The sequence below is a fragment of the Streptomyces sp. NPDC050704 genome (assembly GCF_040654355.1).
Taxonomy (GTDB): Bacteria; Actinomycetota; Actinomycetes; order Streptomycetales; family Streptomycetaceae; genus Streptomyces.
Window position 1 is genome coordinate 1 of record NZ_JBFAHW010000088.1, and the last position, 44,309, is coordinate 44,309.

29 protein-coding genes, 2 pseudogenes and 1 riboswitch are annotated in these 44,309 nt (G+C 71.3%); of the genes and pseudogenes, 5 read left to right on the top strand and 26 right to left on the bottom strand.

The genetic code is table 11. From position 1 onward, the window contains the following. Window positions 1–48: 48 nt before the first annotated feature. The 5 genes from AB0I18_RS37050 to AB0I18_RS37070 all read right to left on the bottom strand — a co-directional run bounded on the left by AB0I18_RS37050 (window position 49) and on the right by AB0I18_RS37070 (window position 17,539). On the bottom strand, window positions 49–783 hold the full coding sequence (locus AB0I18_RS37050; RefSeq protein ID WP_363110093.1) for a TetR family transcriptional regulator: 735 nt from the start codon (window positions 781–783) through the stop codon (window positions 49–51). A 158-nt stretch (window positions 784–941) separates the two neighbouring features. Continuing rightward, entirely contained in the window at window positions 942–2,603 is a 1,662-nt protein-coding gene (locus AB0I18_RS37055) for a hypothetical protein (RefSeq protein WP_363110094.1), read from the bottom strand. A 10-nt stretch (window positions 2,604–2,613) separates the two neighbouring features. Beyond that, a complete protein-coding gene (locus tag AB0I18_RS37060) occupies window positions 2,614–4,374 on the bottom strand; it encodes an NAD(P)/FAD-dependent oxidoreductase (protein WP_363110095.1) in 1,761 nt (586 codons plus the stop codon). 38 nt (window positions 4,375–4,412) lie between these two features. Further along, window positions 4,413–11,090: a thioester reductase domain-containing protein gene (locus AB0I18_RS37065; protein ID WP_363110096.1), complete on the bottom strand. Its 6,678-nt coding sequence runs from the start codon at window positions 11,088–11,090 to the stop codon at window positions 4,413–4,415. After that, window positions 11,087–17,539 (bottom strand): beta-ketoacyl synthase N-terminal-like domain-containing protein, encoded by a 6,453-nt coding sequence (locus tag AB0I18_RS37070; RefSeq protein ID WP_363110097.1) that lies wholly within the window; start codon window positions 17,537–17,539, stop codon window positions 11,087–11,089. Before AB0I18_RS37070 ends, AB0I18_RS37065 begins: the two co-directional genes overlap by 4 nt. A gap of 96 nt (window positions 17,540–17,635) precedes the next feature. Between AB0I18_RS37070 and AB0I18_RS37075 the strand changes: the two genes are divergently transcribed. The 3 genes from AB0I18_RS37075 to AB0I18_RS37085 all read left to right on the top strand — a co-directional run bounded on the left by AB0I18_RS37075 (window position 17,636) and on the right by AB0I18_RS37085 (window position 20,118). After that, complete coding sequence (locus AB0I18_RS37075) at window positions 17,636–18,355, top strand: alpha/beta fold hydrolase (protein WP_363110098.1); 720 nt, start codon at window positions 17,636–17,638, stop codon at window positions 18,353–18,355. Between the two features lie 85 nt (window positions 18,356–18,440). After that, window positions 18,441–18,707, top strand: a complete 267-nt coding sequence (locus AB0I18_RS37080) for a phosphopantetheine-binding protein (RefSeq protein ID WP_363110099.1) — start codon at window positions 18,441–18,443, stop codon at window positions 18,705–18,707. 64 nt (window positions 18,708–18,771) lie between these two features. Then, window positions 18,772–20,118, top strand: a complete 1,347-nt coding sequence (locus tag AB0I18_RS37085; protein WP_363110100.1) for an NAD(P)/FAD-dependent oxidoreductase — start codon at window positions 18,772–18,774, stop codon at window positions 20,116–20,118. Window positions 20,119–20,156: 38 nt separating this feature from the next. On the opposite strand, the gene AB0I18_RS37090 is transcribed toward AB0I18_RS37085, so the two are convergent. From AB0I18_RS37090 to AB0I18_RS37120, 7 genes and pseudogenes are all read right to left on the bottom strand, one after another. After that, the gene (locus AB0I18_RS37090) at window positions 20,157–21,722 is read right to left on the bottom strand and encodes an acyl-CoA carboxylase subunit beta (RefSeq protein ID WP_363110101.1); all 1,566 of its coding nucleotides are present in this window, start codon (window positions 21,720–21,722) and stop codon (window positions 20,157–20,159) included. 79 nt (window positions 21,723–21,801) lie between these two features. Then, window positions 21,802–22,407, bottom strand: coding sequence for a response regulator transcription factor (locus tag AB0I18_RS37095; protein WP_363110102.1), 606 nt, complete (start codon window positions 22,405–22,407; stop codon window positions 21,802–21,804). Window positions 22,408–22,682: 275 nt separating this feature from the next. Beyond that, window positions 22,683–23,220 (bottom strand): annotated as a pseudogene (locus AB0I18_RS37100) (ISAzo13 family transposase); the annotation flags it as partial. Between the two features lie 21 nt (window positions 23,221–23,241). Beyond that, a pseudogene (locus tag AB0I18_RS37105) lies at window positions 23,242–23,420 on the bottom strand (ISKra4 family transposase); the annotation flags it as partial. Between the two features lie 409 nt (window positions 23,421–23,829). Continuing rightward, window positions 23,830–24,759: an ABC transporter ATP-binding protein gene (locus AB0I18_RS37110; RefSeq protein ID WP_363110103.1), complete on the bottom strand. Its 930-nt coding sequence runs from the start codon at window positions 24,757–24,759 to the stop codon at window positions 23,830–23,832. Further along, window positions 24,756–25,616 carry an ABC transporter ATP-binding protein gene (locus tag AB0I18_RS37115; protein ID WP_363110104.1) on the bottom strand — a complete coding sequence of 287 codons (861 nt, stop codon included), beginning with the start codon at window positions 25,614–25,616 and terminating at the stop codon, window positions 24,756–24,758. The genes AB0I18_RS37110 and AB0I18_RS37115 overlap by 4 nt, the downstream gene beginning before the upstream one ends. After that, entirely contained in the window at window positions 25,613–26,656 is a 1,044-nt protein-coding gene (locus tag AB0I18_RS37120; protein WP_363110105.1) for an ABC transporter permease, read from the bottom strand. The genes AB0I18_RS37115 and AB0I18_RS37120 overlap by 4 nt, the downstream gene beginning before the upstream one ends. A 159-nt stretch (window positions 26,657–26,815) precedes the next feature. Here AB0I18_RS37120 and AB0I18_RS37125 point away from each other — a divergent pair, with 159 nt between their 5' ends. After that, the gene (locus AB0I18_RS37125; protein WP_363110106.1) at window positions 26,816–27,622 is read left to right on the top strand and encodes a TetR family transcriptional regulator; all 807 of its coding nucleotides are present in this window, start codon (window positions 26,816–26,818) and stop codon (window positions 27,620–27,622) included. A gap of 243 nt (window positions 27,623–27,865) precedes the next feature. Here the strand turns inward: AB0I18_RS37125 and AB0I18_RS37130 are convergent, their stop codons facing one another. The 4 genes from AB0I18_RS37130 to gcvP form a co-directional block, all read right to left on the bottom strand. Continuing rightward, window positions 27,866–28,123, bottom strand: a complete 258-nt coding sequence (locus AB0I18_RS37130) for a DUF6059 family protein (protein WP_363110107.1) — start codon at window positions 28,121–28,123, stop codon at window positions 27,866–27,868. Between the two features lie 220 nt (window positions 28,124–28,343). Beyond that, window positions 28,344–29,183 carry an AfsR/SARP family transcriptional regulator gene (locus AB0I18_RS37135; RefSeq protein ID WP_363110108.1) on the bottom strand — a complete coding sequence of 280 codons (840 nt, stop codon included), beginning with the start codon at window positions 29,181–29,183 and terminating at the stop codon, window positions 28,344–28,346. Window positions 29,184–29,192: 9 nt separating this feature from the next. Then, entirely contained in the window at window positions 29,193–30,014 is an 822-nt protein-coding gene (locus AB0I18_RS37140; RefSeq protein WP_363110109.1) for an AfsR/SARP family transcriptional regulator, read from the bottom strand. Between the two features lie 344 nt (window positions 30,015–30,358). After that, window positions 30,359–33,244, bottom strand: a complete 2,886-nt coding sequence (gcvP, locus tag AB0I18_RS37145; protein ID WP_363110110.1) for an aminomethyl-transferring glycine dehydrogenase — start codon at window positions 33,242–33,244, stop codon at window positions 30,359–30,361. A 186-nt stretch (window positions 33,245–33,430) separates the two neighbouring features. Further along, window positions 33,431–33,527, bottom strand: a riboswitch (glycine riboswitch). A gap of 104 nt (window positions 33,528–33,631) precedes the next feature. Here gcvP and AB0I18_RS37150 point away from each other — a divergent pair. Further along, window positions 33,632–34,003 (top strand): PRC-barrel domain-containing protein, encoded by a 372-nt coding sequence (locus AB0I18_RS37150; protein WP_363110111.1) that lies wholly within the window; start codon window positions 33,632–33,634, stop codon window positions 34,001–34,003. 42 nt (window positions 34,004–34,045) lie between these two features. On the opposite strand, the gene AB0I18_RS37155 is transcribed toward AB0I18_RS37150, so the two are convergent. From AB0I18_RS37155 to AB0I18_RS37200, 10 genes are all read right to left on the bottom strand, one after another. Continuing rightward, window positions 34,046–35,389, bottom strand: a complete 1,344-nt coding sequence (locus tag AB0I18_RS37155) for a DNA polymerase IV (protein WP_363110112.1) — start codon at window positions 35,387–35,389, stop codon at window positions 34,046–34,048. A 128-nt stretch (window positions 35,390–35,517) separates the two neighbouring features. Next, entirely contained in the window at window positions 35,518–36,150 is a 633-nt protein-coding gene (locus AB0I18_RS37160; RefSeq protein ID WP_363110113.1) for a MerR family transcriptional regulator, read from the bottom strand. 191 nt (window positions 36,151–36,341) lie between these two features. Then, complete coding sequence (locus tag AB0I18_RS37165; RefSeq protein ID WP_006123076.1) at window positions 36,342–36,815, bottom strand: bifunctional nuclease family protein; 474 nt, start codon at window positions 36,813–36,815, stop codon at window positions 36,342–36,344. A gap of 86 nt (window positions 36,816–36,901) precedes the next feature. Then, the gene (locus tag AB0I18_RS37170) at window positions 36,902–37,636 is read right to left on the bottom strand and encodes a MerR family transcriptional regulator (protein WP_363110114.1); all 735 of its coding nucleotides are present in this window, start codon (window positions 37,634–37,636) and stop codon (window positions 36,902–36,904) included. A gap of 42 nt (window positions 37,637–37,678) precedes the next feature. Next, entirely contained in the window at window positions 37,679–38,650 is a 972-nt protein-coding gene (locus AB0I18_RS37175) for an FHA domain-containing protein (protein ID WP_363110115.1), read from the bottom strand. 61 nt (window positions 38,651–38,711) lie between these two features. Then, window positions 38,712–39,548, bottom strand: a complete 837-nt coding sequence (locus AB0I18_RS37180) for a DUF881 domain-containing protein (protein ID WP_363110116.1) — start codon at window positions 39,546–39,548, stop codon at window positions 38,712–38,714. Between the two features lie 5 nt (window positions 39,549–39,553). Further along, on the bottom strand, window positions 39,554–39,886 hold the full coding sequence (locus AB0I18_RS37185; RefSeq protein ID WP_003988855.1) for a small basic family protein: 333 nt from the start codon (window positions 39,884–39,886) through the stop codon (window positions 39,554–39,556). Further along, window positions 39,883–40,785 carry a DUF881 domain-containing protein gene (locus tag AB0I18_RS37190; protein ID WP_363110117.1) on the bottom strand — a complete coding sequence of 301 codons (903 nt, stop codon included), beginning with the start codon at window positions 40,783–40,785 and terminating at the stop codon, window positions 39,883–39,885. Before AB0I18_RS37190 ends, AB0I18_RS37185 begins: the two co-directional genes overlap by 4 nt. A gap of 92 nt (window positions 40,786–40,877) precedes the next feature. Continuing rightward, window positions 40,878–43,373, bottom strand: coding sequence for a mannose-1-phosphate guanyltransferase (locus AB0I18_RS37195; protein ID WP_363110118.1), 2,496 nt, complete (start codon window positions 43,371–43,373; stop codon window positions 40,878–40,880). A 116-nt stretch (window positions 43,374–43,489) separates the two neighbouring features. Further along, complete coding sequence (locus AB0I18_RS37200; protein WP_363110119.1) at window positions 43,490–44,098, bottom strand: CDP-alcohol phosphatidyltransferase family protein; 609 nt, start codon at window positions 44,096–44,098, stop codon at window positions 43,490–43,492. Between the last annotated feature and the right edge of the window lie 211 nt (window positions 44,099–44,309).

The following is a 44,309-nucleotide window of genomic DNA, read 5'->3' on the forward strand; positions in this document are numbered from 1 at the left end:
CTTCCCCTCTGGGGTGTACCCCTTACCGCTCCACGGCGCGCTTTTTCGTTATTGGGGCTCCTGGAAGAGCGTCTGCGGAGCGGCCGGCCAGACGCTCCGCAGACGGCCGACGGGCTCGCCGCCCAGCTCTGCCGGGGAGTCGAGACTCCCGGTGAGGCACCGCTGGATCAAGGGGGCACAGATCCGGATCAGCGTCTCCTCGTCCAGCGACGCCAACGGCTCGACCTTGAGCAGATACCGTGCCACGGCCAGCCCGACGAGCTGCGTGCCCACCAGCGTGGCCCGCAGCTCCGGCTCGGTGGTGTCCAGCTCCCGCACCACCGGCCTGACCACGTTGTCGGCGATGAAGCCGGCCATGATGCCGGCGGCCTCGTCGTTCGTGATCGCCGAGCGGATGACCGCGAGCATCGGGTCCCTGGTGTCCGGGTTGTTCCACAGCGCCAGATAGCCGCGTATGAACCGGGCGCCCAGGTCGTCGAGGGGCCCCGGCAGCACGGTCCGCTGGATGACCTCCGCCGCGGGGTAACCGTCCTGGATCGCGGTGGCGAACAGACCGCTCTTCGTGGCGAAGTAGTGGTGGATCAGCGCGGTGTCGACCCCGGCCTCGCGGGCGATGGCCCGCATCGTCGCCGCGCCGTAGCCGTGCTGCGCGAAGACCTTGCGGGCCGCCTGGAGGATCATCTGCCGACTGCCGCTGTCCCCCGGCCGGCGCCCGGTGCGCCGCCGGGTGGCCTCGGAGCGGGAGGTGCCGATGGAGCCTTCCGCCTCGGGTGACGTTGCCATTGCATGCTCCCTGGATCGCAGTCCGACGCGTGCCGCAGGCCTGACTCGGCGCCTGGCAGGTCATGAACTGACGCTCTGCAGCATGCGGGTGCCACCCATTATTTACCGCATGATGACTTCCTGGAAGCACGAAGTGGGAGAGTCCACTCCGCGACGCGCTACTCGACCGCGGGCGGGGCCGCGGAAATGTTCTCCTTCGTCAGCATGTGGCGGAACTCCGGGGGTGCGGTGGTCTTGGTCCACAGCAGGGTGCGCAGCCTGCGCGGCAGCGTGAAGTAGTAGTAGCGGGCGCGCGGACTGGCGAAGCGGTACAGCGGCGGCACCAGGGGCGCGGCGCGCAGCCGGCCGAAAATCCGGTCGGCCGCCTCGTCGGGGTCCATCCGCCCGTCGCGTACGCGGACGCAGTCCTCGAAGGAGTCGGCCATGAGGGCCTCCAGCCCCTTGGGCGCGGGGAACCACAGCCCGCCGTCGGCGTAGTGCTCGACCTCGGTCCACGCCCCGCCCGCGCCGCCGGCCAGACAGGCGTTACGCGCCTGCTTGAGGGAGAGCGCGGCCAGGATCTGCCAGAGGAGCCACACCCGGGAGAAGGCGTTCCACAGCGGGAAGCTCGCACACGCCCCGCGGGCCGCCGCCAGGATGGTGTCGTTGAACAGCGTCAGCCGCTCCTGGAAGGCCGCGGCCTCTTTGAGCTCGACGCTGTCCCAGTCCTTCTCGCGCGCGGCCCGGATGAGCGCCGCGGCGAGGCAGTGCACCGTCTCGGCGCCGGTGGTGATGTCCCGGGAGAGGAACATGTCGTTGCGTGCCGCGGTGCGCTCGAACAGGAAGTAGCGCCGGCCCGCCGCCGGCCCCACCAGCCGCTGCCGGCGCGGCGCGTCCGACCACGGCCGGACGGCCTCGGCGCCCTCGAACTGGCGTGCCACGGAAGGGAATCGGCCGATCATCCGCTGGAACACCTCCGCGGCCGGCAGGTCCCGCGGGAAAGCGTCGGGCTCCACACTCATGGTGACACTGCAGAGCGGGTTGACGCTGTCGGGATGGTTGTCGAACGGGACGACCTGGAGCCAGCCGTCGCGGCAGATGTGGTGCAGCGTCCCGTGCGAGAAGGCCGAGGCCTTCGGATAGGCGGCCTTCGGTACGGTCTCCTCGTACGGCCTGACCCCCCGCATGTGCGTGCTGATCTCCCGTGAGCGGTGCCGCAGCTCCTGGTCGCCGGAGAGTGCGGGGCGCAGCCGGGCCAGCAGTGGTGACCCCGGACCGCTGCCGTCCACGACGTACTCCGCCCGGTAGGTCTGCCCCGCCGCGTCGATCTCCACTCCGTCGTCCGCCACCCGCACGTCGACGGGCAGGCCGCGGACCGGCACGGCGGCGGCGCCATGGCGCAGGGCGATCGACCGGGCGTGCAGGTCCGCGCTGGGGCGGTAGACGTGCCACTCCGTGTGTTCGCCGGGCACGTTGAACTGGACCGTCTCCTCCGGTCGCTGCGCCACGTCCGGGTGATGGTAGAGAAAGCCGAGACTGCGCTTGACGCCGCTGGTGCGGCGCACTTCGGCCGGCAGCCCCGAGGTGAGCCCGAAGGCCGCGATCTCCGGCACGTCGTAGCGGCGGGCGAGCAGCGTGAAGACCTCCGCCGTGTACGGCACCGTCGTCTCGCCCGCCGCCTCCTCGCCGGGCTCCCCCGAGCCCGCCAGCAGGACGGACAGGCCCTGGCGGGCGAGCACGGCGGCGAGCAGACCGCAGGACAGGTGGTCGCCGAGCACCGCGACGTCGTAGCGGTGGCCCGGGTCGGCGGCGTTTCGCGCCGCAGGTGTCGGCTCTCCCATGACGGCCTCCTCAGTACTTCTTGGTCCGCAGTTTGGCGCCGACCACCGGCCAGGACGCCACGGCGTTCTTCAGCTCCTCGGTGAACGCGAACTCGTCCCGCGAGAACCGCTTCTTCATGAACAGGCCCCAGCCCTCCAGCACCAGGTCGCCGATCTCCCGCGACGGTGCGTTGCGCGCCCAGAGCAGCGCCTGCACCGCCTTGACGTTGGTCGCGTGGAACCACCGGTTGTCCGGGTCGGAGAGGCCGAACATGGGCGGTACGTAGTCCGCCGCGGCCAGCAGCCGCATGATGCCCGCCGCCGCCTCCTTGGGGTCGCTCCGGCCGACCTGCACCGCCTGGGTCAGCTCGCTCACCTCCTTCAGCAGCCTGCGCAGCGGCGGGTAGTCCGGGATGGACCCGGACGGCGCGAGGCCCGCGAGGCGCGTCAGGTCGGCGTTGTCACGGCTGTCCAGGTAGCGCGCGTAGGTCCGGTTGATCTCCATGGTGGCCATGACCTGGCCCAGCGACCAGACCCGGAACCAGGCGTCCCAGAGGTCGAAGTCCCGGAACGAGGTGTACGAGTTGGCCACCAGGTCGTCGTTGAAGTCCAGCAGGCCCTGCTCCAGTTCCTGCACGTAGCGGAACCGCTCGACGTCGAAGTCGTCGTCGCGGATCGCGTCGAGCAGCCGCCAGGCCAGCGCGTTGACGATCTCCATCGTGTTGGACAGCCCTCGGGAGAAGAGGGCGTCGATGAAGCCCGCCGCGTGCGAGGTCAGGCACCAGCGGTAGCCGACGGTCTGCTTCGACGAGTACTGCAGACGTCCCGTGCGCACCCACTCGCGTACCGGGCGGGCGTTCTTGAACTGCCGCGCGGCGTCCGGGTAGCTCTTCAGCCAGCGGTCGAACTCCTCGGCCGGCGAGCAGTCGGGCTCGGGGTGCATGCGCGGGTCCAGGCTGAGGCCGACGCTGCACAGCGGGTTGATGGCCCGCGAGTGGTTGTCGAAGGGGATCACCCAGGTCCAGCCGCCGTCGAAGAGGTGGTGCAGCGTGCCCTGGCTCCACCGGCTGGGGTTGCCGTGGATGCCCTTGGGGACGGTGTTCTCGTACGGCTCGACGCCGACCATGTGCGTGAACAGCGACCGCGAGTGGTGCCGCAGCCGGGTCGGTTCCTCGCGCAGGTCGAACCGGCGCGCGAGCGGCGAGCGGAATCCGCTGGCGTCCACCACGAACTTCGCCCGCACCGGATCCCCGCGCTCGACGAGCACCGTGACGCCGTCGTCGTCGATCTTCACGTCGTCGACGGCGGTCTTCTGCCGTACGTCGACGCCGTAGTCCACCGCGACCGCCAGCATCCAGGCATCGATGTCCTGGCGGAAGAAGTGGTTCTCGGTGTGAGTGATCTTCGGGATCGGGAACTGGTGCGCCTCCACCGGGTTCTGCCGCTGGCCCTCCCGATGGTAAAGAAAGCCGAAGTTCCGCTTGATTCCGCAGTTCGGCGTGATCTTCGACTGCACCGACTCGAAGGTCGTCAGCCACTTGATCTCGGGCACCCCGTACCGCTCGCTGACCAGCCGCAGCAGCATCGACGTGTACGGGATCGTCGACTCGCCGACCGCGAACCGCGGATGGCTCCCCGCGTCGACGATCAGCACGTTCGCGCCGCCCTTGGCCAGGCATGCCGCCAGCGTGGTGCCGGCGAGCCCGGAGCCCAGGATGACGATGTCGTACTCGGGGTTCGGGACCTCGCTCTTCCGCGGGGTCCTGGCGCTCTTGCTCGTGGCCGGGGACATCCGGCCTCCCTTCATCGGTGTCGGTCGCCCCGCCGCCGTCACCCGGGCGGTTCGGGCAGGTATCCGGTGCGCACCAGCCAGTCGAAGTACGTGCCGAGCAGCCGCCGGTCCAGCGGCGGGCAGGAGCCGCCGCCTTCGAGGGCGCGCTCGACGTGGGCGGCGTCGTAGTCGACGGCCTCCTCGCCGCCCACGACGAACTCCTCCACCACGTCCATGACCGGGTGCAGTTCGTTGTCCCGCTCGGCGAAGCCGTCCCGCAGGGCCGACCACCACGCCTCCACGGGCACGGACTTCAGCTCCCAGCCGCGGTCGGCCATGGCGGCCACCAGTTCACGGAAGGTCGTCCGGCGCCGGTTGACGAGGTGGTACGTCTCCCCGAAGGCGTGCTCGCGCAGCGAGATCGCCACCAGTGACCGGGTGACGAAGTCCACCGGTGTCATCTCGATCTCCAGGTCCAGCTCCGGCGCCAGGCCGAGCTGGATACAGCCCTTGATCACCCTGATGGTGAAGTGCGTGGTCAGGCAGGCGCCGGTCCGGGAGTCGCCGAGCACCCGGCCGGGGCGGTGGACATCCACCGGGATCCCCCGCTCGCGCGCCAGCTCCATCAGCCGCTCGGCCGCCCACTTGGTCTGCACGTAGCCGGTGACAAGACGCCCCGCCTCGGCGATGTCGTCGTCCTCGCGGACGACCGTCCTGCCGTCCCTCGGCACGCCCCAGATGCCGTACGTGGAGACGTGGCTCACCGGTGTGAGCGGGCCGCGGCAGGCCAGCCGCAGGATCTCCTCGCTCCCGGTCAGGTTCGCCGCCCGGCACTGCTCGTAGGTGTACGAGAAGTTGACCAGCGCGCCGTTGTGGTAGATCGCGTCCACGCGGCCCGCCAGGTCGTCGAACTCCGGCTCGGACAGGCCGAGCAGCGGCTTCGCCAGATCGCCGGGAAGTACCCGGACGCGGTGTTCGGCGTCCGCGCGCCACGGCAGATAGCGCTCGGCGTTGGCCCGGACGCGGGCCAGCCCTTCCGCGGGGTCGGAGCAGCGCACCAGGCACCACACGCTTGCCTCCGTGCCGGCCAGCAACTCGTCGAGCAGGTAGGCCCCGAGGAAGCCGGTGGCGCCGGTGAGCAGCACCTCCCGTGGGTCGGTGTGCCGGCCGGTGGGCGGGGCACCGGGGCGAATGTCCGGGTCGAGCGCGACGTCCGCGGCGATGGCCGCCGGCTCCGTCATCGCCGGACGGCCGGTCCCGGCACTCTCCGCCGTGGGCTCCGCGGCCCCGGCCGTGCCGCCGAGCTCGGTCACGAAGACGTGTACCCAGTCGTCGAGTGCGGTGCGTTCGAACAGCCGGTTCGGCCGGACGGAGACCCGCAGGTCCTGCTTGGCGCGCCGGATGACGTCCATCGCCATCAGCGAGTCGAGCCCGTACGCCATCACGTCCGCCTCGGGCGCGATGGCGGCCTCTCCGACGCCCAGCACGTCGCCCAGCACGCGGCGCAGATAGCGGGCGACGGCCTCGCGGCGCTCCTCGGGACCGGCGGCGTCCTCCAGTTCCTTCAGCACGGGGCTCGGCCCGTCGTCCGGCAGCTCCTCGGCCACCTCCACGGTGCGCAGCAGCGGCCGGTCCCCGCGCACCTCCATGACCGGCTTGAAAACCCCCCAGTCCGCGGCACACACCACGGCGTTCGGGTACGTCCCGTCCGCCAGCAGCCGGCCCAGCAGCCGCAGGCACTGCGGGGCCGCGAGGACGCGCAGGCCGGCGGAGGTCAGGAAGCTCAGGACCTCGTCGTCGAACAGGCCGGACGGCAGGTCCCACGGTCCCCAGCTGACCGTGAGCGCCGCCCGGCCGAGGCCGTGCCGGTGCTCGGCGAGGCCGTCGAGGAAGGCGTTGGCGGCGGCGTAGCCGGCCAGGTGCTGCGAGCCCCAGGTGGCGGCGATGGACGAGAAGCCCAGGAAGAAGTCCAGGTCCATGCCGTCGGTCAGGCGGTGCAGCAGCCAGCCGCCGAGCACCTTGGGCCGCCAGACGGCGCGGTAGTCACGCGCGTCGCCGACCGGGATGTCGCGGAGGAACTGCGGCGCCGACACGCCCGCCGCGTGCACCACGCCGCGCAGCGGGTACGCGTCGTCGTCCGCGGCCTCCACGGCCGCGGACAGCCGTTCGGCGTCGCACACGTCGGCGCTCACCACCTCGACCAGCGCACCCGACGCCTCCAGGTCCCGCACCAGCGCGATCCGTTCGCGGACCGCCGGGTCCTGGCCGGGCAGGTCCCACTGCTCGCGTACCGGCAGGGGGGTGCGGCCGAGCAGGACGAGACGGCCCGCCCCGCGGGTGGCGAGCCAGCGGCAGAGCAGCTGTCCGATGCCGCCGAAGGCGCCCGTGACGAGGTACGTCCCGGCCCGGTGGACGTCGGGGGCGCCGTCCTGGGCGGTCTCAGGCCGGTGCGGCACCAGCCGGGCGACGTACCGGTCCCGGCCGCGCAGCGCCTGCTGGTCCTCGGCCCCCGCGTCGTACAGGGCGTCCAGCAGCGTGGCGGCCTGCGCCGGGTCCGGCCCCGCGGGGTCGAGGTCCACGGCGCAGCCCCAGTGCTCGGGGTGCTCCAGCGCCACGACCCGGCCGAGTCCCCAGAGGGTGGCACCGAACGGGTTCACCTCCGCCGGGCCGGGCCCGGCCGCCACGGTGCCCCGGGTGAGCAGGCAGAGGGTGGTCCGCGCGCAGTCGGTCCTGGCGGCCAGCGCCTGGACGACGGCGATGGCCGCGAGCTCGGTCCGGTCGCGGAACTCCTCCAGCTCCTGCGCACCGGCGGTCCGGGGGTCGGGGGCGTCGAGGCCGGTCGCCACGATCACCCGGCCCGCCGCGTCCGCGCAGCCGGCCTGTTCGGCCTCCGCCCGCCAGCGGGCGACCAGGTCACCCGCTCCGGAACCGGCGTCGCCGTCCGCCGCGACCATGCAGTGCGCACCGCGCCGCCGCAGCTCCGTGGCGAGCCGCTCGGACACGCAGCCCCGCTCCGGAAGCAGCAGGAAACTCTCGCCCGCCAGCCGCTCGGGCGCCGCGGCCGGCGGTGCCGGCTGCCACTCGACGCGCTGCAGCAGCTCCTCCGGGCGCCGCCACGGCGTGCTCTCCCCCGGCATCGCCTCCGGCGGTACGAGCCGCAGCGCGCGCACGCCGCCGATCCGCTCGCCGTCCTCGGCGTAGAACTCCACCTCACCGGCGATCCGGCCGTCCGCCCGCCCGGCGGCCGTGGCGTGCACGTACCGCACCCGCGCCGGGTCCTCGCAGACGGCCTCGGTGAGCACGTCGGCGACGCCCGCGGAGTCCTGCTCGGCGGCCCAGGACAGCGCGGCCACGGCGGCGTCCAGCGGCTCGGCCCAGCCGGTTCCGCGCCGGCCTGCACCCGGGGCGAGCGCCACCAGCACGCCGGCACCGCCGTGCTGCGCGCCGGTCAGGGCGTCGGTCAGCGCGGAGGACAGGGACGCGGTGTCGTAGGGCACCGTGTCCTCGTACGCCGAATGTTTGAGTCCCGGCTCGTCGCCGGGGTGGTGTGCGCGGCCCGGGCCCCGGCGGCGCAGCACGCCGCGCGCGTGTCGCAGCCAGGGCGCGCCGAACGCCTCCTGGTCGGGGCACTGGCTGTGCACGGTGAACGCGGCCCGCCCGTCGGCGTCCTGGGTGACGGTGATCTGCAGTACCCGGTCGTCGTCGTCCATGGGTACCCGCTGCGCCACCGCCAGCTCCTCCAGGCAGGGCCGGCTCCCGCCGAACGCGTCCGCCGCCGCGGTCACCGCCGCGTCGACGACGGCACCGGCCGACAGGAAGCGCTGCCCATCGGCGCCGGTCCTGGCATACGACTGCCAGACGGAGTCCGCGAGGCTCACCTCGTAGGTCGGAACGGGGCCGCGCAGCCGCCGCCCGAGGCCGGGCACCGGCGTGCCGGGCAGGCCTGCCTCGGGCGCGCGCCGCTCCTCGAACCAGTACGACTCCCCCCGCCACACGGTGGTCGGCAGCGGCACCCGGCGGTGCGGATGCCCGCCGTGGACGGCCGCCCAGTCCACCGACCCGCCGCGCAGGTGCAGCACGCCCAGCGCCTGCCGGACGGCGGAGCGGTCGTCGAGCACCGGCGTGTCGCGGCGGGCCGGCCCCGCGGCAGGCGAGCGGCGCAGCGACGGGATCCAGGCACACTCCGGCCCGTCGAAGGTCCGTCGGCCGAGACCCAGCAGCACCGGGGCGGGTCCGACCTCCAGGAAGGTGCGCACGCCGTCCGCGTGGAGCCGGCTCAGCCCGTCGTGGAAGCGGACGGTGCCGGCGGCATGGCGCACCCAGTAGTCGGGGCCGATGTCCTCGGGCCGCAGCGGCTCCCCGGTGACGTTGGAGATCAGCGGGACGGCCGGGGCGCCGTACGTGAGTTTCTCGCAGGCCGCCCGGAAGTCGGCGAGCATCGGCCGCAGCAGCGGCGAGTGGAAGGCGTGCGAGACTCCGAGCCGCCGGGCGGCCGCGCCCTGCTCGCCCAGGCCCGCCAGGACGGCGTCGACGGCCGCGGCGGCGCCGGAGATCACCACGCTCCGCGGGCCGTTGACGGCGGCGACCGACACCGTCTCCGCGAACGGCGCGACCGCCGCCGCGGCCGTCTCCTCGTCGCACTCGACCGCGGCCATCACCCCGCCGGCGGGCAGCCGGGCCATCAGCTCCGCTCGGGCGGCGACCAGTCCCACCGCGTCGTCCAGGCCGAAGACACCGGCGAAGCAGGCCGCGGCGATCTCCCCGATGCTGTGGCCGAGCAGCGCGGTCGGGCGCAGCCCCCAGGACTGCCACATCCGCGCCAGCGCGTACTCCACCGCGAACAGGGCGGGTTGGGTGTAGCGGGTGTCGTCGATCGGGGTGGGCTCGCCCTCCCGCGGCCAGATCACGGACCGCAGCGGCCGGTCGAGCACCGCGTCGAAGCGGACCGCGCACTCCTCGAACGCCTCCCGGAAGGCCGGCTCGGCCGTCAGCCCGCGCGCCATGCCCGCGTACTGGGCGCCCTGGCCGGTGAACAGCCACGCGGTCTTGCGGTGCTTGTGCACCGGCAGCGTCACCGCGGCCGCCCGGAGGTCCGGCTCCCCGTGCAGGTGGGCGTCCAGGGCGTCGGCGAGGCCGTCGAGGGAGTCGGCGCTGACGGCGAGGCCGTGCGTCTGCCTGGCCCGGCCGGTCTGGGTCGTGCCGCAGACGTCGCGCAGGGTCAGGTCCGGGCCGGAGCGCAGCCGCCGCCGGTAGGCCCCGGCGAGTTCGGTCAGCGCCTCCCGGGTGCGGGCGGACATCACCAGCACGTCAGGACCGCCCTCGGGCGTCGCGCCGCCGGTCTCCTGCGGCCCGTCCGCGGGAGGCGAGGCGACGACGGCGTGCGCGTTGGTGCCGCTGGCGCCGAAGCTGCTCACCGCGCCAACACGGCGGCCGCCGCCCGCCGGCCAGGGACGGTGCCCGGTGGCGACCTCGATGTGCAGCCGGTCCCAGTCGACGTTCGGGTTGGGCTCGTTGAAGTGCAGGTGCGGCGGGATCTCGCCGTGCTGGAGCGCCAGAACGAGCTTGAGGAACCCGGCGATGCCCGCGGCGGACTCCAGGTGGCCGACGTTGGTCTTGATCGAACCGACCAGGAGTGGGCCGCGCTCCGCGCGGTGGCGGCCGATGACCGCCTCCAGCGCCCGCAGCTCGATCGGGTCGCCGAGCGAGGTGCCGGTGCCGTGCGCCTCCACGTAGTCCACTTCACCGGGGTCGGTTCCGGCCTGCGCGAGGGCGGCCCTGACGACCCGCTGCTGTGCGGCCGGGTTGGGCACGGTGAGACCGCTGCTGCGGCCGTCGTGGTTGACCGCGGAGCCGAGGACGGTCGCGAGCACGCGGTCGCCGTCGCGCAGCGCGTCGGAGTGCCGCTTCAGCACCACCACGCCAGCCCCCTCGCCGCGGGCGTAGCCGTCGGCGCTCGCGTCGAAGGTCTTGCAGCGGCCCTCGGGCGACAACGCGCGGAACTTGCTCATCAGTACGAAGCCGTAGGGCGTCAGTATCAGGTTCACACCGCCTGCCAGCGCCATGTCGCACTCACCCAGCCGCAGTGCCTGGCATGCCTCGTGCAGGGCGACGAGCGAGGACGAGCACGTGGTGTCGATGACCTTGCTCGGCCCCTGGAGGCCGAGCGTGTACGACACCCGGCCGGCGATGAAGCTCGGCTCGCCCACCAGCTGGTACGCGTCCACGTCGCGGATGTCGCCCCGGCTCTGCCGCAGCCGCACGTAGTCGGTGGTGCTCACGCCCAGGTAGACGCCGGTGGCGGTGTCGGTCAGGCCGTCGGGTGCGTATCCGGCCCGCTCCAGCGCCTCCCAGACGACCTCCAGGACCAGCCGTTGCTGGGGGTCCATGCCCAGCGCCTCGCGCGGCGATATCCCGAACACCGCGGGCTCGAACTGGTCGACCCGGCCGAGGAAGCCGCCGCGCAGCGTGTACGCCTTGCCCGCGGCGTCCGGGTCGGGGTCCGCGAACTCCGCGATGTCCGCCCGCTCGGCCGGGAACTCCGACGAGGCGTCCACGCCGTCGCGGAGCAGTCGCCACAGCGACTCCGGCCCGTCCGCCCCGCCCGGCAGCCGGCAGCCGAGACCCACGACGGCGATCGGCTCGTCGAGCCGGCCGCCGCGCTCGTTCCTCACCCGCTCCTGCAGGCGCTCGATGGTGCGCACGGCCTCCACGAGCCGGGCCCGGTAGTCCTGCGTCATGACCGGTCTCCCTCGGCGAGCATCGATTCCGAGTCGGCCACGGCGGACAGCAGCCGTCCGACCAACTCGTCGTCCGTGAGCGTGTTCAGGCCGTCGGCGCCCGCGCCGTCGGTGTTGTCGGTGACATCGGCGTTGTCCGCACCGTCCACGTACGGAGCGCCCGCGGGCGCCGGCACCGGCACCGGCGCGAGCACGTCGTCGAGGATGAAGCGGGCGAACGACCGGACGTTGGGGCACTCGAACATCACGGTGTCGGGCAGCTCCACGCTCAGCGCCCGCTCCGTGCGGACCTTGAACTGCGCGGACAGCACGGAGTCCATGCCGAGTTCGAAGAATCCCTGATCGGGCGTCAGGTCGTCGACGCCGCCCAGCACGTCGGAGGCGAGGTCGAGCAGCGCGTCGATGAGCAGGTCCGTACGCGCCTGCGGACCTGCGGCCGCGAGACGGGCCACAAGTCCGTCGCCCGCCGGGGTGCCTTTGGCCTGGGCACCGTTGGCCGGGGTGGCGGCCGCAGCGCCGTTGGCCTGGGCTGTGGCCGAAGCACCGTTGGCCGAGGCAGAGTTGGCCGGAGCGCCGTTGGACGCGGTGGCGGCCGCAGTGCCGTTGGACGCGGTGGCGGCCGCAGTGCCGTTGGCCTGGGCAGCGGCCGAAGCGCCCTTGGCCTGGGCAGCGGCCGAAGCACCATTGGACGGAGCAGCGTTGGCCGCAGCACCATTGGACGGAGCGCTGTTGGCCGCGGCAGCGTTGGCCGCAGCAGCGTCAACCGCAGCGCCATTGCCCGCAGCGCCGTTGGACGCAGTGGCGGCCGCAGTGCCGTTGGCCGGTGCCGCGGAGAGCCCGGGGGCGGGAGCCACGCCGGCCACGACGGGCTCCGGCGCGATCCAGTGGCGCCGCCGTTGCCACGGGTACGCGGGCAGCGTGGTCACCCGGTGGTCGCCGGGCACGAGCTGGTCCCAGTCGACCCGGCATCCGTGCACGTGCAGGGCGGCCGCCGCTTCTGCCAGGTCCCGTGCGCCGGCCGGCGCCGGCACGTACTCGTACTGCTTCCCGGTGTCGTGCGGCGCCCCGAAGCCGAAGTCGAGGACCACCTCGGCGCCGTCCGGCATGGACCGCTCGTGCCGCCCGCTCGCCCCTTCGGCGAGCAGTCGCACGGCGGCCGTCAAGTCCAGTTCGCCCGCCGAGTATCCGGCGGCCGGACCGCCCGCGCCGTGTCCCGCCGTCACGTCCGGGGTGACGCCGTACGCCGCGAGCAGCGCGGTTCGTACGACATGGCCGGCGAAGGCGAGGGCGACGGACTCGGTGCCGTCCGAGCCCTCGCGCCATACCTGGACCGGGGAGAAGCCGAACGCGTCCCGCACCGCCCCGTCGAGCTCGTCGACCACCGCGCGCACGGCCGGGTCGCCCTCGACGAGCACCGCGAACTCCGCCCAGGGCAGGGCCGGCAAAGCGTGACCGTACGCGAAGGCCAGCCCGCGCCGCTCCCCCGGACGCGCCGTGCCGACGTACACGCCGCGCGCCCCGGCGGCCCGTACCGACCCCGTCGGCTCCTCCCTCGCGGCGGCGAGCCCGGCGGCCAGCTCGCGGCGGTCGGCACCGACCACGGCGAGCCGGTGCTCGTGGTGGGTGCGCCGGGCGCCGGACGTCCAGCACAGGTCGGCGAGTGCGGCGTCGGGCACGGACTCCAGCCGGCGGTGGAGCCGAGCCGCGGCCTCGCGCAGCGCGGCCGGCGTCGCCGCGGACGCGGCGAGTACGAGCGGGCGTCCGGCCCGTGGCCGCGCCGCGGGGCGGGGCGGTTCCGGGGCTTCCTCGACCACGACATGGGCGTTGGTGCCGGTGAACCCGAAAGCGCTGACCCCGGCCAGCCGCGGCCGGCCGTTCCGGCGCCACGGGACGCTCTCGGCGGCGACCCGCAGCGGCAGCCGGTCCCAGTCCAGCTGCCGGGTCGGCCGGGAGTAGTGGAGGTGCGGCGGGATGCTCCGGTGGCCCAGCGCCAGCACGGTCTTGATGAGCCCGGTGATCCCGGCGGCGGCCTCCAGATGGCCCACGTTGGTCTTGACCGAGCCGACCACCAGAGGCGGCTCCCCACCCGCTTCCCCACCCGTTCCCGGCGACCGGCCCTCACCCAGCGCCGCGGCCAAGGCGCGCAGCTCGATGGCGTCGCCGAGCCGGGTGCCCGTGCCGTGCGCCTCGACGTACGACACGTCCCGGGAGGCGGCACCCGCCTGCGCGAGGGCCGCTCGGACCACGTCCTCCTGGGCCTGGCCGCTGGGCACGGTGAGCCCGCCGCTGGCGCCGTCCTGGTTGACGGCGCTGCCGCGAATCACCGCGTACACCCGGTCGCCGTCGCGCAGCGCGGCGGAGAGCGTCTTGAGCACCACGGCGCCGGCCCCCTCGCCACGCCCGTAGCCGTCGGCGCTGTCGTCGAACGTCTTGCACCGGCCGTCGGGTGCCAGGGCGCCGGCGGCCGACATGGCGAGGAAGACGGTGGGCGTCGACATGACATTGACCCCGCCCGCGACGGCCGTCTCGCTCTCGCCGCTGCGCAGGCTCTGGCAGGCCAGGTGCACGGCGGTCAGCGAGGAGGAGCACGCGGTGTCGACGGCCATGCTGGGGCCGCGGGCGCCCAGGAAGTACGAGAGCCGGCCGGCGGTGCCGCTGAAGGAGTTGCCCGTGCCGTAGTACAGGTCGACGTCTTGCTGACGGGACGTCACCAACTGCTGGTAGTCGGTGGTGTTGAGCCCGACGAAGACCCCGGTGCTGCTGTCGCGCAGCCGGTCGGCGGTCAGCCCCGCGTCGTCCAGCGCCTCCCAGGCCACCTCCAGGAACAGCCGCTGCTGCGGGTCCATGCTGCGTGCCTCGCGCGGGGATACGCGGAAGAAGCCGTGGTCGAAGCCGTCCACCCGGTCCAGGAACGCCCCGCGGGTCGTCACGGTGGTGCCCGGCCGCTGCTCGCCGCCCGCGGCGGCCAGGGCGACGGCGTCCCAGCGCTGCGGCGGCACCTCGCCGGTGGCGTCCCCGCGCTCGGACAACAGCCGCCAGAACTCCTCGGGGCCGTCAGCACCCGGCAGCCGGCAGCCGAGCCCGACGATCGCGACCGGCTCGGGACCTGCGGCAGGCGGCGGCCCGGCCGTGCTGGCGGTGAGATGCGCGGCGGCGGGGGCCACGGCGGAGAAGAGGGCGTTCGACGCGGGGACGGGCACCGGCGGGCGGCTCGGAAGCCTGGGGAGTACGTGGTCGGTGAGCGCGTCGACGGTGGCGTAGGCGAGGACGTCGGCGGCGTCCACTTCGCAGCCGAGCGCCGCCCTCACCTGAGAGGCCAGCTCGACCGCGGACAACGAGTCGACGCCCAGCTCCTGGAACCCGCGGGTGCGCGGCAGCCGCTTGTCCGCGGCATGCCCCAGCACGACGGCCAGCCGCTCCTGCACCGTCGCGGCAACGCGTTCCCGGTCCGGAGCGTCCGCGGCGGCGGCGGGGGAGCCGCCCGCCGCCGCGGACTCCGCCGCCGGGAGCTCCCGCCCGTGCAGCTCGGTCCCGGGCTGCTCCGTCGTCCCCCGGGCCGTCGGAGTGGACACCGGTTCCCGGCCGGGCACCGGCGGCGTCGTCACGGCCTCCCCGACCAGCCGTCCTCGCGCGTCGAACAGCCGCACCTCCGCGCGCACCGCCCCTTGCCCGTCGACGGGGCGGACCGCTCCCGACTGGCTGCCCCGCACCACCCCGGGCAGCCAGTACCGCTCGTCGGCCCAGCGGGGCGGCGGCAGGGACACGGGGCTGACCGGACCGCCGTACACCGCGGACCAGTCGACCCGCACGCCGGCGACGTGCAGCTGTGCGCGGTGGCGGGCCAGCGCGGTCCGCTCCCGCGTCCCGCGGATCAGCGACCCCACGACGACGCCGGTGCGGCCGCGGCGCGTCAGCGCCTCGCGCAGCGGGTGGCCCAGCACCGGGTGGGCGCCGATCTCGACGAAGGCGACTCCCTCCTCGTCTCCCCGCTCGTCCCGCCCCGCCAGCAGCGCGTCCACGGCAGGCCAGAACAGCACGGGCTCGCGCACGTTACGGCCCCAGTACGCCGCGTCCAGGGGCGGCGGCTCGGCGCCGGCGACCGCGGTGGACAGGAAGCGGACCGCATGGTCGCCGGGCCGCAGGCCGGCGACGGCGGCCTCCAGCTCCTCGGCGTACGGCCGCATCAGCGGGGTGTGGAAGGCGTAGTCCACCGGCAGGGGGACGGGGTCGACGCCCTGCGCGCGCAGGGCATCGGCCGCGGTCGCGAGGGCCGGCGCGGGCCCGGCCAGTACCACGGACCGCGGGCCGTTCACCGTGGCCAGCGACACCTCGGGGTGGCCGTCGAGGAACGCGTCGGCCTCCTCCGCCGCCATGCCGACGGCGAGCATTCCTCCGGAGCCGGTGGCCCGCTGCATCAGCAGGCCGCGGTGGACGATGAGCGGTACGGCGTCGTGCAGCGTGAGGGCGCCCGAGCAGCAGGCCGCGGCGACCTCGCCCATGCTGTGCCCCACGACGGCGTCGGGCCCGACGCCCCACGACCGCCACAGCCGGGCGAGCGCGGTCTGCAGGGCGAACACCGCGGGCTGGGCGAAGCGGGTGGCGCGCAGCCGGGCCGGGTCGTCGTCGCGCAGGACGTCAAGGAGCGACCAGCCGGCATGTTCGCGGATCAGCGCGTCGCACTCGTCGAGGGTCTCGCGAACCACCGGCTCGGAGCCGTACAGCCGCACCCCCATGCCCGGCCACTGCGAGCCCTGGCCGGAGAAGACGTACACCACCCGGGGACGCTGTTCCGCCGCGCGGCCGGTGGCGTGTGCCTGGTCGGGCACCTCGGCGTGGAAGGCGCGCAGTGCGGCGGCCAGTTCGGCCGGCTCCTCGCCGACGACGGCCAGCCGGTGGCGGGCGTGGGTGCGCCGCACCGCCGCCGCGGCCGCCAGCCGCGCCGGGTCGGGTCGCTCCCGGCCCTCCGTCGTGCCCGGGGCATCGTCCAGGAGCCGCGCGTAGTCCCCGGCCAGGGCTCGTAGGCCCTCGCCTGTGGTGGCGGACAGCAGCAGCGTGTGCGGACGGGGCGCGCCGGGCTCTGATGCACCGTCGCCGGAGTCCTGGGGGGCGGCGGCGGGCGGGCCGGAGAGCAGGACGTGGGCGTTGGTGCCGGACAGGCCGAACGCGCTGACGCCGGCGAAGAGACTCCCGTCCGACATGTGCGCCCGGCCGAGCGGCACGGCGGTGGTCGGTACCGCGATGCCCTGCTCGGCGCCCTCGTCCAGGGCGGGGGCCGAAGTGAAGTGGATCTGCGGCGGGACCGTGCGGCGCTGGAGCACCAGCAGGGTCTTCAGCAGCCCGGCGATCCCGGCCGCCGAGTCCATGTGACCGAAGTTGGCCTTGTGCGAGCCGACCAGCAGCGCACGCTCCCCCTCGCGTCCCCTGCCGTACACGGCGGCCAGCGAGGAGAGCTCCAGCGGGTCGCCCAGCGGGGTGCCGGTGCCGTGCGCCTCCACGTAGGCGGGCTGGCCGGCGGACAGACCCGCGCGCTCCAGGGCCTCGGTCAGCAGGGCCTGCTGGGCGCGGGCGTTGGGCACGGTGAGGCCGGCGCTGTGGCCGTCCTGGTTGACCGCGCTGCCGCGGATGACGCCGAGGATCCGGTCGTGGTCGCGCACCGCGTCGGCGAGGCGTTTGAGCACCACCACACCGCAGCCCTCGCCGCGTACGACGCCGTCGGCCTTCGCGTCGAACGGCCGGCACCTGCCGGTCGGCGAGAGCGCCTGCACCTTGCTCATGAACACGGTCAGCTCGGGTGTGACGATCACGTTGACGCCGCCGGCCAGCGCGGTGTCCGACTCGCCGGAGCGCAGGCTCTGGCAGGCGAGGTGGACGGCGACCAGCGAGGACGAGCAGGCGGTGTTCACCGCCATGGCCGGCCCCTGGAGACCGAACGTGTACGAGATCCGGCCCACGCCGAAGCTGAACTCCTTGCCGGTGGCGTAGTAGGGGTCGATGGCCCTGGTGCCCGCCGCCTTGGTGTGCAGCGTCAGGTAGTCGGAGCCGAGGACGCCCATGAACACGCTGGTGCGGCTGCCGTACCAGCTCTCCCTGGGCCGGCCCGCGTCCTCCATGGCCTCGTGGGAGACCTCCAGCAGCAGACGCTGCTGCGGGTCCATCTCGCGAGCCTCGCGGGGGGAGATCTCGAAGAACTCCGCGTCGAACCGGTCGATGTCCTCCAGGAAGCCGCCGGCGCGGGAGTACGCGGCACCGGGGGTGCGCGGGTCCGGGTCGTGGAAGTCGCCGTTCCAACGGTCCGGCGGGACCTCGGTGACGACGTCCGTCCCGTCGAGGAGAACCCGCCAGAGCGCTTCGAGACTGCGTACCCCGCCGGGGAACCTGCACCCCGCTCCGACGACGGCGATATCGTCGGCACCGGGATCCGCGTGCCGGGGGGCAGACGGTTCGGGCATCGGGGTTACCTCCGCGGTCGCCTTGCTGTCCATCAGTGCGGGAAGTCGGTCCCGATGTTCTTGCACCGCGCTCATGACTGACTCAAGGGAGACGCCTTGACCTCACTCACGCTGTACTGCCTGCCCCACGCCGGCGGCAGCCCCGTTCCCTTCGTCCGCCGGCTGGCGGGCGTGCTCACCGCCGTGCGGTTGGTGCCGCTCGACCTCCCGGGCCACGGCGGCCGGATGCGCGAGCCGCTCGCCACGGAGCTGGAGCCCCTCGTGGCGGACCTGGTACGCACGATCGACGCCGACGGCGAGGGCCCGTACGCCCTCTTCGGCCACAGCCTCGGCGCCCTGCTCGCGTACGAACTCGCCCACCGCCTGCGGCGCCCGCCGGCCGCGCTGCTGGTCGCCGGGCGCAACGGCCCCGGTGAGCCGCTGGCCCACCGGCCCATCCACCACCTGCCCGACGACGCCTTCATCGCAGGCCTGCGCCGCTTCGGCGGCGTCCCCGACGAGCTGCTGAACGAGCCGGACCTGCTGCAGTTGTTCATGCCCGCGCTCCGCGCCGACCTGCGCATCGCGGAGACCTACGAGCGTCCCGCGTATCCCCGGCTCGATGTGCCGGTGGCCGCTTTCGCCGGGCGCAGGGACCCGCTGACCGACCCGGCGGGCATGCTCGCCTGGGAGCGGGAGAGCTCGGCTCTCTTCGAGCTCGCGCTGGTGCCGGGCGGCCACTTCTTCCTCGACCGTGACGACTTCCAGGGCGCCCTCGCCGCCCGGCTGACCGGGCCGTCCGCCCTCGGCCGGGCGGCGGCACTGACCCGATCTTGAGTCGGACTTCAGCGCCTCCTCCCACCATGGCGACTGTGCGCGGCCCGGTGCCGCATGCCGCACAGACCGATCGGGGAGGATGCCCATGCCCAACCGCGACGACGTCAGCCGGCTGATCGGCGCGTACATCAGCGAGCAGTTTCTCGACGGGGACGAGGACTCGGGACTCAAGCCCGACAGCCCGCTGCTGGAGTGGGGGGTGCTCAACTCCATGAACACCTCGCTGCTGCTCGCCTATATCAGGAACGAGCTGGGGGTGACGGTCCCTTCCACCTCCATCACCGGACGACACTTCCGGGATCTGAACTCCATCACAGACATGGTCTACGGACTGTCCCGGGAACGTGCATGAGCCCGTCCGGCCGGTAAGCGCCGGGCGGGCCACGGAATCGAAGCGACCAGTAGTGGAGTGTGCCGTGGAGGCAGAATTCGACATCGGAATCATCGGGGGCGGACCGGCCGGCTCGACGGCTGCCTCCTATCTGGCCAAATCCGGCCTTTCTGTGGCCGTCTTCGAAGCGCAGACGTTCCCCCGCGAGCATGTGGGGGAATCACTGGTACCGGCCACCACCCCGGTACTCCTGGAAATCGGGGCGATGCAGAAGATCGAGGCGGCGGACTTCCCGAAGAAATTCGGAGCGGCCTGGACCTCGGCGGAGAACCGCGACATCGACCACTGGGGTTTTCGCGGTCTCACGCACGACTTCCGGGCCGCGGAGATCATGTTCAACGAGCGCGACCAGGACGGCGTAGACCGCGACCACACGTACCACGTCGACCGGGGCAAGTTCGACCAGATCCTGCTGCAGCACGCGGAGAGCCTGGGGGCCAAGGTGTTCCAGGGCGTCCGGATCGCCGGGGTCGACTTCTCGGACGAGGACATGCCCGTCATGGACGCGCGGCTCGGCAGCAGGCGGGTCGACATCCCGGTGCGCATGGTCGTGGACGCCAGCGGCCGGCAGACCAGGCTCGGCAGCCAGCTGAAGTTCAAGGTGCCCGACCCGGTGTTCAACCAGTACGCGGTGCACACCTGGTTCGACGGCCTCGACCGCAAGGCCCTGGCCGTCAACAAGGACCAGGCCGACTACATCTTCATCCACTTCCTGCCGGTCACCGACACCTGGGTCTGGCAGATCCCGATCACCGACACGGTCACCTCGGTCGGCGTCGTCAGTCAGAAGAGCCGGTTCCAGAAGTACGGCGGCGACCGCGAGAAGTTCTTCTGGGACACCGTGGCCAGCCGTCCCGAGCTGCTCGACGTGCTCAAGAACTGCGATCAGGTACGCCCGCTGAAGACCGAGGGCGACTACAGCTACGGGATGAAACAGATCTGCGGCGACGGCTTCGTCCTCATCGGCGACGCCGCCCGGTTCGTCGACCCCATCTTCTCCAGCGGCGTCAGTGTCGCGCTCAACAGCGCCCGGATCGCCTGCACGGACATCGTGGCCGCGGCCCGGGCCGGTGACTTCAAGCGCGCCCGCTTCGCGACGTACGAGACGACCCTGCGCCGTGGGGTGCGCAACTGGTACGAGTTCATCTCGATCTACTACCGGCTGAACATCCTGTTCACGGCGTTCGTCCAGGACGAGCGGTACCGTCTGGACGTGCTGAAGATGCTCCAGGGCGACGTGTACGACGAGGACGAACCCAGGGCCCTGGCGGCGATGCGCGACATCGTGCGGGCGGTCGAGAACGACCCCGAGCACCTGTGGCGTCCGTATCTGGGAAGCCTGAGCATCCCTTCCGGCGCGCCGACCTTCTGATCGATCCGCGACTCGACGCACGGCATCCCGCGCACCGTTCACTGGGGCGGGTTGCCGTGCTTGCGTATGGGCAGGTCCGCGTGCTTGGCGCGGAGCATGGCCAGCGACCTGATCAGGACGTGGCGGGTTTCGGCGGGGTCGATGACGTCGTCGACAAGGCCCCGCTCGGCCGCGTAGTAGGGGTGCATCAGCTCGGACTCGTACTGCTTGACCAGCTCGGCGCGCTTGGCCTCGGGGTCCGCCGCCGCGGCGATGGCGCTCCGGAAGATGACGCCCGCGGCACCTTCGGCGCCCATCACCGCTATCTCGTTGGTGGGCCAGGCATAGGTCAGGTCGGCGCCGATGGACTGGCTGTCCATGACGATGTACGCGCCGCCGTACGCCTTGCGCAGCACGACCGAGATCCGCGGGACGGTGGCGTTGCAGTAGGCGTAGAGCAGTTTCGCGCCGTGCCGGATGATTCCGCCGTGCTCCTGGCCGACGCCGGGCAGGAAGCCGGGCACGTCGAGCAGGGTGACGAGCGGGATGTTGAAGGCGTCGCAGAACTGCACGAACCGTGCGCCCTTGTCGGCGGCCTCGATGTCCAGCACGCCGGCGAGCGCCTGCGGCTGGCTCGCGACGATGCCGACGACCTGGCCGTCCATCCTGGTCAGCGCGCAGATGAGGTTCGTCGCCCAGCGCTCGTGCACCTCGAAGTACTCGCCGTCGTCGACGATCTCCTCGATGACCTTGCGCATGTCGTACGACCGGTTGCCGTTCGCGGGCACCAGGTCGAGCAGCACGTCCCCGCTGCGGTCCACGGGGTCCTCGGCCGCCACGGCCGGGGGGTTCTCGCGGTTGTTCTGCGGCAGCAGGGACAACAGGTAGCGGACCTCCTCCAGGCAGGTCACCTCGTCGTCGTAGGCGAAGTGGCACACCCCGGAGGTCTCCGCGTGCACGTCCGCGCCGCCCAGCCCGTTCTGCGTGATCTCCTCGCCGGTCACCGCCTTGACCACGTCAGGCCCTGTGATGAACATCTGCGAGGTGTCGCGGACCATGAACACGAAGTCCGTCAGGGCGGGGCTGTAGGCCGCGCCGCCCGCGCACGGGCCGAGCATCACCGAGATCTGCGGGATGACGCCGCTCGCCCTGGTGTTGCGCCGGAAGATGCCGCCGTAGCCGGCCAGCGCCGAGACGCCCTCCTGGATACGCGCGCCCGCGCCGTCGTTGAGCGACACCAGCGGGGCGCCGGCGGCGATCGCCTTGTCCATCACCTTGTGGATCTTGTCGGCGTGGGCTTCGCCCAGCGCGCCGCCGAAGATCCGGAAGTCGTGTGCGTAGACGAAGACGGTACGGCCGTGGACCGTCCCCCAGCCGGTGATGACGCCGTCGGTGTAGGGCTTCCTGGCCTCCAGGCCGAAGCCGGTGGCCCGGTGCCGCCGCAGCGGCTCGAGCTCGTTGAAGGAACCCTCGTCGAGCAGCAGCTCGATGCGCTCGCGAACGGTCAGCTTGCCCTTGGCCCGCTGGGCCTCGGTCGCCCGTTCGCTCGGTCCCGCGTACGCCTGCGCGCGGATACGGCGCAGCTCGGCTGCCGCGAGGTGCGCGGGCTGCTCGCCTGTGGACATGACCTCTCATGCTCCTGAACCGTTGGGCACGAGAGCACACTGCCCGCTCCGGCTCTATGGCCGCTCAAGGGGCGAGAAGTCAGAGCCAGCCGGACTCGCCCGCGATCCGTATGGCGTCGACGCGGGTACGGGCCCGGAGTCTGGCCACGGCGGCACTCAGGTGGTTCCGGACGGTGCCGGGGGACAGCGAGAGCTGTGCGGCGATCTCCAGCACGTCGCACCCGTGGGCGATGAGCCGCAGTACCTCGGCCTGGCGTCGGGTCAGCGGGCTCTGCGTGGACTGCCAGGCGGAGAGCAGGAGGTCGTAGTCGACGACGGTCTCGCCCGCCGCCACTTTCCTGATCGCGTTGGCCAGTTGGCCCGGCTCGGCATCCTCGAGAAGCAGCCCGCCGACGGGGAGCGCGAAGGCTTGGTGGAGAGACCCGGTCCGGTCCCGGCCGACGAGTATCAGGGTGCGGCACTGGGGCATTTGAGTACGCAGCGCCTGTGCGGCGGTAAGTCCGTCCACGCCCAGCAGGTTGATTCCGATGACGGCGACGTCGGGTCGGGTGTCCTGGGCAATGGCCGGAAGCGAATCCCCCGCCTCCGTTTCCGCCACCACAGCGATATCGGGCTCGAAGGCGAGCAACGCCGCCAGGCCACCCCGCAGCATGTTGGCACGGACGGCTAATAGGACACGAATCACGGGTGCGTTACCTCCGCCTGGACGGTGAGGAATTCTACTTTGCAGGACTCCCGCCACCGTCGGCACAGCTCCAGTGGCCGTTCCGTGACAACTATCCCTCATTCACATATCCGCTAACCGAGAGCTCACAGATCATTGACACGTCGTCCTGATTTCGTTGCTGGCGGGCGGGCGGCCAGGCTTGACGTCGCCGTCGAGTCCGGGGCGCTGGGACGGCAACTCCGAGGCGATGGACCGGACGATGACTTCACGGCTGGTCGCGGGCGTCCGCGTCAGTTCATGGTGATGTATAAAAATGGCCGATACTCGATTTCGTTCCACTTCGATGTGCCCGGCGGCAGGTGGCAAACGCTAATCGTCAGTCCTGTTTCGGCCGCGAGCCGGGCGAGTTCGAGCTTCCGGGCCCGGCTGCGGCAGCCGTTCGAGCTGCCCGTCGCCTGCGAGTAGGCGGCCCGCCCCTGGCCGGACCCCCAGCCGCGGAACGTCCACTGTGAACGCGGCGGTGTCGTGATCGGCGCCCACATTGGCCCAGCCGTTGTTCTTGAACTCGCCGACGAGTTCCTACTTCTTACTTCTTGGTGCCACGTTGTTCACCGGCCGGTGTCCCTGTGATCGCGGGCCTGCTCGGTAAGACAGCGGAACCCGGCGCCCCGGTCCGGATTCCGGCTGCCCTCGATGGTTCCTCCCACGGCAGGTCCGGGCCGGCACCCGCGTCGGCATGCGGGGCGACTTCACCGTCCACCGCGGCGACGGCATCGGATCACCGCGCTCGTCCGGCTCGACCGGCGCCGGCGGCGGCCCTGGATCGAGATCTACGCCCGCGTCCCGGGAACCCCAGTACCTGCGGTGCTGCGGGTCGCGGGCCGCTGCCTGGCCGAAGGCAGCGGTGATGACCTTCTCGGCGTTGTCCCCGACCGAGGCGGTACGCCATTTCGCCGGGCCTTGGGGCCCTTGCGCGGCGCGCGGCTGCCGGGCGGGGCGATGATGTCGTGCCCACGGCGCCACGGCGCGGGCCCGAGCCGGCGTCGCGGACGACCGCCAGGGGGCCGTCCTCTTGCGGCAGGCCTCCTCCCCGGCGGACAGACAGGTGCGGAACACGCTGGCCCCGCTCGGCCGCCTCGCCGCCCCGCCGCCCCGCCGCCCCGCCGCCCCGCCGCCCCGCAGGATCTCCGTCATCGTCTCCCGGGTGACCTCCAGACGGGACAGCACGGGACAGCACCGAGCGCGCGGTTCCCCGGCCTTCTCCCGCGTGGCACCCTCCCGCCGCTCACTCCCCTCCGGCCACGACACCATCGCCGCCACCCCCGGATTCCAGTCACCCGACCCAAGTCCTTGTCCATCCCCACACCGGCTCTGAGGGTCGGGTCACCCGCAAGGAGACGACGGACGCGCGCAAGAAGCCCGTCCTGACCGAGCGGGAACTCACCGCACGGAACCAGGCCGGGATCGCTCAGGTCCAACGTCTCCGGACAGGGGTTCGGCGGGAACGGCGTCCTGGTCGATGATGATCATCTTCTCTTCGAGGGTGGCCTGCACCTCGCGAACGTCGCCATCGATGCCCTCGCTCCGCAGCACGCCCCGAACCTGCTCGGGTGGCGCGTCGGCGATGCGGACGCGTCGGCCGGCGAGGGTGACGGGCAGGCCGGCGGCGTGGAGGGCGGTGAAGGCGCGCGACCACTCGGTGGAGACGACCTGGACGGCTGTGGTGCGGCCGATGATGTCGGCCTCGGTGCCGGCGGCGGCCTGGCGGCCGCGCGACATCAGCACCAGCCGGTCGCACTGCTGGGCCTCCTGCATGTAGTGGGTGGTCACCAGCACGCCGATGCCCTGCTCCGCCTGACGGTGGATCGTGTCCCACAGGCGGGCGCGGGACAGGGGATCGACGCCGGAGGTCGGCTCGTCGAGGATCAGCAGACCCGGCGCGTGGCCGAGCGCGGTGTCGAAGGCCAGCCGGCGCTGCGCACCGAGCCCGATGCCCCCGACGAGCCGGTCGCCGGTGCCCGGCCGCGGGGTGGTGGCACCGGCGTCGGAGCTGTCACCGAAGGCGCGGGCGGCGAAGGCCAGGTTCTCGTCCACGGTCAGATCGGTGTACAGGCCGAGGCCCTGTGGGACGTAGCCGAGTCGGGTACGGGTCTCGCGGGACGGTGGCTGCCCGAACAGCCGGACCACGCCGCCGGATGGGACGAGCAGCCCGAGCAGCATGCGGATCAGGGTGGTCTTGCCCGCGCCGTTGGCACCCAGCAGGCCGACGATCTCGCCTGCGCCGACGGTCATCGAGACGTCCTCGACGGCAGTGAAGCCGCCGAAGCGCCGGGTGACGGAGTCGGCTTCCGCGAGACGAACGTTGGTCATGACGCTCCCTTGTCCGGGATGGTCTGCCGCCGACCCGCTTCGACGCGGGCGTGGAGTGCCGCCGCGACCACGGCGTCCTCCATGTCAGCGGCGATCGGCTCGTCGCCCTCACGCGGAGGGCCGGGGGACCAGGCGTGGAAGATGCGCCCGCGGCGCCACGCCGACTCCGGGTCAGCGGGATCGTGGGTGGCGACGATCGTGCCGGGGACACCGTCGATGATCTCGTCCGGCGTACCGGACCGGAGGGCCCGGCCCTCGTCGAGCACCAGGACGGTGGCGCACCGCTCCGCCTCGTCCAGGTAGGTGGTCGCCATGGCGACCGCGGTGCCCGTCACGGCGGCCTGGGCGATCAGTCGCCACAGCTCGACCCGGCTGACCGGGTCGATGCCGGTGCTCGGCTCGTCCAGGATCAGCAGGCGTGGGCTGTGCAGCATGGCCAGCGAGAACGCCAGCTTGTGCCGCATGCCTCCGGACAGCATCCCCGCCTGCCGGCCCAGCACGTCGTCCAGTCCCGCGGAGCCCAGAACCTCGTCTCGGCGGCGGTGCAGTTCCTTGCCGGTGATGCGGTAGGCGGCGGCAACGAACTGGACGTTCTCGGCCACGGTCAGCTCGGACCACACCCCGGTGACGGCGGGCACGAACCCGATCTCATGCTGCGGTGGCGCGCTGACCTCCCCCGAGGTGGGCCGGACCGCCCCGGCCAGGCAGCGCAGCAGTGTCGACTTCCCGGCGCCGTCCCCGCCGACCACGGCGGAGACCTGCCCTTCCGGGACCTCCAGCGTCACGTCCCGGAGCGCGAGGTTGCCCCCGTACGCGACGGTGACCTCCCGCGCCCCCCAGTGCCGGCCGTTCCTCATCGCGCACCCCCGGCCTCGACGGAGGTGTCCGCGCCCTTGGCCGCCGGACGACTGGGCGCGAGGTCGCGCCGGAACCGCAGGACAGCGGAGCAGAACACCAGCGCCGCCATGCCCGCGAGTACGGTGAGCGGCAGCCACAGCGACGCGATGGGGGCGCCGCGCAGCATGATCCCGTTGGAGATCTGGATGAAGTACGTCAGCGGCAGCAGATAGCCGATCCAGCGCACCCCGACCGCCATCGATTCCAGCGGGAAGATCATCCCGGACAGCAGGATCTGCGGCAGCATCACCATCATGGCCATCTGGGTCGCCTGGCCCTGGTTCTGCGACACCGTCGAGACCAGCACGCCTATGCCGAGCACCGTGAACAGGAACAGCGCCGCGCCCAGCGCGAAGAGGACCACCGAGCCCTCGAACGGCACGCCGAACAGCAGGCAGCCGACCACCGTGACCACGACCATGTCCAGGGAGGCCAGCGCGAAGTACGGCGCGATCTTCCCGGCGATCACATCGGAGGGACGGAACGGCATCACCGCGAGCTGCTCCAGCGTGCCCGCCTGACGCTCGCGCACCAGTCCGATACTCGTGATGATGGTGCCGATGAACATCAGGATCAGGCCGACCAGCGCCGGGACCATCACCCACGAAGTCTCCAGGTCCGGGTTGTAGAGGACCTCCGCGTCTATGTCCCCGCCGCGCTGGGCCAGCTCCGCCACCGCGGCCTTGGCCACGAACAGCTGTGAGCCGTCCACCAGCGCCCTGGACCCGCCGTCCCCGGCGATCACCACGACGTCGGCCTCACCGTCCCGCAGTTGCTCGCGGGCTCCCGCCTCGTCACCCTGCGGGTCGACCTCCGCCACGTCGAACGGATCGCGGAGCTCGCCCGCGACCTGCTGCGCCTGAGGACCGACCACTCGCGTGGAAACGGTGTCGACGTTGAAACTGGCCGCGTACCCGAACACCACCAGCAGCACCAGCGGAAGCACGATGATCATCGCCACCGTACGCCGGTCCCGCCGAAGCTCGAGAAACTCCTTCACGATCATCGCCCACATTTCGGACTCTCCGTTTCTGCGGAGGACCTGCCCGCCGGCGCCAGAGACCGGTGACGGCCCGGAGACGATATCGGTAAATGATCAGGTGATGAAATAAGGATAGACTACCCATCTAGTCTGGTTCAACAGCTCTGAGAGAAGGCCATGGAAGTCCCACACGAACTGGTGCAGGCGGCGATACGGACCGCACACGAGCGGGGCATGGGCGTCGCCGACCTGCCGATCGCCGAGATCGCCGCAGCGGCCGGAATCTCGCGGAGCACGCTGTTGCGCCGGCTGGGGGGCACCAGGCGGACGCTCGACGAGGCGGTCCGCTCCGCGGGCGTCGACCCCGGCGGGCGGCCGCCCGTGCGGGACCGCGCCGTCGTCGCCGCGGCGACGCTCATCGGCGAGCACGGCCTCGCCGCGGCGACCCTGGAGGCGGTCGCCGCGGCGGCTGAGTGCTCCCTGCCCAGCCTGCACGCCGTCTTCGACGGCCGCGACGGCCTGCTCGCCGCCGTCTTCGAGCGCTACACGCCGGTGGCCGACCTGGAGGCCGTGCTCGCCGACACCCCCGACAACCCCGAGGAGACCGTCCGGCTGATCTACCGCACCTTCGTCGACGGGTTCAGCCGGGAGCCGCAGGTCTTCCCCGCCGTGCTCGCCGACGCGCTCGCCCGGCCCACGGGACCCGGCCGCGACCTCTGGATGCGCAAGGGGCTGCCGCGTCTGGTGGGCAGCGTCGGAGCCTGGCTGACCGCCGAGGTCGCCGCCGGCCGGTTCAAGCCGCTCCCGCTGCCGATCATGGCTCATCTGCTCATGGCGCCCCTCGGGACGCACCTGCTGGTGCGCCCCGCACTGGCGTCCTTTTTCGGGCCGGCGCTGCCGAGCGTCGACGAGGCCGTGGACTCCTTCGCACAGGCGTTTCTGGCGGCGGTCACCGCGGACGGCGTGCACAGCGATGCCCTGTGAGAGCCAGGCACACGAGTGAATTCCGCCGTACGGCAGGTCCGTACGGCTGCCGGGCGGCGCATACGGGAACCGCCCCGCGCACCGCGGTGACCGCACGGGGAGAGCCCGGGAGAACAGGAGCGGGAGGACGACGCTTCCCGGCCGGGCGCGGTGCCGGTCCAGCACGCGCGATGGCGGCGAGCCGATTGTCGAGCTGGATCCGGCCGCGCCCGGGACACGGCCCGGTCCTTCCGCCCGCCGGCGTCAGCGCCGCCGGCGGCGGGCGGGGCCGGAGAGCTGGTCCCACAGCTCCCGCTCCGGGCCCGACAGCGGCACGTCCGGCACCACCCGCTCCGGGTGGCCCGGCGGCGGCCCGGAGAGCGGGGTGCCGGGTGTGCCGGGGTACAGCAGCCTCGCGTACTCGCTGTTGTACAGGCCGTGGAAGCAGCAGCCGGTGACCAACAGGCCGCGCACGACGTCGGTCAGCAGGCCGCGGAGCAACCTGCGCAGCGTATGCGGCATGGTGTCCCCTTCACGAGCGAACGGTGGCCGGTGCCACGGTGCCGGGACTCAGCTGTCGAAGTGCGGCACGAGGCCCTCGGTCGGCGTCAGGCCCGCCACCGGGGACCATCTACGGCGGGGTGAGGTGTCTGTGGGAATCCGCGGACGGGTTCAGCTCGTTCATGTCGATTCCCTTCGGGGAGCGCCCCTGCCGAGGCAGTGGCGGAATCGGTGGGGAGGTTCAGCCGGCCCGGAGCACGCACAGTTCACCTCGCAGCCATTCGGTCATCTCGGTGCCGATGTCGAGCCCGTGTGCTCCGGTGAGGAGAGCCTGTTGGAGCTCGCGCACCGGGGCGGAGGGTTCCAGCAGCAGTTCCCGCCGCAACTGGGTACGCAGCCGTTGGTAGGTCTCCAGGGCGGCGCTGCGGCGTCCGACCCGGCCCAGCGCCAGCATGTACTGGAACTGGAACACCTCGTTCGTGGGGTAGCGGACCGAGAGGGCGGCGAGTTCGCCGATGATCTCGTGGTGCCTGCCGAGCCGCAGGTCCGCGTCGATCCGCTTGGACAGGCAGCTCAGTCGGGACTCCTCCAGGCGCTGCACCTGGGCCTGCAGCAGCGGCCCGGTGTCGACGTCGACGAGCGCCGGGCCGCGCCACAGCGCGAGCGCCTGACGGAACTGCTCGGATGCCGCCGCGTAGTCGCCGGTGCCCATCGACCGATACCCGCCGGCGGCCAGCAGGTCGTACTCGCGGGCATCGACCGCGGCCTTGCGGGCGTTGAGGCGGTAGCCGGCGCCCTCGGTCGACAGAATCTGCTTGGCGACGGCGAGGGCCTCCGCGTGGGTGCCGAGCAGCGCGGTGGCGATCAGGCTGCGCAACTGCATGATGTAGGTCTGGATGGTGGTCATGGCGCGGGCCGGCGGGTGCTCGCCCCACAGCTCCTCCAGCAGCGACCCGACCGAGATGACCTGGTCGGCGTTGGTCGCCAGCAGCGCGAGCACCTTGCGCGACTTGGGCGCCGTGGGCACTGCCGAGGCCTGCCCGTAGGTCAGGCAGAACGGGCCGAGTAGGTGGATCTCCATGGGATGCCGTCACCCCTTCGCCGCGAGAGCGGGCTCGCCCAGGGCCGGTATCCGTTCCCCGGGCGGACGGCTCGCACGGCACAGGGTCCCGATCAACCGGGTGAGCGTCGCGCTCGGTTCAAGGCCCAACTCCTCGAGGAAGGCCGCACGCAGCCGACCGAACACGCCGAGGGCCTCCTCCCTGCGCCCCAGCCGGTACAGCGCGATCACCCGTTGGGCGTGCAGGTGCTCGTGGAGCGAGTGGCGTGCGGTGAGCTCTTCCAGCTCGTCCAGGACCTCCGCGTTCCTGCCGAGGCGGAGTTCGGCGGAGATGCGCTGCACCACTGTGGCCAGCCGCTCTTCCTCCAGCCTCGCTATCTCGGCCCGCAGTATCGGGCCGTGGCGCATACCCGCGAGCATCGGCCCTCGCCACAGGGCGCTGGCACTCCGGAGCGTCCGGACGGCCATCGCGTCGTCGGTGCCGAGCGCCTGATGCCCGCGGGCCAGCAGCGTGCGAAAGACGTGCACATCGACGAAACGCGGTTCGAGGAGCAGCTGGTAGCCGCCGCGCATAGCGGCGATGACGTTCCCGTGCTCGCCCGCCGGCTGCTCGCGGGCGGCCGGCTGCAGGCTGCTGCGGAGCTCCAACAGGTAGTTGTGAAGCATGGTGGACGCGCTGCGCGGCGGTCGGTCGCCCCAGACTTCCTCCATCAGGTCCGGGGTGGCGACGAACCGATTGGTGTGCAGCGCAAGCAGCGCCAGAATTTGACGGGGCTTGTCACCCTTGGGGACCGACGCGGCGCCATCGGCGCACACCGTCATGTCCCCGAGCATCTTGATCTGGATCTTCATTGTTTTTCTCCCCCGCTTGCTGCAAGATCCCAACATGGCGCAAGCTCGATGAGAGCCGCCATCGCGAGCCTTCCACGCCCACGACCCCAGAGGCAGGGGCGTGCGGGGCAAGGGGAGGAATCCACAGGGGCCGCTGTGACGAATCCACAGCCGGTTCCCTTCCTGCTCAGCGGCAACACCAGTGTCCGGGCTCCTCATCCGCACAGGCCGGCTCTTCTGCCCGTCCCACCGGTCCCGGAGCACCTCGGCGTCGCCGCTGCCGTCGCACGTCTGGATCGTGGGGCCAGGCACTGGCCCCACGATTACGGAAGTGATCGGCAAGCCAATTCGCCCCCGATGCCCGCCTACTCCTCGTAGGCGTCCAGCGGCGGGCAGGAGCAGACCAGGTTCCGGTCGCCGTACGCCTGGTCGATACGCCGCACCGGCGGCCAGTACTTGTCCGCGGCCGAGACGCCGTCCGGGAAGACGGCTTCCTCGCGGCTGTACGCGTGCTCCCACGCACCGCCGAGCGCGCCCGCGGTGTGCGGGGCGTTCCGCAGCGGGTTGTCGTCCGCCGCCCACTCGCCCGAGCCGACCCGCTCGATCTCCGCACGGATGGCGATCATCGCCTCGCAGAACCGGTCGAGCTCGACCAGGTCCTCGCTCTCCGTGGGCTCGATCATCAGTGTGCCGGCCACCGGGAACGACATCGTCGGCGCGTGGAACCCGTAGTCGATCAGCCGCTTCGCGACGTCGTCGACGCTCACGCCGGTCGCCTTGGTCAGCGGCCGCAGGTCGATGATGCACTCGTGCGCGACAAGCCCGCCGGGACCGGTGTAGAGCACCGGGTAGTGCGGCTCGAGACGCTTGGCCACGTAGTTGGCGCTGAGTACGGCGACCTGCGTGGCCCGCTTGAGGCCCGCACCGCCCATGAGACGGACGTACGCCCATGAGATGGGCAGGATTCCCGCCGAGCCCCACGGAGCGGCCGAGATCGGGCCCACGCCCGTCTCCGGCCCGGCCGCGGGCTGCAGCGGGTGGTTGGGCAGGTACGGCGCGAGGTGCGCGCGCACCCCGACCGGGCCGACGCCGGGACCGCCGCCGCCGTGCGGGATGCAGAACGTCTTGTGCAGGTTGAGGTGCGAGACGTCACCGCCGAAGTGGCCCGGCTTGGCAAGCCCCACAAGCGCGTTGAGGTTGGCACCGTCCACGTACACCTGGCCGCCCGCGTCGTGCACCTGCGCGCAGATGTCGGCGACATGCTCCTCGAACACCCCGTGCGTCGAGGGGTACGTGATCATCAGCACCGCGAGCTCGTCGGCGTGCTGCTCGATCTTGGCCCGCAGATCCTCGACGTCGATCTCGCCGTCGTCCGCGGTCTTCACGACGACGACCTTCATACCGGCCATGACGGCGCTCGCCGCGTTCGTGCCGTGCGCGGAGGACGGGATGAGGCAGACGGTGCGCTGCTCGTCGCCGTTGGCCCGGTGGTAGCCGCGTACGGCCAGCAGACCGGCCAGTTCGCCCTGCGATCCGGCGTTGGGCTGCAGCGACACCTTGTCGTAGCCCGTGACCTCGGCGAGCTGCTCCTCCAGCTCGTGGATGAGCGTGAGATAGCCCTGCGCCTGCTCGGCGGGCGCGAAGGGGTGCAGCTGCCCGAACTCCGGCCAGGTGACCGGCTCCATCTCGGTGGTCCCGTTGAGCTTCATGGTGCAGGAGCCCAGCGGGATCATGCCGCGGTCGAGCGCGTAGTCACGGTCGGCGAGGCGGCGCAGATAGCGCAGCATCGCGGTCTCGGAGCGGTACTGGTGGAAGACCGGGTGCGTGAGGTACTCGTCGGTGCGCAGCAGCGCGGCGGGCAGCGTGTCCGCCGCCGTCGCCTCCAGCGCGGCCACGTCGCCCTCGACACCGAAAGCGGCCCAGACGGCGCCCAGTTGGGCCCGCGTGGTGGTCTCGTCGCAGGCCAGGGACAGGTGGTCGGCGTCGACGAGTCGGAGGTTGACCCCGCCCTCGCGCGCGGCCGCGACGAGCTCTGCGGCCCGGCCCGGCACCCACACGGTGAGCGTGTCGAAGTACGCCTCGTGGACGACCTCGACTCCGCCCGCCCGCAGCCCCTCGGCGAGGATCGTGGCGTACCGGTGGGTGCGCTGCGCGATGAGCCTGAGGCCCTGGGGCCCGTGGTAGACGGCGTACATCCCGGCCATCACGGCGAGCAGCACCTGCGCCGTGCAGATGTTGCTGGTCGCCTTCTCCCGGCGGATGTGCTGCTCCCGCGTCTGCAGGGCGAGCCGGTACGCCTTGTTGCCGTCCGCGTCGACCGAGACGCCGACGAGCCGCCCGGGCAGGCTCCGCGCGAACTTCTCCCGTACGGCCATGTATCCGGCGTGCGGTCCGCCGAAGCCCATCGGCACACCGAAGCGCTGCGTCGTTCCGACCGCGATGTCGGCGCCCAGCTCACCGGGCGAGGTGAGCAGCGTCAGCGCGAGCAGATCGGCGGCGACGGTGACGACCGCGCCCAGCTCGTGCGCCTGGTCGACGACGGGCTTGATGTCCCGTACGGCACCGGAGGCGCCCGGGTACTGGAGGAGCACCCCGTTGATTTCGCGCCCGGCCAGGTCGGCGGGAATGCCGTCGCTCAGGTCGGCCACGACGACCTCGGCGCCGGTCGGCTCGGCGCGGGTCCGGATCACGGCGATGGTCTGCGGAAGGGCGTCCGCGTCGACGAGGAACAGGCCCTTCTTGTTCTTGCCCATCCGCCGGGACAGCGCCACGGCTTCGGCGGCCGCCGTGCCCTCGTCGAGCAGCGAGGCCCCGGAGGTCGGCAGGCCCGTCAACTCGGCGACCATGGTCTGGAAGTTGAGCAGCGCTTCGAGCCGGCCCTGTGAGATCTCCGGCTGGTACGGCGTGTACGCGGTGTACCAGGCCGGGTTCTCCATGACGTTGCGCAGGATCACCGGGGGCGTGAACGTGCCGTAGTAGCCGAGGCCGATCATCGAATCGAGGACCTGGTTGCGGTCGGCGAGGGAGCGCAGCTCGGCCAGCACCTCGGCCTCGGTCCGCGCGTCCGGCAGTTCGAGCGCTTCGGTGTTCCTGATCACATCCGGGACCGCGATGGCCGTCAGCTCGTCGAGCGAGCCGTATCCGACCTGCGCGAGCATCTTGGCCCGGGCTTCGGTGCCGGGCCCGATGTGACGCTGCTCGAAGGGGATTCCCTGTTCGAGTACGGAGAGCGGAATGCGGTGGGCGGTCATTGCGGAGGCCTCCTGGTCTGACGACCTTCGAGGGGCACCACGGCACGGGTGCCCCGACGGCCTCCCCCTCTGTCATCTCAACCTGAGAGTTTCACCGGACCGCCGTGAAGGCGCACCGGCTTTCACCGTCGGTGAGAGCGGACCCCGTCGACACGACACGACACCCGCTCTGCTTTCCAGAGTGGCCTCGTCCGTGCGGTACGTGGGCCTGAGAGATTCCGGGGAGGATTTGCTCCTTCGGCGCCCTCCGTTGAAGCCTGGAGGACTCTCCCGCACGGGGTCAGCAGCCGTTGCCCAGGGTACCAGCGGGGTTCCCCCGAGTGGCCGCCCACCTCAAAGTGCTCTTTCGTAGTGCCTAGGGATGAGTTGCGAGCAGCTGGAGGGCCCGTGCAGACCGACATCGATCCGCGCAACCTGATAGGCCGCAGGGCGTTCGACCGCAACGGCTCCAAGATCGGCACCGTCGACGAGGTCTATCTCGACGACGCGACCGGCGTGCCGGAGTGGGCAGCCATACGCACCGGTCTGTTCAGCAGAGACGCCTTCGTACCCCTGGAGCCCAGCGAACTGGTCGAGGGCGCCCTGCGGATCCCCTACGACCGCGCCCTGATCAGGGACGCCCCCGACTTCGGCGTCGGCCGCCACCTCTCCCCCGAACAGGAACTCCAGCTCTACCACCACTACGGCCTCGACGTGGCACCTCCTCCTCCGTTCCCGGACCGTGACTTCGGCCGCCTGGCGGGCTCGGACGAGCCCTGAACGCCTCGCGGCACCCGGCCCGAGCACCCGGTCCAGAGTCTTCTAGGGTCTTCGCGACACCAGCGGCAGCGGATCCGCCGGCTCCAGCTCGGGATCGTCGGTCCGGAAGGTGCGCACCCGCCCGGGCTCAGAGTCGGGCGTCTCGAACCGCACCGTGACCCGCCCCAGCCCACTGCCCTGCACCCACCCGTGCCCGAACCCGGCATGCCGTACGTCGTGCCCCGCGGGCCACTTCCGCTCGGCAGGCGGCGCCGGCTCCTCCGCCGGCTCCTCCGCCTCCTGCTCGGCCGCGTGCTCCAGCTCCTCCGCGGCGGCCTGCGCCTGGGCGAAGAGATCCTCCTGCGTGTAGTCGGCGAGCCCCGAGACCCCGACCCCCAACAGCCGTACGCCTCCCGTGGTGTCCACAGACTCCAGCAGCCGCCCGGCCGCCTCCCGCACCACCGCCTGATCGTCCGTGGGCCCTCTCAGCGTCTCGGACCGCGTCAGCGTCGAGAAGTCGTACCGCCGCACCTTCAGGACGATCGTCCGCCCCGACAGCCGCGCGCCCCGCAGCCGCTGCACACACCGGTCGGCCAGCCGCTGCACCTCCATCCGGACCCGCACCCGGTCGTGGATGTCCACGTCGTACGTGTCCTCGACGGACACCGACTTGGTGTCCCGCTCGGCCACCACGGGCCGCCGGTCGTGCGCCAACGCCATGGCGTACAGCCCCACCCCGTGGGACTTCCCCAGGAGCCGCACGAGCTCGTCCTCGCCCGCATCGGCGATCTCCCCGACGGTGCTGATCCCGGCCCGCCGCAGATGGTCCCCGGTGGCGGGCCCCACGCCCGGCAGGATGCGCACCGACATGGGCGCGAGCAGCGTCCGCTCGGTCCCCGGCTCTATCAGCACGAGCCCGTCGGGCTTGGCCTGCTCGGAGGCGATCTTCGCGAGCATCTTGGAGCCGGCCAGTCCCACCGACCCGGTCAGCCCCGTCACCGTCCGGATCTCCGTGCGCAGTTTCCCCCCGGCCAACCGCGCCGAGTCCTCGTCCCAGGCCGCCTGCCCGGCCTCCAGGTCCACGAACGCCTCGTCCAGGCTCAGCGGTTCCACCAGCGGCGACAGATCCCGCAGCAGGCCCATCACCTGCTCGCTGATCTCCCGGTAGAGCCCGAAGCGGGGCACGAGATACGCGGCGTTCGGCGCCAGCCGGCGTGCCTGCGCCATGGGCATCGCCGAGTGCACTCCGAAGACCCGGGCCTCGTACGAGCAGGTGGCGACCACGCCCCGCGGCCCGAGCCCGCCCACGATGACCGCCTTCCCGCGCAGGCTCGGCTTGGCCGCCTGCTCCGCCGAGGCGAAGAAGGCATCCATGTCGAGGTGCAGGATCGTGGGTGCGGTTCTCACATGTCCGATGCTGCCCTACGCCACTGACAATGCCCCGGTACGCCGGGACATCACCTGTCGGACCTCGTGACGCGGACCGCCTTCGGACCGCACGGTCGGGGCAACTCGGACCGCAGGGTCGGGCCGCCTCAGACCGCCCGGTTACGGCGCCGCGCCAGCTCGTCCGCCGGATTCGGACCGACCAGCGTCTCCCCGGTGTCGACCCGCTCCCCGTGCAGCTGCGAGAGCGCACTCTCCACGTCCCGCCACACCACGCCCACGGCGATCCCGAAGATGCCCTGCCCGCCCTGGAGGAGCGCGTGCACCTCGTCGGGCGAGGAGCACTCGTAGACCGTCGCCCCGTCGCTCATCAGCGTCATCCGCTCCAGGTCCCGGAACCCGCGCTCGCGCAGATGCTGGACCGTGGTCCGGATGTTCTGCAGCGACACGCCGGTGTCGAGGAACCTCTTGACGATCTTGAGGACGACGACGTCCCGGAAGCTGTAGAGCCGCTGTGTGCCCGACCCGCAGGCGGACCGCACGCTCGGTTCGACCAGCCCGGTCCTGGCCCAGTAGTCCAATTGCCGGTAGGTGATGCCCGCGGCGGCGCACGCCGTGGGGCCGCGATAACCGACCTCCTCGGACGCCACCTCGCCGTCGCCCGGCACCGCCGTCGGCCGCTGTGTGTGATCGGCCGCGCTGCTGTGAAGCGGGTACGGGCCGCTGTCCCCCAGACTGCGTCCGGGGGCACCCCCAGCCGTACCGTCGCCGCTGCTTCTCACGCCGACCTCCGTCCTTGACCTGCCTTCACGACCGTAGGCAGTCACCAGGGGTGCGTCAACGATCGCCACACTCGGCACGCCGAGTGATAATCACCCTAGGAGTGGTTTCCCGTGTCCCACCGCGGGGAAAGGCTAGCCGAATGCTCTCGGGGCGGCCGCCGCACGGCCTGTCGTCCGGCGCTCCCGGAGGGTCACTGGCTGTTCGTCCCGAAGTCCTCGGGAGAGATCTGGTCGAGGAACTCGCGGAACTTCTCCACCTCGTCCTCCTGCTCGTCCGGGATAGCGATGCCGGCGTCGTCCAGGACCCCGTCGCTGCCGTAGATCGGCGTCCCGGTGCGCAGTGCGAGCGCTATGGCGTCGGACGGCCGGGCGCTCACCTCGACCCCGCTGGCGAACACCAGCTCCGCGTAGAAGACGCCCTCCCGCAGGTCCGTGATGCGTACTTCGGTCAGCTCCTGGCCGACGGCCTCCAGCACGTCCTTGAACAGGTCGTGGGTCAGCGGTCGCGCGGGAGCCATGCCCTGCTGCGCGAAGGCGATCGCCGTCGCCTCCCCCGGCCCGATCCAGATGGGGAGGTAACGGTCGCCTCCCACTTCACGCAGGAGCACGATCGGTTGGTTGGAGGGCATTTCGACCCGGACACCTACGACGTCGAGCTCGTTCACACAGCAACCCTAGGCCGTGCCCGGCACCTTTGGGTAGTCGGGCACGGAACGCGCGGTCGATCCCGCCTCCCGAGCGACCCTCGATATCACGGCAGCCGCACCCCGAGCGCCGACTGCACCAGCGCCGCGTGCAGCTTCACGGCGAGCCCCGCCAGCTCCTTGGTCTGGGCCTCCGCGTGTGCCCTGGTCTGCGGATTGCGGTGGCGCCGCAGCGGAGCCACCACCTGGTCGACGAGCCCGGCCTCGCGGTCGGCGGCGGCCTTCACGGCACGCAGATGCCGCGGCTCGATCCCGAACCGGCCCAGTTCCACCACGAGCCCGGCCACGGTCACCGCCTCGGCGTCGTAGACCCCGTCGGCCAGGGGCGCGATGAGCCCGTACGACTCCCACTCCTCGAGCTCCTGCTCACCGATCTCGGCCGCGGCCAGCAACTCGGCCCGGCCGATCCGGGCCACCGTCGGCCCCTCGGGCTCACCGCCGGCCTCACCGTCACGCTGACGCCCCAGGGACGGCAGTTGCACCGCCTCACCGCGCTCCGTGGCGTCCAGGTGCTCGCGGATCACCTTCAGGGGCAGATAGTGGTCGCGCTGCATCCTCAGGACGTGGCCGAGACGCTCGACGTCGTCCGGGCTGAACTTCCGGTACCCCGACGGGGTCCGCTGCGGCTCGATGAGCCCCTCCGACTCCAGGAAACGGATCTTGGAGACGGTGACTTCGGGGAACTCGTCGCGCAGCACGTTCAGCACCGTGCCGATGCTCATGAGCCCGTTGTCCGTGGCGGCGGTGCCGTGTCCGGCACCGCCGCTCGGTGTTCGAAGCATGGACCTTCCTGAGGGTCCCCCCGGACGGAGTTCGGGGGAGGGTCAGATGCCCCGCTGGCTCGCGTAGAAGACCAGCCGGTACTTGCCGATCTGCACCTCGTCGCCGTTCGACAGCGCGACCGAGTCGATCCGCTCCCGGTTGACGTACGTGCCGTTGAGACTGCCGACGTCCGCCACCGTGAACGAACCGTCGGGGGCGCGGCGGAACTCCACATGGCGGCGCGACACGGTCACGTCGTCGAGGAAGATGTCGCTCTGCGGGTGGCGGCCGGCGGTGGTCAGTTCGCCGTCCAGCAGGAAGCGGCTGCCCGAGTTGGGCCCGCGCCGCACCACCAGGAGCGCCGAGCCGAGCGGCAGCGCGTCGACGGCGGCCTGCGCCTCCGGAGAGAGCATCGGCATCTGCGTCTGGCCGGTGGCCTCGGCGTCGTAGGCCTCGAGGCCCGAGATGGAGATCGTCGAGGTGGTCTCCGAAGGCCGCTCAGGAGTCGCCCCGGCCCGCAACGGCGCACCGCAGTTGGAGCAGAAGCGGCTCGCCTCCGCGTTGCGGTTCCCGCACCTCGTACACACCAGGGCCGACATGGACGGATCCTCCTGCCGCGGCTGCCCCGCGGGGGCATTGGACGCATACGGATCGGAGGCAAACCCTCCACCCGCACTTGAGGCTGACGGTTCCCCGAAACCTATGCGGCCGGACTGGGCAGGGTCAACAGACGGCTCGCCCTGACCACCGGAAATGTCTCCGCCAGGACCACCGACCTGATCGCGGAACAGCGGGCGGTCCCCCTGCCCCTCGCCATCTCCATGGCGCGGTGCGCGGTGACGGGCAGTAGCACTGTCGTTGCCCTCTCGCGCGCTCTTGCCGAACAACTTCGCAAACAACTTCACGGGCGATTCCCCTTGACCGAAATAGACCCGCCCGTGGGGCAGGACGAACCCTGATTGCACACACCGGTCGAGCCGGACATCATCACAACGTCCGTGTCCACCAGACAGTTTCCACCACGCACCGCCCATTCGGTGCGTCGACCCCCCGCAACCTCATGCCCTCGCGGGGCGGTCCCCAAGCGCCCCCCGTTCACTGGGAGGACGACCGAGCGTAGTCAGGCTGCCTCGCCGGTCGCAAGGCATCCACGATGATCTTGTCCGAGCGTTCCACCGTGACAGTGGCCTGCTCCTTCTCCAGAGTCTGCACCACACCGCCCGGGATGTTGAGTGCCGGTTCGAGGTCCTGGGGCTTGCCGATGACCTTGAAACGATAAGGAGCGGTGATCTTGTTCCCGTCGACACCGACTCCGCCGTTCACGTCCGTCAGATAGGTGCCGGCGACGACCCGCACACCATTGATCTGGATCGCCTCGGCCCCGGCCGCGCGCAGCTCCTGGATCGCGTCGAGCAGCATGTCCGCCTCGACCGTTCCCTTCGTGTCCTCGATGGCCAACGTGATGCCGGGCCCCTGTGCCGCCACGGTGCCCGCCAGAATCCCGAGCTGCTTCTCCTTCTCGACCGTCTGCTTGCGGGCTTCCTCGGCCTGGTCCGAACTGTTCTCGAGTTCGGTGCGCTGACCTTCGAGACCCCGCTTCTCCTCCTCCAGACGCTGCGTACGGTCATCCAGTTCATCGAGGATGCGTACGAGATCTTCCTGGCGTGCGCCACGGAGGGCGCCGTCGCCGTCGCTGTTGGACGCGACCTGGACGGCAAGGCCGAAGCCGAGACCGAACAGCAGAAGGGCGACGATGAGTTGCGCACGCGACATGCGTGGCGGCCACAGGCCCTTCACCAGCCGCTGGCGGCCGGTCAACTTGGGTTCACCCTGCTCCGGCTCGGCTGCCGGCGTCTTCGGGGCGGCCGCGGTCACCTCTTCGGGCAGCTCTTTGCGCAGTCGGTTCTCGGGCGACTCGTTCTGGCTGCTCATCGGCCTCACGCCCGGAAGACGTGACGACGGATCGCCGCGGCGTTGGAGAAGATACGGATGCCGAGGACGACCACGACACCCGTGGAGAGCTGGGCGCCCACGCCCAACTTGTCTCCCAGGAAGACGATCAGCGCGGCCACGACAACGTTGGACAGGAACGACACCACGAAGACCTTGTCGTCGAAGATGCCGTCGAGCATCGCGCGCAGACCTCCGAACACGGCGTCGAGCGCCGCCACCACGGCGATCGGAAGATAGGGCTCGACCACCGCCGGAACCTCGGGCCGGACCAACAATCCAGCCACGACTCCCACGACGAGGCCCAGTACGGCGATCACGATGTGCCTTTCTCTGTGCTCGGTTCTGCTGTTCGTACGATCACACTCGGTGCGGCGGGCAACCGGATGTCGTCCTCGGCGGAAATGCTGGTCCTGATCCCGAAGTTCTCGTGCAGAGCGTTCAGGTACCGCCCGTCACCGCTGTTCTGGAACCTGGTACTCAGCCGCTTGCCGTCCCCGACGGCAAGCACCGTGTAGGGCGGCACCAGCGGCTTGTTGTCGACCAGTATCGCGTCACCCGCCGCCCTGATCGCGGACAGTGCCGTCAGCCGCTGTCCGTTGATCGAGACGGCCTCGGCACCCGACTCCCACAGCCCGTTGACCACGCGCTGCAGGTCGCGGTCCCGCACACGTCCGGTGTCGGAGAAGCCCGACGTCTCGCGTGCGTCTCCGTCCCCGCCCTGGTCGGCTTCCTTGGCGTCGTTCACGACGAGCTTCACACCAGGGCCGTGCACTTCGACCGCTCCGGCCAGGATCCCCACCAGCTCGCCCTGATCACCACCGTGCTTCTTCAGCGCCTCACGCTGCCGCGCGCTCACGTCGTCGCGGAGCTCGTCGATGCTGTCCTCGAGCTTTTCGGCCGCCGACGTCTCACGGTCGATGCGGTCGATGAGTTCCTCGCGCTCCTTGGCCACCACCGGGGCCGCTATCCGCGCCTGCGCCGCTCCCACGGTCACCACCAGGGCCGCGAGCACCAGACCGGCCGCGAGTCCGAGCTTCGCCCGCAGCGTCTTCGGCATGCCGCCGGCGCCTTCGGCCTTCTTACGCGCCGCCGCCTCGGCATACCCCTCGTCGAGGCTGTGGTCCATGACGTTGGTGAGCAGCGACATGGAGGCATCCGGACGCGTGGGGCGCGTGGGGGTGCTCCGAACGGGGGGCTGCTGCGGCATGCCGCACATCGTCCCACGTCGCGGCCAGTACCTCTGAACGGCCCCACCGGCGTGCCGAACGGGCCCTCTTCAGGGCACCGTCCGGCACGCGCGCGTGCCGCTCAGCGACCGGCGCTGTCCACCACGGACGACCATTCGTCGAGCAATGCCTGCGCGGACGCGTCGTCGGGCCCTTCGGCCCACAGATGCGTGACCGCCTCCGCCGGAGCCGGCAGAACCATCACCCAGCGCCCGTCGGTCTCCACCACCCGTACGCCGTCGGTCGTGTCCACGAACCGGTCACCGGCCGCTTCGACGACGCGCCGCATCACAAGTCCCTTGACCGCCCAGGGAGTCGCGAGATCGCGCTTGAGGACGTGCGCCCGCGGAATCCGCGCATCGATCTGACTGAGCGTGAGCTGCGTCCGCGCCACCAGGCCGATGAGCCGCACAAAGGCCGCGCTCCCGTCGAAGACACTGCTGAACTCGGGAACGATGAAACCGCCGCGACCGTCGCCTCCGAAGATCGTCGACTCCTCGCGTCCGACCCTGGTCAGATCGTCCGGGGACGTGGTCGTCCAGTCGACCTGGGTTCCGTGGTACGCCGCCACCTGCTCGGCGATCCTCGTCGTCGTCACCGGCAACGCCACCCGCCCGCTGCGCCGTTCGGCGGCCACCAGGTCGAGCATGACGAGCAGTGCCCGGTCGTCCTCGACGATCCGGCCCTTCTCGTCGACGAGCGACAGCCGTTCGCCCACCGGGTCGAACCGCACCCCGAACGCGGCACGCGAAGACGCCACGATCTCCCCGAGCCGCACCAGCCCCGACCTGCGCGCGTCGGCGGTCTCCGTGGGCCTGGACTCGTCAAGCCCGGGATTGATGGTCAGCGCGTCGACACCGAGCTTGCCCAAAAGGCTGGGCAGCACCAGTCCGGCGCTCCCGTTCGAGGCGTCCACGACCACCTTCAGCCCGGACTCGGCAACACCCGTGGTGTCGACATTCCTGAGCAAGGAACCCGTGTACGAGTCGAAGACGCTGGCCGGGAAGTGCAGATCACCGATCTCTCCAGGGAACGCGCGCCGGTACTCCTGCCGCGCGAACACCCGGTCCAGCTTCCGCTGACTCCCCTGCGACAGATCCGCTCCGCGTCCGTCGAAGAACATGATGTCGACGGAGTCCGGCACCCCGGGCGTGGTCCGGATCATGATCCCGCCGGCACTGCCCCGCGCGGTCTGCTGCCGCGCCACCGGCAACGGCACGTTCTCCAGATCGCGTACGTCGATGGCGCTGGCCTGCAACGCGGAGATGACCGCACGCTTGAGCGCGCGGGCACCCCTTGAGTGGTCACGGGCCGTCGTGACGGTGGAGCCCTTCTTGAGGGTCGTCGCATAGGCCCCCGCGAGACGCACGGCGAGCTCGGGCGTGATCTCCACATTGAGGATCCCGGACACTCCGCGGGCTCCGAAGAGATGCGCCTGGCCCCGGGACTCCCAGATGACCGACGTGTTGACGAAGGCGCCGGCCTCAATGGTCTTGAAGGGATAGACCCGCACGTTGCCCTGCACGATCGATTCTTCGCCGACGAGGCACTCGTCCCCGATGACGGCGCCGTCCTCGATGCGCGCGGCCCGCATGATGTCCGTGTTCTTTCCGACGACGCAGCCACGCAGATTGCTGTGCTGGCCGATGTACACGTTGTCGTGCAGCACGGCCTTGTGCAGGAAGGCCCCCGTCTTCACGACGACGTTCGATCCCACCACGGTGTGCTCGCGGATTTCGACGTCGGCCTCGACCTTGGCGTAGTCCCCGATGTAGAGCGGGCCTCGCAGCACCGCGTCGGGATGCACTTCGGCACCTTCGGCAACCCACACCCCGGGCGAGATCTCAAAACCGTCGAGCTCGACGTCGACCTTGCCCTCCAGGACATCGGCCTGCGCCTTCACGTAGCTCTCATGGGTGCCGACGTCCTCCCAATAGCCCTCGGCGATATAGCCGTAGATCGGCTTGCCCTCCTTCATCAGCTGAGGGAAGACATCGCCGGACCAGTCGACGGAGACATCGGCCTCGACATAGTCGAAGACCTCGGGCTCCATGACGTAGATGCCCGTGTTCACGGTGTCCGAGAAGACCTGGCCCCAGGTCGGCTTCTCAAGAAAGCGCTCGACCTTGCCCTCTTCGTCCACGATGGTGATGCCGAATTCCAACGGATTCGGCACGCGAGTCAAACAGACAGTGACCAGCGCACCCTTTTCCTTGTGGAAATTGATCAGATCCGTGAGATCGAAGTCGGTCAGAGCATCACCGGAGATCACGAGGAAGGTGTCGTCCTTCAACGCCTCCTCGGCGTTTTTGACGCTACCGGCAGTACCGAGTGGCTTCTCCTCATTGGCATAGGTGAGCTCCATCCCGAGCTCTTCACCGTCACCGAAGTAGTTCTTGACCAGAGAGGCCAGGAACTGGACGGTTACGACGGTTTCGTTTAGCCCATGCCGCTTGAGCAGCCGTAGCACATGCTCCATGATCGGGCGATTGGCCACGGGCAGGAGCGGCTTGGGCATGCTTGAGGTCATGGGGCGAAGGCGTGTGCCTTCGCCTCCGGCCATCACGACGGCCTTCATGTCGGAAGCGTCCTCCTTGAAGAGACGACGGTCTAGCCGACTTCACCCGTCAGATTGTCCCGCACATTCTGCTTGCGGGCCATCAGAGGCCACTAACGGCCGCCCATTCGGCGAGCTCAATCGGCCGTGGTGTCCGCGCGGACAAGGCGGCGGACCTGAACCACGTAGAGGATCCCTGCCCACCAGTAGAGCGTTGTACCCCATCCTGCGAACGCCCATCCGAAAATAGCAGCGAGTGACGCAAGCCATCCACTTCCGTCACTGAGCAGCAGCAACGGGAAGGCGTACATCAGGTTGAACGTAGCAGCCTTCCCAAGGAAGTTCACCTGCGGTGGCGGATAGCCGTGCCGTCTGAGGATGCCCACCATCACCAGCAGAACCAGCTCACGTGCCAGCAGGACAGCTGTCAGCCAGAGCGGCAGAATCTCGCGCCAGGTGAGACCGACCAAGGTCGACAGAATGTAGAGCCGGTCGGCCGCGGGATCCAGTAGCCGGCCGAGGTTGCTGATCTGGTTCCAGCGGCGGGCGAGCTTGCCGTCCAGATAGTCGCTGATACCACTCAGCATGAGCACCAGGAGCGCCCAGCCGTCACTCTCGGGCCCACCGAACTCCGGCCTGAGGATCAGCCACAGGAACAGCGGCACGCCCGCGAGACGCGCCATGCTGAGGATGTTCGGGATGGTGAGGACCCGGTCTGTCTGGACGCGGGTCTCCTGGACCTCCACCCGGGCCTCCTGTGGGAACGTGCCAACGATGCCTCCTGACCTTACCCCCACGCATCCGCCCACAGCGCGGAGGGGTTCGAATAACCTCCCCATAAACGCAGAAAAACCCCGCACCATAAGGTGCGGGGTTCTCCCGTTATCAAAATTCGTTCGGCGGCGTCCTACTCTCCCACAGGGTCCCCCCTGCAGTACCATCGGCGCTGTAAGGCTT

Excerpts from the sequence above, each read along its gene's own strand:
- AB0I18_RS37050 (WP_363110093.1), bottom strand. The coding sequence starts at position 783 with ATGGCAACGTCACCCGAGGCGGAAGGCTCCATCGGCACCTCCCGCTCC.
- AB0I18_RS37055 (WP_363110094.1), bottom strand. The coding sequence starts at position 2,603 with ATGGGAGAGCCGACACCTGCGGCGCGAAACGCCGCCGACCCGGGCCAC.
- AB0I18_RS37060 (WP_363110095.1), bottom strand. The coding sequence starts at position 4,374 with ATGTCCCCGGCCACGAGCAAGAGCGCCAGGACCCCGCGGAAGAGCGAG.
- AB0I18_RS37065 (WP_363110096.1), bottom strand. The coding sequence starts at position 11,090 with ATGACGCAGGACTACCGGGCCCGGCTCGTGGAGGCCGTGCGCACCATC.
- AB0I18_RS37070 (WP_363110097.1), bottom strand. The coding sequence starts at position 17,539 with ATGCCCGAACCGTCTGCCCCCCGGCACGCGGATCCCGGTGCCGACGAT.
- AB0I18_RS37080 (WP_363110099.1), top strand. The coding sequence starts at position 18,441 with ATGCCCAACCGCGACGACGTCAGCCGGCTGATCGGCGCGTACATCAGC.
- AB0I18_RS37090 (WP_363110101.1), bottom strand. The coding sequence starts at position 21,722 with ATGTCCACAGGCGAGCAGCCCGCGCACCTCGCGGCAGCCGAGCTGCGC.
- AB0I18_RS37110 (WP_363110103.1), bottom strand. The coding sequence starts at position 24,759 with ATGACCAACGTTCGTCTCGCGGAAGCCGACTCCGTCACCCGGCGCTTC.
- AB0I18_RS37115 (WP_363110104.1), bottom strand. The coding sequence starts at position 25,616 with ATGAGGAACGGCCGGCACTGGGGGGCGCGGGAGGTCACCGTCGCGTAC.
- AB0I18_RS37125 (WP_363110106.1), top strand. The coding sequence starts at position 26,816 with ATGGAAGTCCCACACGAACTGGTGCAGGCGGCGATACGGACCGCACAC.
- AB0I18_RS37130 (WP_363110107.1), bottom strand. The coding sequence starts at position 28,123 with ATGCCGCATACGCTGCGCAGGTTGCTCCGCGGCCTGCTGACCGACGTC.
- AB0I18_RS37135 (WP_363110108.1), bottom strand. The coding sequence starts at position 29,183 with ATGGAGATCCACCTACTCGGCCCGTTCTGCCTGACCTACGGGCAGGCC.
- AB0I18_RS37140 (WP_363110109.1), bottom strand. The coding sequence starts at position 30,014 with ATGAAGATCCAGATCAAGATGCTCGGGGACATGACGGTGTGCGCCGAT.
- gcvP (WP_363110110.1), bottom strand. The coding sequence starts at position 33,244 with ATGACCGCCCACCGCATTCCGCTCTCCGTACTCGAACAGGGAATCCCC.
- AB0I18_RS37170 (WP_363110114.1), bottom strand. The coding sequence starts at position 37,636 with ATGCTTCGAACACCGAGCGGCGGTGCCGGACACGGCACCGCCGCCACG.
- AB0I18_RS37175 (WP_363110115.1), bottom strand. The coding sequence starts at position 38,650 with ATGGGCGGTGCGTGGTGGAAACTGTCTGGTGGACACGGACGTTGTGAT.
- AB0I18_RS37180 (WP_363110116.1), bottom strand. The coding sequence starts at position 39,548 with ATGAGCAGCCAGAACGAGTCGCCCGAGAACCGACTGCGCAAAGAGCTG.
- AB0I18_RS37190 (WP_363110117.1), bottom strand. The coding sequence starts at position 40,785 with ATGTGCGGCATGCCGCAGCAGCCCCCCGTTCGGAGCACCCCCACGCGC.
- AB0I18_RS37195 (WP_363110118.1), bottom strand. The coding sequence starts at position 43,373 with ATGAAGGCCGTCGTGATGGCCGGAGGCGAAGGCACACGCCTTCGCCCC.